Genomic DNA, 56,294 nt, shown 5'->3' on the forward strand with positions numbered 1-56,294 from the left:
TCTTATTTTCGGATAGCGATGCTTTGCCCCCCCGCTCCCGCTATCCAAACCAACAAAGGGCCCGGTCACCTATCCCCCCGTGTGTGACCGGGCCCCAATTTTCTCCAGCATAGATAATGGGTTGAAATGGCTGCTCTGTGTCATGAGCGGAACCGATCCAACCTCTGTGCATTTGTTCACCGAGCTTCCCGGATCGGGAGGCCTCAGTTCTTTCGAAAGAGGGTTGCCATGTTGAAGCGCACTATCGTCCTCGCCTTCGCCGGTCTGTCGCTGTTCTCTGTGACCGCCTGCAACACCGTCGAAGGCGCCGGCAAGGACGTCTCGTCCGCCGGTCGCGCGGTTTCGGACGCCGCCAACGACGTCAAGTAACGCATTCGGCCGAAAGGTCGGGAAGGAGAGCCCGGGACGGTCAGGCCGTCTCGGGCTCTTTCTGTTTGGCGCGGCTGCGCTCGGTAAGCCAGATGCCAACCAGACCGAGTTCGTAAAGAAAGACCAGCGGGATCGCGAGCAGCAGCTGCGATCCGACATCGGGCGGGGTAAGAACCGCAGCGACGGCAAAGGCGCCGACGATCGCGTAACGCCGTGCGCCGACCAGCTGCTTGCGGGTCACGACGCCGGCCCGCTCCAGCAGCATGATCAGCACCGGCAGCAGGAAGGATATCCCGAAGCCGAAGAGGAACTGCATCACGAAGGAAAGGTAATTTCCGACGCCGGGCAGCGCTTCCTGCTGGACGCCGCCGAGATTGCCCTGAAAGCCGAGCAGGAAGTGCAAGGCGACCGGGATCGCAACATAATAGGCAAGCGCGGCACCGGTGGTGAACAGCACGGGGGTCGCGAAGATGAAGGGCAGCAGCGCCCGCTTCTCGTTGCGATAGAGGCCCGGCGCCACGAACTGCCAGACCTGGTTCGCGATGATGGGAAAGGCGAGCATCATCGCCGCGAAGAAGGCGACCTTGATCTCGACGAAGAAGGCCTCGAAAATCTGCGTGTAGATCAGCTTGCTCTGGTTGGCGCGCAGCAACGGCTGGACCAGGAAGGCGAAGATCGGCCGCGCGAAATAGAGGCATATGCCGAAGCATATGCCCAGCGCCGCCAGCGACATCAGCAGCCGCCGTCGCAGTTCGAGCAGATGATCGAGAAGCGGCGCGCGGGTTTCGTCCAGATCGGTCATGTCTGCGGGTGCGGCTTCTGATTCGGAGTGTCGGTGGCGGAGACGGCCTCCGGAGCCGGATCGGTCATGGCAACTTCGGTCGGGGGCTGGACCGCGGTTTCGGCGGGAACGGGCTGCGCGCCGATCGCGATCATGTCGCTATGCGGATCCGCCTCGGCGGCGGGCTGGGGCGGGTGCTCGCGCATGATGCGCGCATTTTCGGCCGCCCACTTCTTCTCCATTTCCTCCAGTTCGGACTGGCGGATCATCTCGTCGATGCCCGAGCGGAAATGGCGCGCGACACCGCGCGCACGGGCTATCCACTGACCGACGACGCGCATGGCCTTGGGCAGGTCCTTGGGACCTATGACCACCAGGGCGACGACGGCAACGAGAAGAAGTTCAGTAGGGGCGATGTCCAGCATGGTGCGCGACCGTAAGGAATCGGGTCGCGATCAGTTCTTGGGCCTGTCGTCCTGCATCGGCTGCAGTCGCTGCTCGGCGCTGGGCTCCAGCGGCGGCTGCTGCTGCAGGCGGGGGGCGGGCTGGTGCGGCGCTGCAGACGTCGTCTCGTCCTCTTCCGACATGCCCTTCTTGAAGCTCTTGATGCCCTTGGCGACGTCACCCATCATATCGGAGAAGCGCCCCTTGCCGAACAGCAGAAGCACAACAATACCGACGACGAGCCAATGCCAAATGCCGAAACCGCCCATGGAAAATCTCCTAGAATAGCCTCCATTTAAGCCCTGCCCCTGCCAATCGCAATGGCGCAGGCTGCGTATTGGCGTGGCGGGCGGGCCGGCGGAGGAGCTTCCCTTGGTACAGATATGCGACAGGGCGGTGACAGCGGCCCCGCTGCTGACCGCTAGTCGGCGTCGCCGCCGTCGGGATCGTCCGGCCCGCCGGTCTCCATCTGCAGCTGTTCGAAGGCCAGATCGACCGGATCGAGCAGGCCGGCGGCCTTGAGATCGGCGATACCGGGCAGGTCGCGACGGCTCTGCAGGCCGAAATGGGTGAGGAAGGCGGGGGTCGTGGCGTAGAGCAGCGGCCGACCCGGCGTCTCGCGCCGACCCGCCGGGCGGATCCAGCCTGCCTCGAGCAGGACGTCGATCGTGCCCTTCGATATCTGGACGCCGCGTATCGCCTCGATCTCCGCCCGGCTGACCGGCTCATGATAGGCGATGATCGCCAGCGTCTCGATGCCCGCACGGCTCAGCTTGCGCGGTTCCTCGCGGGTCCGGCGCAGGATATGGGCGAGGCCGGCCGCCGTCTGGAAATGCCAGCGCCCGCCGCGTTCGACCAATTCGATGCCGCGTCCGGCGTAGAGGCGCGCAAGGCGGGGGAGGGCATCGCCAAGCTGTTCGGCGCCGATCACCGCCATCAGCTCAGCCGGCGTCATCGGAGCTTCGGCGGCGAAAAGAGCCGCTTCGAGGGCGCGCAGCAGATCGTCGGGTTCCTCGATCACTATGCGCTCCGTACGAGCAGCGGGGCGAAAGGCTCTTCCTGCGCCAGCGACAAGCGCCCCTGCTTGGCCAGTTCGAGCGCGGCCAGGAAGCTCGAGGCGAGCGCCGAACGGCGATAATCCCCTTGCGCCTCGACGGGGATGAAAGCCTCAAGACTGGTCCAGTCGATCAGCGCGCCGATCATCCGCGATACCCGCTCGATCGCCTGTTCGAGCGTCATCACCGGTCGGCGCTGGACGATATGGATCGGCGGTTCGGCGCGCGCGCGGACGGCGCCATAGGCCGAGATGAGGTCGTAGAGGCTGGCGTCCCAGGCGGCCTTGCGGACGACTTTCAGCCCTTCGGGCGCCCCACGGCCGAACACGTCCCGGCCCAGCCGGTCGCGCGCCATCAGCCGGGCGCCGGCCTCGCGCATCGCCTGGAGGCGCTGAAGCCGCAATTGCAATCGCAGCGCCAGTTCTTCCGGGCTCGGTTCGACCTCGGGGTCCTTGGGCAGCAGCAGGCAGGATTTGAGGTAAGCGAGCCAGGCGGCCATGACCAGATAGTCGGCCGCGATCTCCAGCTTCAGCGCCTTCGCATTCTCGATGAAGGACAGATATTGCTCGGTCAGTGCCAGGATCGAGATTTTCGCGAGATCGACCTTCTGCGCGCGGGCGAGGCTGAGCAACAGGTCGAGCGGTCCTTCCCATCCGTCGAGGTCGAGCGTGAGCACCTCATCGGGACGTCCGTCCGCCAGCGGCAGGTCCAGAGTGTCGTCGTCTTCCCCCATGGCGGGGAGTTAATCAGGATTCGCCCGCCAAGGAAACAGCGGAACCTGGCCGACTGGCGGGATCAGGCCGGCAAGACCGCCATCAGCGCATCGCGCTTGGCGATCAGCTGCGCGACGTCATCCGCGCCGGTGTGGCCTTCGATCGTCGCCATGGCCCGGGCAAGTCGGCTTTGCGCCGGAGCCTCGATCGGGCCGACCGCTTTGGCGATCGCCTCCATCTCCGCCATGTCGCCCGAACAGTGCAGCGCGATATCGCAGCCTGCGGCCAGCACTGAAGCGGCGCGGCTGCCGAAATCTCCGGTCAGCGCGTGCATGCCCAGATCGTCGGACATCAGCAGGCCGTCGAAGCCGATGCGGCCGCGAATGATCTCGGCGATGATGGTGGGCGACAGGCTGGCGCAATGCTCGCTATCCCAGGCCGGGTAGACGACATGGGCGGTCATCGCCATCGGCGCGTCGGCAAGCTTGATGAAGGGGGCCAGATCGGTCTCCAGCGCATCGGCATCGGCATCGACGACAGGCAGTTCGATATGGCTGTCGGCCATCGCCCGGCCATGGCCGGGAACATGCTTGACCACGCCGACCGCACCGCCTGCGCGCAGGCCCTCGATCACCGCGCGGCCCATCGCTGCCACGCGAAGCGGCTCGGCGCCCAGCGCACGGTCGCCGATGATGTCGTGCGCGCCCGGCTGGCGGACGTCGAGCAGCGGCAGGCAGTCGATATTGATCCCGACCTGACGCAGCATCGCCGCAATAGCCTGGGCATTATGGCGCGCTGCTTCGATCGCCGTCATCGGCGCGATGTCATAGAGCCGGTCGAACAGCTCGGCTTTCGGGAAAGCCGGCCAATGCGGTGGCTGCATCCGCGCGACCCGGCCACCCTCCTGGTCGATCAGGATCGGCAGATCGTCGCGGCCTGACAGGGTGCGCAACGAATCCGTCAGCGCGCGGAGCTGCTCCGGATCCTCGACATTGCGTTTGAACAGGATGAAGCCGGCCGGGTCGAGCTCGCGGAAGAAGCCGCGCTCGGCATCGCTGAGCGTGGTGCCGGCCAGGCCGAGAAACAGGGGCGTCATCGCCATGGTCAGTCCATTCGTCGAAAGGTCGCGCGGCGGAACGCGACGGCGTCCCGCCGATGCGCGCCGTCATCCAATGATCGAGCAGCTCTCGCCGGCCACCTTGAGGCGCTTGCAGATGTCCGCTCCGTTGCCGCCTGTCGCCCGCAGGCGATAGAGGGTCTTGTCGCCCGACTGCACCGGGACCACCGACTGGGTAAGCCCGGACAGGAAGGAGAAGCGACCCGACAGCGTCTTCCACGCGGCATTGGCCTTGGCCTGGCTGGAGAAGGCGCCCAGCTGCACGGTGGAGCCATTGGCCGGTTCGGACGGCGCGGGTGTCGTTACCGGGGCGGGCTTGGGCTTGGCTGCGGGCTTGGCCGCCTGCTTCACGACCGTCTCGTCCACGCTCGCCGCCGCACGCGGGGCAGGGGGCGCGGGCTTCGGCGTCGGTGCCACGGCTTTCTGGACCGGGGCGGGTGCGGGGGCCGCCATGGTCGGGGCAGGCGGCGCAGGCTGCGGCCGATCGACGTTGACCGGGGTCTCGGCGGCGCCGCTGATGTCGATCACGCTCTCGACTTCATTGCCCTTGCTGGCGCTGTAGACGATCTCGTCCCCATCCTCGGGCGCGCTCTCATTGCCCGGGCGCTCTTTATAATAGCTGTCGGGCGCCTGGATCAGCGAACCGTCGCCCGCCGTCGACGCGTCGCGCTGGCGCAGCCAGAAGAAGCCGCCGACGACCAGACCAGCGACGGCCAGCGCCGCGACCAGCCAGATGATCAGCTTCGGGGTGGTGAGACCCGTCGGCTCGTCATATTCCTCTTCGACCGGTTCGAGCCACGGCAGGCGGTCCTCGTCCTGAGGACCGAGCCTGTCGCGCGAATAATCCGCCATCTACTGCATCTCCTCGGCGGCCGAGACGCCCATGACGGCGAGGCCGTTGCGGATAATCTGCCCGATCGCATCGCTCAGCGCCAGCCGGGCGCGGGTGATTTCGGGCCTGTCGGTGAGCAGGAAGCGACGGGCCGGGTCGTCATTGCCCCGGTTCCACAGCGCATGGAACATCGCCGCCAGATCATAGAGGTAGAAGGCGATGCGGTGCGGCTCGTGCGCCTGCGCCGCGCTCTCGACGATCCGGGGGAATTGCGCCGCGAGCTTGACCAGCGCGAGTTCCTCCGCGTCGAGCAGGTCGAGATCGGCTGCCGGCGTCAGGTCGATCCCCGCCTCGGCCGCGCGCCGGTGGAGCGAGCGCCCGCGGGCATGGGCATATTGGACGTAGAAGACGGGATTGTCCTTCGACGCCTCGACCACCTTGGCGAAGTCGAAATCCATCTGGGCGTCGGCCTTGCGGGTGAGCATGGTGAAGCGCACCACGTCCTTACCCACTTCGCGGACCACGTCGGCCAGCGTGACGAAGCTGCCCGACCGCTTCGACATCTTCACCGGCTCGCCGCCGCGCAGCAGCCGGACCATCTGGACCAGCTTGACGTCGAACGCGGTCTTCCCGCCCGTCAGGGCCTGAACCGCCGCCTTGATCCGCTTGACCGTGCCGGCATGGTCGGCGCCCCAGATGTCGATCAGGATGTCGGCGTCGTCCGCTTTCTGCGCGTGATAAGCGAGGTCGGTGCCGAAATAGGTCAGGCCGCCATCGGACTTGCGCACCGGCCGGTCGCTGTCGTCGCCGAAGGCGGTCGCCTTGAACAGCGTCATCTCGGTCGGTTCCCAATCGTCGGGAAGCTCGCCCTTGGGCGGTTCGAGCGTGCCTTCATAGACAAGTCCCTCGGCACGCAGCCGATCGAGCGCCGCGTCGACCTTGCCGGCCTTCTGCACGGCGGCTTCGGACGCGAACACATCATGCTTGATACCGAGCAGGGCGAGGTCGTCGCGGATCATGTCCATCATCGCCGCGACCGTCTTCTCGCGGAACAGGTCGAGCCACTCGCTCTCGGGCTGGCCGACATAGCGGTCGCCGAACTCGGCGGCGAGCGCCTGACCGATCGGGATAAGGTAGTCGCCCGGATAGAAGCCCTCGGGAATGTCGATGCTCTCGCCCAGCGCCTCGCGATAGCGCAGATGCGCCGAGCGGGCGAGCGTCTGCACCTGGGCGCCCGCGTCGTTGACATAATATTCGCGGACGACGTCGTGCCCTGCGAATTCCAGCAGCGCGGCGAGCGCGTCGCCGACCACCGCGCCCCGGCAATGCCCCATGTGCATCGGACCGGTCGGGTTGGCCGAGACATATTCGACGTTTACGCGCTTGCCCTTGCCGAGCGTCGAGCGCCCATAGTCCGCACCCAGCGCGAGGATGTCGGCGAGTTCCTGCCGGAGCCGGGCATCGGTCAGGCGGACATTGATGAAGCCGGGTCCGGCCACTTCGGCGCTGGCGATCTCGGGGAGTGCCGCAAGGCGTGGGACGATCAGTTCGGCCAGGGCGCGTGGATTCTTGCCGGCGGGCTTGGCCAGCACCATCGCCGCGTTGGTCGCGAGGTCGCCATGGCTGGCGTCGCGCGGCGGCTCGACCGTGACATTCCGTCGATCGAGGCCGGCCGGCAGGTCGCCGGACGCCTGGAGGTCGTCGAGAATGGCGCCGATCCGGTCGGCAAAGCTGGCGTAGAGCGTGGTCAATTTCAATTCCGCTGGCGATAAGGTGGAGCGTCGCCTTAGCGGATCGTCGCCCAAAGGTCAGTCCTTAGTTTTCTTGCCTCCCTCGGCGAGGCTGTAGGTGGGGATTGTCGGGGCTAGCGGATCGAAACGCACCCACAGGGCAAGGACCAGCGCGACGCCCAGCAGCAGGCCGGCACCTATCCGGGACGTTCGGGCGGGCGACAGCATCAGCAGAAACGGCAGCGCGGCGAACAGCGGGGCGACCAGTACGACGGAAAGCTCTGCGCCGATGCCGAGAAACAGGAAATGCGCCTGTGCCAGCAGATGCCCGATCGCGATCGCCGCGCAAAGGGCCATCGCCGGAAGCGCGGCCCGCTCTCCCAGCCATGCCCGTGCTGCCAAAGCGACCGCGGCGAGGAGCAGCGGCCAATGGAGCAGGGGCGCGGCGGTCGGCAGCGTGGCCTGCACGAGGATGCCCGCCAGCATCAGGAGAAGGATCGCGCCTTCGGTGCGTGCGGTTCGATCAGCGGGCAGGAACCAGGCCGACGCCATCGCCAGCAGCGCGACCGGGACGATGGCGATCGGCCCGCCTGTCAGTAGCCCGACCCACATAAGGATCATGGCCGGCGCGAGGGCGACAGTGTGTGGATCGGTCCGGCGGATCGTCGGCAGCAGGCAGAGCAGTGCGGCCAGAGCTGCGGCCGCCATCGCTTCGAGCCGGGGCAGGGCTGCGAGGCGGTCGTAATAATTGGCACCGCCGCTGCCGGAGAGCGCGTTGAACGCGAGCAGCAGCAGTGCGGCATGGAGGAGGATGGCGAGCGTGATCAGCGCGCCGCACGTGACCTGGGCCCGCTCCGGCTTCTCGCGCCACAGGGCAAAGCCGATCAGCAGCGCCGAGCCGAGCAGGATCAGCCAGCCCCCGGCTGCCGGATAGACGATCGTCGCGCGGCCCATCAGGTCGGAGAAGCTCGCATCGTCGGTCCGGGCTGGAAGATCGCGAGCGTAGAGCAGCGCCGACGAGAGCGCCAAGGCCTGTCCTCCCATGTCCTGCAGCGAGGCGGGGTCGACCACCTCAGGGATGGCGGACGGCGAGTGATAGGCCGCACCCCGATCGAGAACAGCGAGGTTGTACCCCGGAATGCCCCGGCGCTTGGCCACCGTATAGTCGGTGTAATTGGGCATGTTGTTGTACACGAGCACCGACAGCGAATTGGTCGCCGGGCGGTGCACATGCTCGGCATAGAGGCGCATCATCGCGCCATTGCCGGGGCCGGTCTCGAACATGTTGGCGCGGCCACCGGCGCCGCGCGCCTCCATGTTGATGATGGCGCCGATACGCCGGGCAAGAGGGTGGCGGGCGAAGAAATATTCGGCGCCATCGAGCCCCAGTTCCTCGCCATCGGTGAACAGCAGCACCAGGTCGCGCTCGGGCGGGCCGCGTTCGCCTATGGCGCGCGCGACTTCGAGCGCCGCAGCCACCCCCATCGCGTCGTCGGCCGCGCCGGGCGAGCCCCAGACGCTGTCGTGATGCGCCATCAGCAGCAGCGGCGGCAGGCTGCGGTCGCGTCCCGGAAAGACACCGATCAGGTTGCGCGCGATCACGCCCCGCTCGGCGCGACCACTCCATTTGCCGAGACGGCGGAGTGAGGCCGCCCCCAGCGGCATCTCCTGGACTTCGACGGCGGCGCCGATGGTGTGCATCCGCAGCAGCAGATAGGCCGAGACCCGCTGGTTTTCTGCCGATCCAGTCGGATGCGGCACCCGGCCGATCGCCGAAACGTCGCGCATCGCCCGCGCGGCGGAAAAGGCGGTCGCCGGTGCGTTCACGTCCCGCGCTGCCGGCGGCAGGACCGCCAGCACTGCCCAGAGCAGGGCGCCTGCAAGAGCGATAAGCAGCGCGATCGTCCGTGCCATCAGAAGCCTTCCAGCGAGACCGGCCCGACATGCTCGGCATAGCGGGTGAGCGCATAGCGATCGGTCATGCCGGCGATGAAGTCGCCGATATGGCGCGTCCGGGCCGGTTCGGCTTCGGGCAGGGAGGCGCGCCAATTGTCGGGAAGCAGCGCCGGATCGCGGCGATAGGCATCGGCCAATCCCGAAACGACCATCGCCATGCGCTCGGCGATCTCCAGCTGTTGCGGGTGGTGGTAGAGGTTGGCGTACATGAAGCGCGTAAGCGCTTTCTCCCGTGCAGCCATCTCGTCCGAGAAACCGATCAGCGCTCGCCCGGCCGCACGAACATCCTCGACCGAGCGGGGGGCGGCCTCGTCCAGTCGACGCCGGCTTTCGGCCAGCAGGTCATTGACCATGCAGCCGATCTGTTCGCGCACCAGTTCGCCGAGCAGGCGCCCCTCGGGTACGTCGGGATAACGCTGGCGGACGCGATCCCAGTTGCTCCGGACCAGCGGGTCTTCGAGAACCTGATCGAGCGTCAGCAGGCCTGCGCGGACGCCGTCGTCGATGTCGTGATTGTCATAAGCGATGTCGTCCGCGAGTGCGGCGACTTGCGCCTCCGGCCCGGCCCAGCTGTCGAGATCGAGCGGCCATTGATCGTCGACCTCGGCCATCGCCCAGGTCCGATGGCGCACCGGGCCATTATGCTTGGCCAGCCCTTCGAGCGTTTCCCAACTCAAATTCAGGCCCTCGTGCGACGGATAGGGCGAGTCGAGCCGGGTGAAAATGCGCAGGGTGTGGGCATTATGATCGAACCCGCCGACATCGGCCATCGCGGCCTTCAGCGCATCTTCTCCGGCATGGCCGAAGGGCGGGTGGCCGATATCATGGCCGAGGCACAGCGCCTCGGTCAGGTCTTCGTTGAGGCCCAGCGCGCGGGCGATGGTCCGCCCGATCTGCGCGACCTCCAGGCTGTGGGTCAGGCGGACGCGAAAATGGTCGCCATCGGGAGCGACGAAGACCTGCGTCTTGTGACGCAGCCGTCGAAAGCTGATCGAGTGGATGATCCGGTCGCGGTCGCGCTGAAAGGGGTCGCGCGGCCCGCGCGTCTCTCCGTCGCCATGGCTGTGAAAACGGCCCCGGCTGCGGCTCGGGTCGGAGGCATAAGGCGCAAGATCAGGCATCGTCGCCCTGATGGCGGAGCGGATCGGACAAGTCGACTCCCGACTGCGCGTCGGAAGCGGTACTCAGCGCACGCTGTCGCCGGGCGTCACGGTCTCGGCGGATTGCGGACGGCTGGAAAGATCGGCGTTCATCAGCATGATCGGCAGCAGGCCGCGCCAGCCCTCGCCTTCGATCTCCATCTCGGGATAGAGCCGCTCGGCAGCCGCGGCCTGCGGCTGCGCCGTCGGGTCGACGGATGTCGTCACCGCCAGGGCAGGGGCGGCGGCGAGCAGCAGGGGCAACAGGACGATAGAACGCAGCATGACGACTCCGATGATGGAGTCGCTAATGCGGCCTTGCCGTTACCCTTTTATGACAGGACCGTTGCACGGCCGTCGGGATGGATCAGTTGATCCGCTCGACCTTCTGCCCGGCAGAGGTCGTCACGGGGAAGCAGCTCAATCCCCCGGTCCGCGCCTCGTTCACATAATCCTGGGCGGCGCCCTTGCTGGCGAACGGACCGATCAGCAGCCGGTTGGTCGCCTTGTAGGGCGTGGTCCAGGGCGAACGGCCCGACAGTAGCCTGGCATGCGCTTTCTTCTGCTTGTCCCATTCCTTGTCGAGGTCGGGCTTGTAGGCGCCGCTGGCGATCTGCACCCAATAGCGTTCAGGATTGGACTTCTTCGCCTTGGCTTCCTCGCGGGCCTTGGCCTTCTTCTCGGCCTCCGCCTTTTCTGCGGCGGCCCGCTTCTGGGCGGCGCGGCGATCCTGCGCCAGACTGCGCTGATCGGCGACCTTCTGTTCGGCCTCTTCGACTGCAGACAGACCCACAGCAGGCTCAGGCGCGGTGGCCGTCGTGGCGGCGGCGCTACGCTGGCTGCTATCGCTGCGGTTGACCAGTCGGCCGCTGCGATCGAACTGCGGGCGCTGCGCGGGGGTGGCGCTGGCGCTCGAAGACGGGGCGGGCGCCGGGGCAGCTACTTCCTTGGAGGACGGCGCGGGCCGCGCCTCGGCAAGCTGCATCGGCACCTTGTCTTCGGGGAAATGGCCGAAATGCACGGCGGCGGCCTTCTCGGCCGGCTTGAGCGATGCGAGGCGTGCCAGGAAGGGCTTGAGCGCATCGGCCTGAAAGCGCGGCAGAACCGCGTTGGCCGCCGCCTCCGCGCCGATCGTATCGCCCGTCATCGCCAGCACGAAGGCCCGCGCGCGCCAGGCGGCGATGTCCTTCTTGCGCAGAAGCGGATCGAGGATGGTCAGCGCATTGGCCTTGTCGCCACTCATCGCCATCGACAGCGCGAGTCGCCGGATTGCCTCGGGGTCCTGCTTGGTCCGCATGACCAGCGCATAATCGGCCTGTGCCTTGCGGTTGTCGCCGCGCAGATCATAAGCAAGGCCGCGGTCGAGTGCGACGTCGACCGCTGGAATGCCCAGATCGACCGCGCTGTCGAACAGGCGGAGCGCCGCGCGCGGCTGTTCCTTCTGGATAAGGGCCGAACCGAGGCCCGCCTTGACCCGACCATCGCGCGGGGAGATTTTCTCGGCCCGGACGAAGAAGTTGATTGCCGCATCGGCGTCGCCGACGGCGAGGGCGGCGGTGCCCGCGCCGGTCAGCGCTTCCAAGTCGCCCGGATCGCGCGCCAGAACGCGCAGGTAGCGGGCCAGCGCCTCGGCGGGGTCGCCCCGGGCCATCGCATCGCGCGCGCTGGCGACGGGATCGGTAACGACGGTCTCCTCGGACATATCGTCGAGCGACTGCGCCCAAAGCGGCACGGCGGCGCCCACGGCCACCAGCAGCGACCAGCCCCCCAAGAGATGATATATCTTCTTCATGATGCCGCCATGCTTAACCATAGCAATGCGGCGGACCGCAAGACGATTCCAGCCATTGTCGCCGGACCGGGCGGTGTTCGCGGCGGTCGGCCGCGAACACCCGTCCGATCAGCCGCTTACTGGTTGCTCTGACGGTTCAGGAAGCGCGGGACGGCGCCATTGCCCGGTTCTTCCGTATCGACCTGCGCCTTGGCCGCGCCGCGTGCGATGTTGGACATGCGCTCGAACAGCGTTGCGCCCGTCGAAGAGGGACGGCGGGCGGGCTCGGGTTCGGCGGCCCAGCGGTTTCCGGCTTCTTCCTCGCTCGCTTCCGGCGCCGGGGCGGGAACGGATGCTTCGGGCTGAAGTAGCAGTTCGTCATTGAACAGGCTCGTCAGTTCGAGCGTCTCGGCCGGACCTTCGGGAGCCTCGAGAACGAGCTTTTCTTCTGCGGGAGCAGCCGCCGTGCTGTGCGGTGCAGCCTCGGCTTGCGGGGCCGGCGTCGCGGCTGCAGTCGGTTCGGGCGCTACCGCGACAGGCGCGGCGGCCTGCGGCACGACGACCGACTTTTCTTCGCGCGCCGGGGTGCGCGGCGGGAAGCTGAAGCTCTTCGACGGCTCGGGCATCGTCGCGGCGTCGACCTCGATGCCGGTCGCGACGACCGACACGCGGATGCGGCCTTCCAGTTCGTTGTTGAAGGCCGAACCCCAGATGATGTTCGCGTCCTGGTCGACCAGCTGGCGGATGTGGTTGGCGGCCTCGTCGACTTCGAGCAGGCGCATGTCGTCGCCGCCGGTGATCGACACGATGACGCCCTTGGCACCGTTCAGGCTGACGCCGTCGAGCAGCGGGTTGGCGATCGCCTTTTCGGCGGCCTCGATCGCGCGATTGTCGCCGGTCGCTTCGCCGGTGCCCATCATCGCCTTGCCCATCTCGCTCATCACCGAGCGGACATCGGCGAAGTCGAGGTTGATGAGGCCGGGCATGACCATCAGATCGGTGATGCCACGCACGCCCTGCTGGAGGACCTGATCGGCCATCTGGAACGCTTCCTTGAAGGTCGTGTTCGGATTGGCGATCAGGAAGAGGTTCTGGTTCGGGATCACGATCAGCGTGTCGACGTGCTTCTGCAGTTCCTCGATGCCGGCCTCGGCCGAGCGCATGCGACGATTGCCTTCGAAGCTGAACGGCTTGGTGACGACGCCGACGGTCAGGATGCCGCGGTCGCGCGCTGCCTTGGCGATCACGGGTGCCGCGCCGGTCCCGGTGCCACCGCCCATGCCGGCGGCGATGAAGCACATGTGCGAGCCTTCGAGGGCCTTTTCGACCTGATCGAGCGTCTCTTCGGCGGCGGCCCGTCCGATTTCGGGACGGCTTCCGGCGCCGAGGCCCTGCGTGATCTTCAGGCCGAGCTGGATGCGACGCTCGGCCGGGGAGGCGTTGAGCGCCTGCGCGTCGGTGTTGGTGACGATGAAGTCGACGCCCTGGACGTCGGCCTGGATCATGTTCGCGACCGCGTTCCCGCCCGCGCCGCCGACCCCGATAACGCTGATGCGGGGTTTCAGCTCGTCGACCTGCGGACGCATGAACTCGATCGTCATAGATAATCTCCCTTGCGGCCCTGCCCGCCGAAGCACCGGATGGGCCGAATCTTGCCAGACGCGATTCGCCGAATCACGCGAAAAGTTGTCCTATCCACATTTTTCGGGGTTAACCGAGCTGTGGTGGCGGTACTCCGTCTCAATAGCCGCTCTTGATCGCTGCCATCAGCTTGCCGACGAGTCCCATCGGCTGCGGCCGGTGGACCGTCTGTTCGGCCACGAAGGGACGAAGTTCGGCCGGATTGTCGGCGGCGACCTGGGCGAGACCGACCAGCGTGGCGAAGGCCGGCCCGCTATGCGCGTCGGGCAGGCCCGAAAGAGTGCGGGGACGACCAATCCGGACACTGCGGCCCAATACGCCCTGGGCATAGTCGGCGATACCGCGAAGTTCCGCGCCTCCGCCGGTCAGGACGACCTGCCGGCCGACCGGGCCGACATAGCCGAGGTCCGACAGTGCCTTGGCGACCGCGTCCATCCAGTGGTCGAGGCGCAGGCGGATCACCTGGATCAATTGCGCCCGACTGATGCGCGGTGGGTCGATGCCGTCGGCGGCTTCCTCGGGCGAACCGATTTCGAGCATTTCATGGTTGTCGCGCGGGCTGTTCTGCGCCGAACCATGGACGCATTTCAGCCGTTCGGCCTGCGCGCGGCGGATGTTGAAGGCCGAGGCGATGTCGTCGGTGATGTCGGCGCAGCCCATCGGCAGCGAGGTCAGGCCCACCAGCAGCCCGCCCGCGAACAGCGACACGTTGGTGACCCCCGCACCCATCTCGACGAGCGCGATGCCCATCTCGCGGTCTTCGTTGGACAGGCAGGATGCACCGGTCGCGATCGGCGAGGCGACGATCGACTTGACGCCCAGATGCGCCGAGCGGACGCACAGAGCGAGATTGCGGACGGGCGAGGGCTCGGCTGCGATGACGTGGATCTCCACCCCCAGCTTGTCGGCGTGAAGACCGAGCGGGTTCTTGACGCCGTTCAGGCCGTCGAGCGTGTAGAGCGTCGGTTGCGCGTGGAGGACCATGCGGCCCTGCGGGTTGAGCGACTGCCGGCCCTGGCGGAGCAGTTCGTCGATGTCCGGCTGCTCGATCTGGACGCCGCCGAGGTCCACCTCGACCTGCGCCACGTCGCTGACGAGACCGCCGGCCGAAAAGCTGACCCAGACATGGTCGATATTGGTGCGGGCGATCGTCTCGGCCTGCTCGACCGCCTCGCGGATCGCGGACTCGGTCGCTTCCATGTCGGCGATATAGCCGCGGCGCACGCCCCGGCTTTCGCGCTGGCCGCTGCCCAGCACCTCGAGCTCGCCGGCCTCGTTGGGTCGCGCGATCAGGGCAGAGACCTTCGACGAACCGATATCGATCGCCGTGATCAGACCGTCATTGCGCGGCTGCGCCATCGCTGCTCCCTTTCCCCAAATTGCCATTGCCAGCCCTCATGTCGTCGACTTCGGGCTGAGCTGTGCCGCCGGCGGCTCGATGCGGCTGCCGGGCTCGCGCGATACGCGCGCGACCATCCGCGATGGATCACGCATGTCGATCGAAACGAGGCCCTTGCCGAGAAGGCCGGCGCGGCGGTCTTCCTGTGCAAAGAAGACCAGCGCCTTGGCCGCCTCCGCATCGCCTTCGGGCAGCAGCAGCTTTTCGCCCGACTGAAAGATGATGTCCCAGCGCCGGTCGCCCTGCCAGCTCGCCGCCGTGACCAGCGGCCTGAGCGACGGGGCATTCGCCATCAGCGCCGCGAGCGCGCTGGCACGGCGGTTTGCGCCGGGCCCGACGACGACAGGCAGATCGGGCATGGCGCGGTCGTCGACCGGGCCGATCACGACCCCGTCCTTGTCGATCAGTGCCAGCCGGTGCTGATATTGCCAGATCGCGGTCGGCACGCGCTCGACGATGTCGACGACCAGCGTGTCGGGCAGGCGCCGCGATACCCGAGCGTCCGAAATCCAGCCGAGCTTCATCAGTTCGGCGCGCGTGCCGTCCAGATCGACCAGAGGCATGGGTCGTGCCTGTTGCCGCATGGCGATGTCGTAGACGACGGCGCTGTCGACCTGACGGCGATTCAATATCTCGACATTGCGGACTTTGAAGCCCGCGCTGCCGATGCCGTCGGCGATCATCAGGCCGATCATCTGCGGCAGGCCCATGGCGATCAGGCCGGCTATAACCCCGCCGGTGACGGCGATGCCGAGCGTCCAGTTCCCGGTCTTGCGGAGCGCGTCGCGCGAGATCGGCAGCTGATCGACGGCCTTGTCGAGGGTCGAGGCGCTGCGGCGCGTGGGCGCGCGACGGGCCGGCGCGCTGGCGCGCGGTCGGCGGTCGGCGGAACGCGCGCGCGCGGCCTTCATCCCTGCTGTCCTTCCTTTGCCTTCTTGTCTGCCAGCGCCTCGTCGACGATCGCCTGGACAAGATCGGCATAGGTCATGCCCGTCTGCTTCGCCTGTTCGGGGACGAGGCTGAGCGGGGTCATGCCCGGCTGGGTGTTGACCTCAAGCAGATAGAGGCCCTCGATGCCCTGTTCGTCATCCCAGCGGAAGTCGGAGCGTGACGTACCCCGGCATCCCAGCACGCGGTGCGCGTCGAGCGCCATGCGCATGGCTTCGTCGGCGATGTCCTGCGGGATGTTCGCCGGACAGACATGCGTCGTCAGGCCGTCGGTATATTTGGCCTCATAGTCATAGAAGCCGCTGGTCGGGACCAGCTCGGTGACGCACAGCGCGCGATCGCCGAGCACCGCCACGGTCAATTCGCGCCCCCGGATGAAGGGCTCGGCGAGCAATGTCTTGAAGGTCTGCCAGGGGCCATGGGCATCACGATGAATCGGCGACCCGTGATTGTCACGATCTTTTATGATCGCGACGCCGACCGACGATCCCTCGTTGACGGGCTTGAGCACATAGGGGCGGGGCAGGGGATCTCCCTCGTGCAGGCTCGCGCTCTCGACGATCCGGCCCTCGGGCATGCGGATGCCGGCGGGGACCAGCTGCTGCTTGGTCAGTTCCTTGTCGATCGCGATCACCGAGGTGGTGAGGCCGGAATGGGTATAGGTCAGCCCCATCAGGTCCATCATGCCCTGTATCGTGCCGTCCTCGCCTGGCGTGCCATGCAGCGCATTGAAGACCACGTCGGGCTTAGCCGCCGCCAGCCGCGCGGCGACATCGCGGTCCATGTCGATCCGCGTCACCTTGTGCCCGAGGCTTTCAAGCGCATCGGCGACGCCATTGCCCGAGGTCAGCGACACCTCGCGCTCGGCCGACCAGCCGCCCATCAGCACGGCGATGTGGAGAGGCGCATGCGTCACAGCCCGTTCCTTCCCATGCTGGGAAGGGTTCCGCCGCTGGCGCGGCGCCCCTCCACCAGCCTGCGGCTGGTCCCCCTCCCCGTGCCGGGGAGGAACATGTTGGCCGATCCGCTGCCGGTGGGCGGCACAATGAGGGGAGAGTCACATGTCATACAGTTCCTCCCCGGAACGGGGAGGGGGACCGCGCGCATCGTGGTGGAGGGGAAGGCGGTGCGGGCGAGAAGGGTTCCGCCGCTGGCGCGGCGCCCCTCCACCAGCCTGCGGCTGGTCCCCCTCCCCGTGCCGGGGAGGATCTTGCGGTGGGCCATCACTGAGCCACCCCCACGCGCTGGATTTCCCATTCCAGGGTCACGCCCGTCTTCGCCTTCACCTTGGTCCTTACCTCTTCGCCCAGCGCCTCGATGTCAGCCGAGCTGGCCTCGCCGAGGTTGAGCAGGAAATTGCAATGCTTCTCGCTGACCTGCGCGTCGCCACGCCGCAGGCCGCGGCAGCCGGCTTCGTCGATCAGCTGCCAGGCCTTGTGTCCGGCCGGATTCTTGAAGGTCGAGCCGCCGGTGCGGCTGCGCAGCGGCTGGCTGGCTTCGCGCTCGGCGGCGATGCGGTCCATTTCGGCCTGGATCGCCGCCGGTTCGCCGGGCTGGCCGCGAAAGGTGGCGCCGACGACGATGGCACCGTCGGGCAGTTCGCTGTGGCGATAGGTGTAGCCGAGATCGGCCAGACCCAGGGTGCGCCGCTCGCCCGAGCGCAGGACGATGTCGGCCTCGACCAGCACGTCCTTGACCTCGCGGCCATAGGCGCCGCCGTTCATGCGGACGAAGCCGCCCACCGTGCCGGGGATCGACCGCAGGAACTCGATGCCGGCGATACCCGCGTCGCGCGCTGCCGAAGAGACGAGGATACCGCTCGCCCCACCGCCGCAGCGGAGCGTCTCGCTATCGAGGCGCTCGACCTTCGCGAAGGGCTTGCCCAGGCGGACGACCACACCGGGAACGCCGCCGTCGCGGACGATCATGTTGGATCCGAGACCGAGGCCCATCACCGGCACCGCCGGATCGAGCGCGCCCAAAAACATGGCGAGATCGTCGACATCGGCCGGCTCGAACAGCCATTCGGCCGCACCGCCGCTCTTGAACCAGAGGAGCGGCGCCAGCGGCGCGCCGGCCGTCAGCCTGCCGCGCACCGGCGGCAGGGACGAGGACGCAGCGCTGGCTACCGCTCCATCGGTCACGTCTTGTCCACGCCCCACATCGCCATCCAGCGTTCCCACGCCTGGACCTGCATGTCGGCCAAATCCTTGGCCGCCTTGGCTGCGTTGTCGAAATGCTCGCCGCTGCCCATCGCCTTGAACGCCGCGTCGACGGCGGTCTTCTGCATGTGCAGCGCCTGGTCCTGGATCATTTTCCACGGCCCGAAGAAATCGGTCATGCTGCCTTCTCCCTGGCAATCGCCTCCGAAAGCCCCGCCGCCCATTTCGTGATATCACCTGCGCCCAGGCAGATCACCATGTCGTCCGCTCCGATCGTCGCAGCCAGCACCTTGGCCAGCGCCTCCGGACCCGCCACCGTCTGCGCCGAGCGGTGCCCGCGCTGCTTCAGCCCGGATACCAGTGCATCGGCGTCGACGCCCTCGATCGGGGCCTCGCCCGCCGCATAGACCGGCGCCACATAGACGGTGTCGGCATCGTTGAACGCGGTCTGGAACTCGACCATCAGGTCACGCAGACGGGTGAAGCGGTGCGGCTGGACGACCGCGATCACGCGCGACCGCGCGCCCTCGCGTGCGGCGGCGAGCACCGCGCGGATCTCGACCGGGTGGTGGCCATAATCGTCGATGATCGTCGCAACGCCATCGCCGACCGGCACCTCGCCGACCTTGGTGAAGCGCCGCTTGACCCCGCCGAACTTGGCGAAGCCGTTGGCGATGACATCGTCGGGGATGTTCATTTCCAGCGCGACGCCGATTGCCGCCAGCGCGTTCTGGACATTGTGCCGGCCGGGCATCGGCAGGGTGACGCCCTCGATCCGCCGCGTGTCGCCGTCGCGGTTGCGGATCACGACGTCGAAGCGGTTGCCGCCGGGGATCGGCGTGACATTGTCGCCGCGCACGTCGGCCTGTGCCGAGAAGCCATAGGTCACGACCTTGCGGTCGCGGACGCGCGGGATGATCGCCTGGACCTCGGGATGGTCGATGCACAGCAGCGCGGCGCCGTAGAAGGGGACATTTTCGACGAACTCGACGAAGCAGTCCTTCACCTTGTCGAACGACCCATAATGGTCGAGATGCTCGGGATCGATGTTGGTCACCACCGCGATGGTGCCGTCGAGCCGCAGGAAACTACCGTCGCTCTCGTCGGCTTCGACGACCATCCAGTCGGATGCGCCCAGGCGCGCGTTGGAGCCATAGCTGTTGATGATGCCGCCGTTGATGACGGTCGGGTCGACCCCGCCGGCGTCGAGCAGGGCCGCGACCATCGAGGTGGTGGTCGTCTTGCCATGGGTGCCGGCGATCGCGACGGTCGACTTCAGCCGCATCAGTTCGGCGAGCATCTCGGCGCGACGGACGACGGGGATGCGCTTTTCCAGCGCCAGCTCCACCTCCGGATTGCCGCGCTTGATCGCGGTCGAGGTCACGACCACGGCGGCGTTGCCGAGATTCTCGGCCTTGTGACCGATCATCACCGCGATGCCGCGCTTGCGCAGCCCCTCGACGACGTAGCTTTCGGAGACGTCCGAACCCTGCACCTTATAGCCGAGATTGTGCATCACCTCGGCGATACCGGACATGCCGATGCCGCCGATGCCGATGAAATGGATGGTGCCGATGTCGGTTGCGACACCCTTCATGCAAATGCGCCTTTCAACGGACGGAGTTCCAGTTTTTCCACGGGGATGGGATCGACGATCGGCTCGGGTCCGATCCGTTCGACGAGGTCGGCCAGATCTTCGGCCGCGTTCGGACGGCCCACACCGTGCGCGCGACGCGCGGCGTTGATCAGGGCCTGCGGATCGAGGGCAAGCTTCTGCATCTGCTTCGCCAGTTCCTGCGGCGTGAAGTTCGCCTGCCGGATCGCGCGGGCGCCGCCGACCTGCGCCAGTTCGCGCGCATTGGCGGTCTGGTGGTCGTCGGCTGCCGAGGGCAGCGGGATCAGGATGGCGGGCCGACCGGCGACACTGATGTCGGCGATGGTCGACGCGCCCGCGCGGGCGATGACGAGATGCGCCCAGCCGAGCCGCTCCGGCAGATCGGTGAAATAGGTGGCAAGATCGGCCGGGATGCCTAGCACCTTATATTTGCTGCGGACCGACTCGATGTCCTCGGGACGGCATTGCTGGGTGACCTGCAGGCGACGACGGAATCCCTGCGGTAGCAGCGCGAGCCCGTCGGGTACGACGTCCGACAGGATCGATGCGCCCTGGCTGCCGCCGGTCACGAGCAGCCGGAAGATGCTGTCGGGCCCCAGTTCGGGAAAGGGCTGTTCGCGGATTTCGCGCACGCTGTCGCGCACCGGATTACCGACGAGAACGGTCTTCCCGTCATAACGCGGCTTCAGCCGCTCGACGTCGGGATAGGCGGTGGCGATCGCATCGACCTTCCCCGCGACGAAGCGGTTGACCCGGCCGAGCACGGCATTCTGTTCGTGGATCACCGTCGGGATCCGCCGCTTGAAGGCGGCGCGCAGCGCGGGCAGCGCCGGATAGCCGCCGAAGCCGATCACCGCCGAAGGCGCGAAGGTCTCGTAGAGCTGTCCTGCCATCGCGGTGCCGGCGCGGATGTCGCGCACGGCCTTGATCATGGCGCGCAGTCCGCCGCCCAGCCGGCCGGCCGGGATGACATGCGTCTGGACGCCGTCGAACAGCCCCGGAATGCGCGCGCCGCGCTCGTCGGTGACGAGGGCGACGCGATGGCCGCGGCGCATCAGTTCCGCCGCCAGCGCATGCGCCGGCACCATATGGCCGCCGGTGCCGCCGGCCGCGAGGACGAAGTGGCGCGTGACCCTCATCGACCGCTCCACCGCACCGTGTAGGTGGCTTCCTTGAGGTGCGGATTTTCGCGCGTGAAAGCGAGGAGCAGACCGAAGCCGATCGACAGTGCGATCATCGACGAGCCGCCATAGCTGATGAAGGGGAGCGTCATGCCCTTGGACGGCGCGAGGCCGACATTGACCAGCATGTTGATCAGCGCCTGGAAACCGAATTGTGCGACGAGGCCCGCCGAGGCGAGCAGGAGGAAGTCGTCTTCCTCGCGCATCAGGCGCAGGCAGACGCGCGCCACGATCGCGAAATAGAGGCAGGCGATGGCGATGCAGGCGATCAGCCCGAACTCCTCGCCGATGACCGAGAAGATATAGTCGGTGTGCGGTTCGGGCAGGGTGAATTTTTGCGTGCCGGCGCCGGGGCCCGTGCCGAGCAGCCCGCCATTGGTCAGCGTCGCGTGGGCGCGGTCGACCTGATAGGTGTCGCCCTGCTTGAACAGGAATTTGTTGATGCGCTCGGTCGCGACCGAATAGAAGAAATAGGCGGTGACGACCGCGCCCATGCCGGCGCCGATCAACGACCCGATCAGTCGGATCGAGGCGCCGCCGACGATCAGCAGCACCATCCACACCGCACCGAAGATCACCGTCTGGCCGAAGTCGGGCTGCTTCATCAGCAGCACGGCGATCAGCCCCATGGGGATGACGGAGATCAGCGCGAAGGGCAGTTCGGGGTTGCGCGCGCGCAGTGACAGCAGCCAGGCCATGCCGACCGCGAACATCGGCTTGAGGAATTCGGACGGCTGGAACTTGGCCGGGCCGATCGCGATCCAGCGCGTTGCGCCATTCGCGCTGCTGCCGATCACCGGGACCAGCGCCAGGCACAGCAGAAAGAACAGGCCGAGGATCAGCGCCATGCGCCGGGCTGCCTTCTGGGGCAGGGCGGAGACGACGAGCATCACTGGGACCGCCATCATCGTCCAGGCCAGCTGCATCCAGAAATAATAGCGAGAGGCGACGGTGACGCCGTTGCCCGAATAGCGGACCCCTGCGGCGGGCGATGCGGCCGCGACCGCGATCAGCCCGACGCCGATCAGGATCGTGACGAGCAGCAGCAGGACGCGGTCGATTTCCCAGAACCAGCGCGCGACGGGCGTGCGCTTGCCCCGGCCGAAACGCGATCGGCGAATGGGAAGCGGCGCAGGGGCAGCGGAGGAGTCGAAGGACACTGCGACGTTCATAGCGAAAGCCCCTCCACCGCGCGACGGAAAGCATCCCCGCGCGCCTCATAATCGCTGAACTGATCGAACGAGGCGCAGGCCGGCGACAGCATCACCACCTCGCCTGGAACAGCTGCCGCTGCGGCATCCGCGACGGCGCGCTCCAGCGTCCCGCTTTCGGTCACGGGCTTGCCGGCCTCGCGCAGGATACGGGCGAACATCGGGCCGGCCTGACCGATCGTGTAGGCGGCCACGACATGGTCGAAATAGGGGGCGCAGTCGTCTAGGTCGTCGGTCTTGGGGAGGCCGCCGAGGATCCAGTGGATCTTCGGATAGGCGCCGAGCGCGGGTGCGGTGGCGGTCGCGTTGGTCGCTTTGCTGTCGTTGACGAACAGCACGCCCTTCTTCTCGGCCACGCGCTGCATGCGGTGGGGCAGGCCGGGATAGGTGGCGAGGCCGCTCGCGATCACCTCTTCGTCGATCCCGAGCGCCCGGCAGGCGGCGATGGCGATGACGGCGTTCTGCGCGTTATGCGGTCCCTGCAGCGCAGGCCAGTCCTGCTGGCCGCTCACGTCGGTCGAGCGGACCGCGACGACACCCGGCCGGCGCGACGCGATGGCCGTGCTGGGCGCATCCTCGACCGCGATGATCGCCGTGCCCTCGGACGACTGCATCGCGAACAGCCGTTCCTTGGAGGCCGCATAGCCGTCGAAACCGTCATAGCGGTCGAGATGGTCGGGGGTGATGTTGGTCAGGACCGCGACGTCGCAGTCGAGGCTCTGGGTGATGTCGATCTGGTAGCTCGACAGTTCGAGCACATAGACGCCACCCGCCGGAAGCTGATCGCGCCCCAGGATCGGCAAACCGATATTGCCGCCCATCAGCGTCGGCACGCCCGCCGTCTCGACGATATGCTTGATCAACGCCGTGGTGGTCGACTTGCCGTTGGTGCCGGTGATGCCGACGACCTTGTGGGGCGGCAGCGAGTGGCGGGCCTGGGCGAACAGTTCGATGTCGCTGATCACGGGCACCCCGAACCGCGCGGCATGGCCCGCGACCGGATGTTTATTGAGCGGGACGCCCGGAGATACGACGACACCCGCATAGCCGGTCAGGTCGATGTCGACCGGGTCGGCGAACGTCACCTCACCCGTCACTTTAGCCCTAGCTTCGTCCTTGCCGTCCCATGCGGTGACCCGCGCACCCGAGGCGAGCAGCGCCTCGACAGTGGCGAGGCCCGACCGGGCGAGGCCCAGCACCGCATAGCGTTTTCCGGCGAAGGCGGGGCTCGTGATCACCGCAGCTTCAGCGTCGCGAGGCCGGCGAGGGCGAGGATGAAGGAGATGATCCAGAAGCGGATCACCACCGTCGGTTCGCTCCAGCCGAGCTGTTCGAAATGATGGTGGATCGGCGCCATCCGGAAGATCCGGCGGCCGGTGCGCTTGTAGAAGAAGACCTGCAGCACGACCGACACGGTTTCCATGACGAACAGGCCGCCGACGATCGCCAGCACGATCTCATGATGGGTCACGACCGAGATCACGCCCAGCGCGCCGCCGAGGGCCAGGCTGCCGGTATCGCCCATGAAGACGGCGGCCGGAGGCGCGTTGAACCAGAGGAAGGCGAGCCCGCCGCCGATGATCGCCGCAGTCAAGATCGTCAGGTCGCCCGCGCCGAGGACGTGCGGAATGCCCAGATAATGGGCGAACTTCGCATTGCCGACGAGATAGGCGATCACGAAGAACGCCAGGCTGGCGATCACCACCGGCATGATCGCCAGCCCGTCGAGCCCGTCGGTCAGGTTCACCGCATTGCCGAACGAGACGATCACGAAGGCGGCGAACAGGATGTATAAGGGACCGAGGTCGATCACCGGGCCGTTGTAGAAGGGCACGTACAGCTCGGTGCCGTTGCCCGACACGATCAGCCAGCTGGCGAGGCCGGCGATGACGAACTCGGCGAGCAGGCGGGTCTTGCCCGAAATGCCGGCGGTGCTGCGCTTCTTGACCTTGTCATAATCGTCCATGAACCCGATCAGGCCGAAGCCCAGGGTCACGCCGATGCAGGCCCAGACATAGCGGTTGTTCAGGTCCATCCACAGCAGCAGCGACAAGGTGACCGCGATCAGGATCATCAGCCCGCCCATGGTGGGCGTACCGACCTTGGCGAGATGCGTCTGGGGGCCATCGGCGCGGATCGGCTGGCCCTTGCCCTGGCGGACACGCAGCCACCCGATGAAGCGCGGGCCGATGATCAGGCCGATGAACAGCGCGGTCAGCGCGGCCGCCCCCGCCCGGAAGGTGATGTACCGGATGAGGTTCAGGACGCCCGGAAACCCGAGATGTTCGGCAATCAGGTAGAGCATGTCGTCCTTTCGCCGGCCAACGCTCCCGAGCGCAGATGCTCGACGAGGCGCGAGAGGCCGATCGCGTTCGATCCCTTGATCAATATGGCGTCGCCCGGCGCAAGCTTGCTCCCGATCGAATCGAGTGCTGCGCGGGCGTCGGGCACATGCGCGAAATCGATGCGCCCCTCAAGGGCGTTTGCGAGCGCCGTCATCTCCTGTCCGACGAGCAGCGCGAAGCCCACGCCGGCGGCCTGTAGCGGCTCTGCCAGCGCGGCATGATAATCGGGCGATCCGGCCCCCAGTTCACGCATGTCGCCCAGCACGACCACCCGACGCTCGGCCGCCTGCTGGCCGAGCATGCCGATGGTCGCGGCCATCGAACCGGGATTGGCGTTGTAGCTCTCGTCGATCACCAGCGCGGTGCCCTCGCCGATCGCGACGGTGCTGCGCTGGCCGCGTCCGGGTAGCCCCTCCATATCGGCAAAGGCGAGCCCCGCCGCAGCCAGATCACCGCCCACCGCCCAGACGGCGGCCATCACCGCCATCGCATTGGACACCCAATGCGCGCCGGGCGGGGCGATGGTGAAGGTCAGTTCGGCGTCCGGCAGGATCAGTGAGACGAGCGTGCCGCTATCCAGCGTGACCACGTCCTGCACGCGGATATCGGCTTCACGGCTGTGGCCGAAGGTCAGGATGCGGCCGGCATGGGCCTCTGCTGCAGCACGCAGCCGGTCGCGGTGCGGGCTGTCATGGGGCAGGATGGCGGTGCCGCCCGGTTCGAGCCCCTGAAATATCTCGCCCTTGGCGTCGGCAATGTCCGCTTCGCTGGCGAAGAAGGCGCTGTGCGCGGGCGCGATGGCGGTGACGATCGCGACATGCGGCCTGACCAGACGGGTGAGATGGGCCAGTTCGCCGGCATGGTTCATGCCCATCTCGAACACACCGATGGCAGTCTCGGCGGGCATGCGCGCGAGGCTCAGCGGCACGCCGGTGTGGTTGTTGTAGCTCTTGACCGAACGATGGACGCGGCCACGCAAGGCACGATCCAGGCAGGCGAACAGCGCCTCCTTGGTGCCGGTCTTGCCCACCGAACCCGTGACGCCGATGACCTTGCCCGTCATGCGCGCCCGCGATGCGCTGCCCAGCGCTTCGAGCGCCGCCATCGTATCGGCCACGCGGACATGCGGGCCGGCACAGGCATCGGACACGATCGCGCCTGCCGCACCGGCGGCGAAGGCTTTGTCGAGAAAGGCGTGGCCGTCGGTCGTTTCGCCCCTCATGGCGATGAAGAGGTCGCCCGGGCCGATCTCCCGCGAGTCGAAGGCGACGCCGGACGCGTGGAAATCGCCATGCACCTCGCCATCGACCGCAGCGGCGATGTCGAAGGCCGTCCAGAGCGGAGCGGAAGACGCACTCATCAGGCCGCACACTCCCGCGCGACGCTGACGTCGTCGAAGGGCAGTACGCGGTCGCCGACGATCTGGCCCTGCTCATGCCCCTTGCCCGCGATCAGGACGATGTCGCCGGCCGCGGTGCGGGCAATGGCTTCGGCAATGGCTTCGCGCCGTCCGCCGATCTCGATCGCGCCGGGCGCGCCCGCCATGACGTCGCGGCGAATGGCAGCCGGGTCCTCGGAACGGGGGTTGTCGTCGGTGACGATGGCGAGATCGGAAAGCCGTGCGGCTATCTCGCCCATCAGCGGGCGCTTGCCGGTGTCGCGGTCGCCGCCGGCGCCGAAGACGGTGATCAGGCGGCCCGCCGTGTGCGGACGCAATGCGGCGATGGCCGCCTCCAGGCCGTCGGGCGTATGAGCATAGTCGACATAGATCGGGGCACCGCTCTTCGACAGCGCCGCCCGTTCGAGGCGACCGCGGACGGGAGCAACGCGCTGCAGATCGCTCAGCGTCCGGTCTATGTCACCCCCCGTGGCGATCACCAGTCCGGTGGCGACGAGCGCGTTGGCCGCCTGATAGGCGCCGATCAATGGCAGCTTCACGTCGCGGGTCTTGCCGTCGATCTCGAGCTTCAGAGTCTGGCCGAGCGCGGTCGGCGTCCGGTCGAGCAGCCGGATCGTCTCGCCACTGCTGCCCACCGTTATTGCGCGGACGCCACGCGCCTTCACGGCGTCGATCACGCCGCCCGAATAGGCGTCGTCGGCCCAGATCACCGCTGCGCCGTCCGTATCGACGACCTCGTCGAACAGACGAAGCTTCGCCGCGAAATAGGCTTCCATCGTCCCATGATAATCGAGATGGTCGCGGCTCAGATTGGTGAAGGCGACCGCGCGGACCGGCAGCCCCTCGGTGCGATATTGCGACAGGCCGTGGCTCGACGCTTCGAACGCCGCATGGGTCACGCCTTCCTTGCGAAGGCCGGCCATGTTCGAAAGGAAAGTGACGATATCGGGGGTGGTAAGCCCGGTCGACACCTGATCGTCGGCGGTGGTGACGCCGAGGGTGCCGATCGATGCCGCGTGAAATCCCGCCATCCGCCACAGCTGTCGGGTGAGTTCGACGGTCGATGTCTTGCCGTTCGTGCCCGTCACCGCGACCGTCGTGTCGGGGAAGGGCGCGAAGAAGCGGGCCGCCAGCCGGGCGAACAGCCGCCGGGGCTCTTCGTCGACGATATGCGTGGCGCCCTCGACCGTGACGCCCGGCGCGGAGACGATCGCGACCGCGCCGGCCTCCACCGCCTGCGCGATATAATCCTCGCCATTGAATCGGCTTCCGCGAAAGGCGCCGAACACGGTGCCGGGCGCCACCTTGCGATGATCGATCGCGAAGCCGGTGATGCGCTCGTCGCTCGCGGCGCCGGGGATCAGGTCAGTCAATCGCATGGACGCCCGCATCCTCCTTCTCGGGTTTGTAGACGAACGGCATCAGGTCGGAGACGTCGATGTCCTTGCTCGGGTCGGGAATCACGCCGAGCAGCGGACCGATCCGCGCGATCACGTTCTTGACTGCGGGAAGAGCGGTCCAGGCGGCTGTGCGGAAGCCATAGGTCTCGGGAATGCCCTGCGGCTCGTCCATCGTGACGATCACGACGTAACGCGGCGCGTCCATCGGGAAGGCCGTGGCAAAGGTCGTGACCAGACTGTTGTGGATATAGCGACCATTGAGGTTCTTCTCGGCAGTGCCGGTCTTGCCGCCGACGCGCAGGCCGGGGATATCGGCGCCGCGCCCGGTGCCTTCCTTGACGACGAGGCGCATCAGCTGGCGCACCCGCCGGCTGGTCTCCTCGGAGATCACGCGCTCGCCCTTCGGAGCCTGGCCGGGCGCCAGCTTGAGCAAGGTCGCGGGGCGCATGATGCCGCCGTTGACCATCGCCGCATAGGCATTGGCGAGATGCAGCTGGCTGACGGCGATGCCATGGCCATAGGCGACCGTCATGACGGTCGTCCGCGCCCAGTAGCCGGGCCAGAGCGGCTTGCCGCGCGCGCCGAGTTCGAGGTCGGCGGCGCGGTCGAAGCCGAGCTTGCGGAAGAAGGCCTGGGTGCGCTCGGGCCCCAATTCCTCGGCAATGCGGGCGGTACCGATGTTCGACGAATGGATCAGAATGTCGGGCACCGACATCCAGCGCTTCTGCGGATGGTCGTCGCGGATCGTGAAGCCGCCGACCTTCAGAGGGGCGGTCGCGTCATAGCGGTGGCCGAAATCGGTGATGACCCCATTTTCGATGGCGTTGGCCATCGTCAGCACCTTGAAGGTTGAGCCGAGTTCATAGACCGAGCTGATCGCACGATTATAGCGGGCGTCGGGCCGCAGCGGATCGGTGCCGACGGGGATGAGACCGGGGGCGTTCGGATTGAACACCGGCAGCGAGGCCATGGCGATCACTTCGCCGGTGTGGACGTCGAGGACGATGCCTGCGCCACCGACCGCGAAATGCTTTTCGGCCTGCTTGCGGATGGCGCTTTCCAGCGCCGCCTGGACGCGGCTGTCGATCGACAGTTCGACCGGCTGGTTGTTCGCGCCGGCACTGGTCAGCCGCTTGTCGAGATAGGCCTCCATGCCGCTGACGGGCACACCGCCGATATCCATATAGCCGATCACCTGCGCGGCCATCGTGCCCTGCGGATAGAAGCGCTTCGGCTCGGGTACTTCCTCGATGCCGGGCTCACCCAGCAGGCGCACCGCGCGGATCATCGCGGGGGTGGCGCCGCGCTCCAGATAGACGAATTTGCGGCGCCCGCTGAGGATGCGAAGATAATAGTCGGCGGTGCGGCTGGGAAAGAGGCGTGCCAGCTCGGTCGCGAGATGGGCCTTGTCGCCGATCACCAGCGGCGGACGGATGGCCAGGCTGATCCCGCGGATCGTCGAGGCCAGTACCTTGCCGTTGCGATCGACGATCTCGCCACGCCGTCCGCTGGTCGCTGCGACTGCCGAACGGTCCGGCCCGTCGAATATGGCGAGATACAGCAGGCGAAGTGCGATGACGCCGATCAGCAGGCCGAACAGCATCATCAGCACCATCAGGCGCTCGTGGGCGGTCTGGACCGTCTGGCCGGTCTTGACGAGGGCGCGGTCGCGCGGCGGGTTTAGCCCGACCGCAGGGGCGTTCATTGCTTGCCTTTGCGGCTGCGCGCGGACCGGTCGTCGCTCAGCCCTTCGAGGAAGTCGTCCCCGAGGCTGGCCGGCTTGCTGATCTTGCGTAGCGCAACCTCATGCACCGGCGACGGCGCTTGGTCGGCGAGCGCTGGAGCCTTGGCCTGAACATAGTTGGCCGTTCGCAGGCGCGGCTGTTCGACCGCCGGAGCCGGAGCGGGAGCGGGAGCGGGTGCCGTCTGCGACGGCGCAGTGGCACCGCCGGCATCCTCTATCTTGTCGAAGCTGACCTTGCTGACCGCGCCACGGCTGGCGACGATCTGCGGATCGAGTTGGAGCGCCGGCTGGCCCTGCGGCTGGGTCATTGCTACGAGTCGTACCGAGGTGGTTGCGAACTGCTCGGGGCCCGGCGCCTGTAGACCATAGACGTTCTGGTTCCACTGCTCGATCTGAGCGAGGCCGCCGCGCGTATCGATCTGCGTGCGCAGTTCGCGGATATCCTGCTGCGTCATGGCGATCTTGCGCTCGACGCTTGCAAGCTCCGCGCGCTTTGCGGCGACGGTCTGCGAGATCATGTAGAAGGTCAGGGCGGCAGCACAAATGCCTCCGGTCCAGACCACCTCCTTGAAGCGGGTCGTGATCATCCCTGACGTCCTTCTTTGTTTACGCTGAGACCCCATGGCGAGGCCTCGGTCCGGTGCGCGACGCGAAGCGTGGCCGACCGGGACCGGGGGTTTCGGGCAATCTCCGCATCGCCCGCACGGACGGGTTTGGCGACGGCCTCGAAGCTTGGACGCGGCCCCCCGGCGCGCGCATCTGGAAGGTGACGGGATCCGGCGGGATTGCCCCCGCTGCGCTCGCGCAGGAAGCGCTTGACGATCCGGTCCTCGATCGAATGAAAGGAAACGACGGCAAGCCGGCCGCCCGGCTTGAGCACGCGCTCGGCCGCAGCAAGCCCCTGCTCGAGTTCTTCGAGTTCGGCGTTCAGGTGGATGCGGATAGCCTGGAAGGTCCGGGTCGCCGGATCCTTCTTCTCATGCGGACGGTGGCCCAGCGCGCGGCGCACGACGTCCGCCAATTCGCCGGTCCGCGTCAACGGACGTGCCTGGACGATCGCTCGCGCGACCCGACGCGAACGGGGTTCGTCGCCCAGTTCGAAGAGGACGTCGGCGATCTCGGCTTCGTCGGCGGTGTTGACGAAGTCGGCGGCGCTCATGCCGTCCTGCTCCATCCGCATGTCGAGCGGGCCATCCGACTGAAAGGAAAAGCCGCGTTCGGCGCGATCGAGCTGCATCGAGGACACGCCGATGTCGAGCGTCACCCCGTCGACCTGGCCCACGCCGCGCTCGGCCAGTGCCTCGGCCATGCGCGAGAAGCGCTCGGGAACGAGCGTCAGCCGGCCATCGGCCTCATCGACGAGCGGCTGGCCTTCGGCGATCGCATCGGGATCGCGGTCGAACGCATAGACCTGCGCGCCTTTGGCCAGGATCGCACGCGTATAGCCGCCGGCGCCGAAGGTGCCGTCGACATGAATCTCGTCCGACTGCGGGGTGAGGCCAGCAATGACCTCGTCCAGAAGGACAGGGATATGAGGAGCGGCGGCGGTCATGCGCGCTCCTTCCGCTTGGCGAAGAGCTCTTCCATCTCCTCGATGACTTCCTCCGACTCGCCGCCGGGCGTGGCGCGCAGGACGTCGGGGCTCCAGATGCGGAAGCGCCGGCCGCGACCGACGAAGAAGGCGTCGCCGGTGATGCTTGCCTTGGTGCGCAGCCGTTCGGGCAGGATCATCCGGCCGGCCGCGTCGAAATTGACGTCCTTCATCAGCGGGAAGGCCTCGGCCTCGAGCCGGTCGAGAATGTCGCCCATCAATTCGCCGGTCTGTTCGGACAGGCGCGCGGCATGCGCGGTCATCTGCTCCTCGGTCTCGGCGATCTGCAGGCCGTCGCTGACCTCGATGCAGGGAAGGGTGGGATGGCGCGTCATGCGCAAAGTCTTTTCGAGGCCCGAGGCGACCTTGCCCGATCCGCAACGGATTTCGATGGTCTGACGAAAGGCAGCCGGGAGCGAAACGCGCCCTTTCAGGTCCACGCCGTTCATATGAACGTCATTGAAGACCGCACCACCCGCCGCCACCGAACAAACCCCGTTTTCTGAGGGGAGAACCGCTGCGCCATGCCGCCCAGAGGGCCGCGGGAGGCGTCGATGCGTAGGGCGATACTCCCCACCCCATTGCACCATTGGGATGTACTTGGATCACTCTGGTTTGACAAAGGGTTTTTATACCATTTTGTGGTTCCACATGGTTCGAGCTGTGGATTGTGGGGGATGGTCTGCCGCCGTCTAACGGGTGAAAAATGCGCAAAGCGCCGAAATCCGCGGGGAATGCCCCGGGATGAGCCTGTGGATAAGTTTAGGGAAAAGCCATGTACCGCCCCGGTAACGATCCGGAACGGGCTGTGATGTCCGGTCGGTCGGCGTGCCGCCGTCCGCTACGCGGTCAGGGTCGGGCGGGTTGCGGTTGAGTCGCCTGGGACTCGCCGCTGGTGCCGCCGGGGGCCACGCCGAGTTCGGCCAGGGGATCGCCCGAGGGGGCGCTGCTATTGGCGGCAGAGGCGAGATTGGCTTCCTCGCTCCTGTCCCTGGACCGGAAGCCGACGATCGCAGCAGCGAAGAGGACGATGAGGAACACCACGGCGAGGCCGGTGATGCCGATCCGCACGCGATGCATCAGACGTTATTCCCCATGGCTCTTTTTTCGGTCAGCCCGGCGTGCAGGTCAATCGGCAATATAAGGGGGCCCGCCACGCCCGCGACACCACGCCCGCCCGACGTTGTTGATGTCGCGCCTCAGCGGCGGAGCAGGTCGGGAACGGGCAGTCCCTTGGACTCGAGCCAGGTCGGATTGAACAGCGAGGAAAGGTAGCGCATGCCCGGATCGCACAGGATCGTGACGATACGTTTGCCGGGCCCCAATTCACGCGCGAGTGCCATCGCGCCCGCCACATTGATGCCGGACGAAAGCCCCACGCACAGCCCCTCATTCTCCAGCAGTGCGAACGCCTGTTCGAGACCCTGTTCGTCGGAGATGCGGAACTGCGTGTCGATCGGTGCGCCGTCGAGATTGGCGGTGATGCGGCTCTGGCCGATGCCCTCCGCGACGCTCGACCCTTCAGCCTTCAATTCGCCATGCGCGAAATAATTATACAGCGCGGCGCCATGCGGGTCGGTCAGGCCGATCACGATATCCTCGTTGAACGACTTCAGGCCAAGGCCGACGCCCGCCAGCGTTCCGCCGGTACCAACGGCGCAGGTGAAACCGTCGATTCGTCCCTCGGTCTGCGCCCAGATTTCCGGTGCGGTGGTGCGGATATGGGCGAGGCGGTTGGCGGTGTTGTCGAACTGGTTGGCCCACAGCGCGCCCGGTGTCTCCTCGGCGATCCGGCGCGAAGTGTGCACATAATGGGCGGGGTTGGAGTAAGCTGTCGGTGCGACCAGCACCAGCTCCGCGCCCAGCGCACGCAGGGTCTGCTGCTTCTCCTGGCTCTGGGTGTCGGTCATCACGATGATTGTGCGGTAGCCGCGCGCATTGCCGACCAGAGCGAGGCCGATGCCGGTATTGCCGGCGGTGCCCTCGACGATCACCCCGCCCGGCGCGATCAGGCCACGCTCCTCTGCATCGGTTATGATAGCGAGGGCGGCGCGGTCCTTGACCGACCCGCCCGGATTCATGAACTCGCATTTGGCGAGGATGTCGCAGCCGGTCGCCTCGCTCGGGCCTTTGAGGCGGACGAGCGGCGTGTTGCCGATCAGCGAGATGGCGTCGGGGGCAATGGTCTGGCGTAGCATGCCGCCTGCCTAGCCGAGTGCGCAGCCCATTGCCAACATAGCTTGTGTTGCGGTCCCCCCATGCCCAGCTTCAGGCCATGACGCGCAAGGCCAGCTTCCCGCCCGTGGTCCGGGCCGACACGAAACTGCTTCTTCTCGGCAGCCTGCCCGGCGAGGCGTCGCTGCGGGCGGACCGCTATTATGCCCATCCCCAGAACCAGTTCTGGAAACTGGCGGGCGCCGTAGCGGGCATCGCCGATCTGCACGAGCGTCCCTATGAAGACCGGCTCTTATCGCTGCTCGACGCCGGTATCGGGCTATGGGACGTGGTCGCGGATGCGCTGCGCTGCGGAAGCCTCGATGCTGCAATACGGGATCATCGAGCGAACGATCTTGTTGCGTTGATCGGAACACTCCCGCAGCTGCGTGGGGTCGGTTTCAACGGCGGCACTGCCGCGCGCATCGGTCGAAATTTGCTGGCGGGAATCTCGGAAATCCGGCTTTTCGACCTGCCCTCCAGCAGTCCGGCCTATACGCTGGCACTGGCGACGAAGACCGAGCGCTGGATGGCGATGCACGCCTGCCTGCAGCAATGATGTCGTGAGAGGCCCGCAAAAGATAAAAAATGTCTGTTCACTCACCCTTCATGCAATCGCTCTACTTGACGCACCGCACACAAGACCCGCAAGAGATAGAGCGCTATGCAAATCCATTCCCGCCTCATCACCGCCGCCGTCCTCGGAACGGCGCTTATGCTGACCGCTTGCGGAAAGCCCGAAACCATCACCGCAGGGGAGGCCGACCCCGATGCGAACGCGCTCAACGCTGCTGCCCCGGTCGAACTGCCGCCGATGGTCACCCACAGCCGCACCTATCGCTGTGCCGACGGCGCGCTCGTCTACGTCGACTTCCTCAGCAACAACAGTGCGACGCTCAAGAAGGACAAGGCGGAAGCCGGTACCCAGCTGAAGGCCGAAGCGGCCGGCAAGCCCTACACGGCCGAAGGATATTCGGTCAGCGGCGACGGCCCGCAGGTCGAGATCGCCATGCCGGGCAAGGCTGCGCAGAGCTGCAAGGCCTGATTTTCAGCCAGACGAAGATTGGAGCCGGCGGACGATGTTCGCCGGCTTATTTCATGCCCGGTCTTCCGGTAGAGCGGGTGACTGACACACATCGATCCAAATCGCACGGGTGAGCGCGGCGAGCCGTTCGGGTGTCAACTTGACCGATGCGGTCCGTGATCCGGCAGCCGGATAGACGATGGCGAAGTCGCGCAGCGACATATCGCAATAGACCGGCAGCGGCGTGGCGAGCCCGAACGGGCACACGCCGCCCACGGGATGGCCGGTCAGCGCCTCGACCTCGTCAGCCTCCAGCATGCGTGGGCGGCCGCCCAGGGCATCCTTCGTCTTGCGATTGTCGAGCCGTGCGTCGCCGCGCGCGACGACGAGCAGCCGGCGATCCCCCACGCGGACCGACAGGGTCTTGGCGATCTGACCCGGCAATACGCCAAGCGTCTCGGCCGCCTCGGCGACCGTCGCCGTGCTTCGGCCCTGATCGATGATCTCCAGATCGGGCGCGTGACCGGCGAGAAAGGCACGGACGGAGTCGAGGCTCATCGTGCTCAATCCCTGCGCACGATCAGACCGAACGGCTGATCGCCATGGCCGGTGCCATCGAAGTTTAGCTGGGCGACGGAGAAGCCGCGCGACAGCAGGGTGACGGCCAGGCGTTCGACCTCCTTGCGCGGCACCGCCCCGGCATTCGTGGCCGGGGTGCCCGCCAGGCGCAGCATATGGATTGCCACCCCGCGTGGGCGAAGTACCGACATCATCTCCAGAAGCGCTGTCGCGCTGCTCCCCTGCGCGTAGCTTTCATTGGCGACGTCCAGGGTGAGCATGAAATCGAAACCGCGTTGGTCGGGCGCTTCGTCGGCGAGCGACAGCAGAAAGGCTGGGGAGTCGGGGGTGCCGTCCAGATGCCGGCACGGCAAAGCATCATGCGGCGTCTCCGCGCCTTCCATGGCGACTGGGGTGTCTGCCAGCAGCACATTGCATCCGGCTTCGGCAAAGATCGGCGCGAGGGCTCGGTATTCGTCACCGCGGCACAGTCCGCGGGCACCGGATACCAGCATGCCGTAGCTCTTCAGCGCCTGCGCCGCGAAGGCCAGGCGCCAGCGGGTTTCGGGCGTAGCGATACTTTTGCCGAGAAGGCCGCTCCATAGCGCGAAGTCGCTCTCTTCGAGCTGCGATGGGGTCATGGCCTGCGACACGGGATGAGCGAAGGATGGAGGTTCCGAGGCGATAAGCCGGCTCGGAGTGTCCATCTGTGCGCCGCCATATTTGCTGGGCAGCAGCGGGCGCTGGATGCTGGCCGGATCGAGCGTCTCTAGTTGCTCCGCCTCGATCTCCAGCCCTTCGGCCCGTGCGTCGGTGCCCTGCGGGCAATAGCCATAGGCGGCATAGGTCGCGCCGGCGACGCACATGAAGCTTATCGTCAATCCACGGGCAGCCGCCGCAGTGTCGCTCAGGTCAAGCCGAGCCGAGGTGACGAAGATGGCGTCGCGGCCGCTTTCCGGAATGAAGGCGTTGATGTCGACGCGCAACTCGCCGAAGCTTGCGCGAAGGCCCCTCAAGCGGATCCGGAAAACCACCCGGCCGGGCTGGAATTCCATATAGGGTGTATGAAACGCATATCGGCTGTCGCGGCTGCGGTCCGCGCCGCCCAGTGGTGTGATGGCGCTGCTCTGGCCGACAAGAAAGCCGAAGGGATCAAGGGCGCGGACCTGCTCCTGGATTTCCAATGTCATGCGCATGCCCTCGAACGGATTGAAGCGGAAAAGGTCGTTGGAGTCATTCGTCACCCGGCCTCTTGAGGCCTGCCTTGGCCCAAGGCTGCCCGATCCAGCGGCGATATATGTCATGCGTGAGCCACAGCAATGGGACGCGCCGTTCGGCTATCCCCGGCAGGCTCCAGGGGTCGAGGCCGGTGAAGGGAAGAAAGGGATTGCGGCGGCTATAGGCGAAAATTTCGATGCGCGTGCTCGGCCGGCCGCTGGCGGCGCGGGCATGGAAGCCGAAGGTGTCGGCGATCACCAGCGTGTTGGCCGGGACGGCGAAGGCCATCGGCTGGGGAAGGCCGAGTCCAGCCAATTCGCTGCGTTCGATGCGAAAGGAGCCCCGCGCGGACAGGAAGTCCCCGCTGTCGCGCACCTCCAGGCTGCGCCGCCTTTCCCAGGCAAGGCGTTCCGGCGTCACGCGATGCGAGCCCGGAACATAGGTCAACGGGCCATCCTCGGGAAGGACGTCGTGCAGGAACAGCCACGCCTTCATCGATGGATGAAAGGTATCGGCGTGGAGGCTGGTCTGAGGATCGGACGGCGCCGCATGGCGGTGGCTGAGAATGCTCTGGACATAGAGCAGCGGCTCAATGTCGAAGCTGGAGATGTAGCGCGAGAGGCCACGCCAGCGCCGGTCGTCGCGGAACGCCGCCAGTGCCGGAACGGCGCCGACGGCCGCTGGATCGATCGCGTAGCGGCGGGTGATCGTGTCCCCCTGGACCATCTCGCGCGCAGGGCCCCGCCAGCCCTGCACGCCTCGCTGTAGCGCCGCGAAGACGTCTGCAGGGAGAAAGTCCGGAATGCGTACAAAGCCGTCGCGCTCGAAGGCCAGGCGATCTTCCGCGCCGATCAGCCCACTCAACCGTTCGCGCCGCCGAGCCGCCATGGCGTTGGCCCGTTCTACCCGCCAGACGTGAAGGCCGCGGTCGTTGAGGCGCTGCGATCCGATCAGCGGGTTGTCGAGAAAGGAGCGCGCGCCGGTCAGTATCTGTGCGGCCCACAAGGGCGCCAGCAAGGGACGGAGGAAGGAAACGGCCATTGGCGCGTCTTAGGCGATTCCGCGCGATTTGAGGATGGCTTCGATCGGCGCGACATCGGTCGGGTTGTTGAGTTCGATCGCGTCCCAGGCGATCGGCTCGAACGGCACCACGCCCACCGGCACGCCGCCCGCCAGAAAGCGCAACTGCTCCAGACCCTCCAGCTCTTCGAGCTGGCTTACACCCAGGGCCATGTAGCGCCGCAGGGCCTCCGGCCGATAGGCATAGACGCCGAGATGCAGATGGACCGGTGGAAACTCGGCTTCGGCGGCGGCGGGGGGAAGGTGGGGGATCACCCGTTTCGAGAAATACAGCGCCCGCCGGTCCGCGCCGAACACGACCGTAGTGCCGCCGACACGCCCCTGGGCCTGGTCTGCTACCAGATGCGTATAGGTGCTGCGTGCGCACCGCAGGGCTGGGGTGGTCATCGCGACCGCCGCGTCACCGCGCAGTGCCTCGACGAGGGCGGTCACCACATGGGCGGGGGTCAGCGGCGCGTCGCCCTGCAGATTGACGACGATCTCCGGAGTGGTCCCGAGACGATCGAGGGCGTCTGCGCACCGCTCGGTGCCGTTTGCGCATTGCTCGGAGGTCATGACGACCTGGCCACCGAAGCCGCGGACAGCGTCGGCGATCCGGTCGTCATCGGTCGCGACCCAGATCGCTTCGGCACCGACCACCGCACGCGCACATTCCCAGCTGCGCTGGATGAGCGGCTTTGCGATCCCCGTGGCACCGACGAGCGGTGCCAGTGGCTTGGCCGGATAGCGCGAGGAGCGGTAGCGCGCCGGGATGACGACCGCGACGTCCTTCATGCGGCGGCGGATTTTCAGCTCAGTCCGTAGCGGACGAAATCGTGGATGTGGACGATGCCGACCGGCCGCTGGGGCTGTTCGGAATCCATCACGAACACGGTGGTGATCTTGCAGTCGTTCATGATCATCAGCGCATCTTCGGCGAGCGTGTCGGGTGGCACCGTCTTGGGATTGGCGGTCATCACGTCTGCCGCGACGCCATCGCCCAGGTCGCCCAGATGGCGTCGAAGATCGCCGTCCGTGATCACGCCGACCAGCGCGCCGTTGCCGTCGAGCACCCCGGCAGCGCCGAAGCCCATCGAGGTCATCGTCATGATCACGTCGCGCATCGGCGTATTACGGGCGACGAGCGGCAGGCTGCTGCCGCTGTGCATCATCTCGCTGACCGCCATCAGACGCAGACCGATGGCCCCGCCGGGGTGGAGCGCCTTCAGGCTGTCGCGATCGGCGCCGCGCAGGTCGCTGAGCGCCATGGCGAGCGCGTCGCCGAGCGCGAGCATCACTGCCGTCGAACTCGTCGGTGCGATGTTGCTGGGGCAGGCTTCGCGGACCTGCGGCAGCAGAAGCTGGACGTCCGCCGCCTGCATGACGGGCGAATCGGCACGGGACGCCATGCCGATGATACGGATTCGCAGGCTGCGGCAATGCTGCATGACCGGGCTGAGTTCGGGCGTGGAACCTGAGTTCGACAGCACCAGAAGCGTGTCGCCCTGCTGCACCATGCCGAGATCGCCATGCGCGGCTTCGGCGGGATGCAGGAAGATGGCAGGCGAGCCTGTGGCGGCGAAGGTCGCCGCGATTTTCCGCGCAACATGGCCCGACTTGCCCATGCCGGTAACAACGATGCGACCGCGCGTTCCCAGCAAAAGCCGGACCGCCGCAGCGAAGCTGTCGTCGACCTTTTGCTCGAGTTGAATAAGCGCGTCGATTTCGGCGCGTATGACCCGGCGCCCATGTTCGACAATAGCTAAAGTGGCCGTATCGGCCTGGATGTCGTGTGTTATCACGCTCGTCTCCCTGGCCCCACCACGCGGTCGGAAAATATACAGGCTCGTTAATGTTGCAATAGGCTAAATGCCGCGATGCACCAAGAACGGGACGAGCCCCGGCTTCCGTGTGGACGGGTTCTGTTGTATTGACGGAGTGTTAGGTCGAAATCCTTGGTCGATCAGGATTTTTTTCTGACGATCATCCCGAACGACGTCGCCACCCAGCGCATGAGCTGAAGCTTGAGATGCTGATCATTGGCATAGGGAGGAAGGTCGATCACGCGATCAAGCTCACTGTCGCCGCTGTCGAAGGTGATGGGAAACACCTCATGTCCTGCTTCCAGCAGCCGCAGGGCGAGATCCTCGAAGTCGCGCCGACGGAAGATCACCGTGCCGCCCTTTTCGAGCGTGATGCTGTTCGAACTCAGATTCAGCTCGGTCGTATGGACGGCCAGCCCACCCGGCTTGAGGCATTTGAGCGAGTTTTCGAAGAAGGTCAGGCCGGCTTCGATCGAACCGAGATGTTCATAGGCGCATGACGACCAGGTGAAGTCGAAATCGACCAGATCGGCGGGGATCGCGTTCATGTCGACCGCGCGATAGCTCACCCGCTCGAAGAAGGCGGCTTCGTCACACAGCCTTGGATTATGGATCTGTCGCAGGTTGGCGCCCAGCTGGTCGGTGTCGCTCCATGCCCGCGCGCGATCGTCGTCTGCGGCCAGATCGGTAGCCACGACGCTGCATCCGGCGGCCGCGAAGATCGAAGACAGAGGCTCGATCCCAACGCCGAATCCCAGTCCCCTCGCTCCGGGACGCAGCGCGCCATAATGCTCGAGGGTCCGCAAGATGAAGACGAATTCCCACTGCTTGCGATGGCGAATGGGCACATCGTCCATCCGTTCGCACCAGCGACTGTAGGTCGGCTCGGCCATCTGGGCGGCCGTGCACATTTGCGAGATCGGCTCTTCGAGCGTGGCCCTGCGCTTCACGACGATCTTGCGCAATTCTCCCCGGCCGGGAGCGGACAGAAACGCCTTCCGAGCGGCTTCGAAGCGCTGGCGCAGCGCATCGGGACTGTCCCCGCCGGTCAAGCTTATCTCGACGCTTTCGGCGCGCGCGTCCGAGTCGTCCGACAGGGTTCCCAGCAGCGCGTAGCTGTGTCCCGGCGTGCCGAGCTTGGAAAATTCCAGCACACCGTCTGATGCCAGGATTTTCTCGACCGGGATCGATCGGGTCTTGGGTGGCAGCGACTCGTTGTTCTCGTCGAGCATGTTGATGCTGAGGATCAGCGATCCGCGCGTGCCAGTGAGGCCGACAAGGCGGATCGTGTAGGTCAGGCGTCCACCCGCCGAGGAGACATAATCGGTGTGGAACGCATAGCCGGGCACGACGCTCGGCTCGTCACCGCCTTCACCGGACAAGGCACTGATCTGCCCTGGCCAGAAGGCGAAAGGCTGCAATGCCATGGCAGGTTCTTCGCGGCGACTGCCGCTGCGTCGATCGCGCCACCACCGGACGGCTTTCGTCAGATAGATGCGGAGCTTCGACTTTTCCTGCGAGGAAGTGGCCTGAGCGGGAATGGGTGCGTTTATTGTCATGATATGAGCGGGGCTCTATGCCGATAGGAGGAGCGCTATTCAACCTGATAGATCAAGCGTCGCTCGCGTATCGGAACGTTTCGGGGGCGACGGGAAGGCACAACGCAGTTCTGAAGACTTGGTGCCTTCCATTGCCAATTTACCGGCCTCCGGCCATATCTGCCGACCTTCGGAGGCTGGATTTTGAACGATACGGACGAACAGCAGGGCGGTGATCGCGGATGGCGGCAGCGGATGAACACGCTGACGGCGCGTCGTGCCGAAGCGCCAAGGCCGCGCGTTCCTGCCGGGCAGAGGGTCTATGCGATCGGCGATGTGCATGGCCGGCTCGACCTGCTGCTGCCTTTGCTTGCCCATATTCGCGACGACAGCGCCGCGCGTGCCGATGCGGACAGCCATGTCGTCCTGCTCGGGGATCTGGTCGACCGGGGCCCCTATTCGGCGGAAACGGTCGAATATGCGATCAGCGGACTGCCCTCCTTCGCCACCTTTCATATCCTCATGGGCAATCATGAGGAGGCGATGCTGCGAGCGCTCGATCCGCTCGAGGACCGCGCGACCAATCTCTGGCTGAAGTTCGGCGGCTACGAGACGCTCGCCAGCTATGGCATGCCTGTCGCACAGCTGGGGGAGGAGCTGCCGCCGGCAGAGACGCTGCGGCACTATATCCCCGAGCGGCACCGGCAGTTTCTGGACAGCCTGCCCGACGCGATCCGGTTCGGCGACTATGTGCTCGTTCATGCCGGCATCCGGCCGGGCATCGCTCTGGAGGACCAGAATCCCTCCGACATGCGCTGGATTCGGCAGGAGTTCCTGGCGAGCAAGGGCGATCATGGTGCTTTCATCGTGCACGGCCATTCGATCTCGACCGACCCCGACCTGCAGCCCAATCGTATGGGAATCGACACCGGCGCCTATCGCAGCGGTATCCTGACCGCGCTGGGCCTCGAAGGGGATCGCCGCTGGCTGATCCAGGCCAGCGTCATCGACGGTGAAGTTCAAACGAAATTAAGCAGCTTCGGCTAAGCCCGACTCGGAATGGAGCCGGGCGCGCAACGCCTCGGCTTCCCGGTTCGAGGAGATGCGCCGCATGCGGCGGGTACGTGGCAGGTCGGTTATGGCGATCGAGACGAGGAACGAGGCCGAGCCCCGGCGCGGCCAGTTTCTCCATGGCCTGTTCCCGAGCGCCGACACACATGATCAGCAGTCGATCGCCAACCGGGTGCGGATGACGATCGACGCCCTGCCGGTGCTGCTGCTGGCCAATGTCGTCGTCGCGGCGGGTCTCGCGTTCGTACGGCGTCTGGATGCCGGCAGCGCGGCCTTCTGGGCGCTGATCCTCCCGCTGTTTTTCGTTCTTCCGGCCGGCGCTGTGCTGGCATTGTTCGGCCGGCGCAGGCGTGCCGGCTCGGGGCGGGCCGAACACGGTGCGATCGGATCTCCGACGCGGATGCACGGCTTCATCACGCTGCTGGGGCTGTTGCAGGGACTCGGCTGGTCGTTGTGGATGCTCGGCCTTCCGGGGGACGCCGCCAACCCGCATTGGCCGGTCGCGATCGTCGCGCATGGCGCGCTGCTGATTATCACCACGCTGATCTTCGCCCCCGTGCCGACGGCCGCGCTCGCGCTGTGGCTGACCCTGTCGATCGCCAGCGTCGGGTTGTTCGGGCAATTTGCGGTGCTGGCAATGCTGCTGCCCTTGCTGGCGGTCGCGACAGTCGCGCTGGGCGGTATCTCGCAGCGCAGCTACCTCGCCTCGCGCCGCTGGCTGGTCAACGCCGCCGCCGCTCTCAAGGCCTCGCTGCTGCTGAGCGAGTTCGAGGAAAGCGGTCGTGGCTGGTTCTGGGAAACCGACGAACGCGGCCTGATCAGCTATATTTCGCCGCAGATCGCGGTGGCGTTGGGCGTACCGGTCGAACAGTTGCTCGGCACCCCCATGACCGGCCTCGTCCTGCACGAGACTGGAGAATCGCGGGGCGGCACCGGCGACGGGGAGCGGACGCTGGGTTTCCATTTGTCGACGCGTCTGGCCTTTTCGGAGATCGCGGTCCGCGCGGCGAGTGGCCATGACGTGCGCTGGTGGTCGCTGTCGGGTCGGCCCGCCTTCGATGAATTCGGCACCTTTCTCGGCTTCCGGGGCAGCGGCACCGACCTGACCGAAATGCGCCGGTCGGAGGCCGAAGTGAAGCGGCTGGCCAGCTATGATTCGCTCACCGGGCTGCCCAACCGCATCCTGATGCGGCGAACGCTGGACGAATCGATGCGCGACATTGCCGGGCGGCCGAAGCGCGCGGCGCTGTTCATGCTCGATCTCGACCGGTTCAAGATGGTCAACGACACGCTCGGCCACCCGGTCGGCGACGGGTTGCTGCGTCAGGTCGCCGAACGCCTCCAGCGGATCGTCCATAATGATGGCCAGGTCGGGCGCCTCGGCGGCGACGAGTTCAATGTCGTTCTGCCGGGCATCGTCGACAAGAACCGGCTGGCCACGCTGGCCTCGGCGATCATCCAGGAAGTGTCGAAGCCCTATCTGATCGAAGGCTCGCACGTCACCATCGGCGCCTCGGTCGGGATCGCGATCGCGCCCGAGGACGGCGCCACCGCCGACGCGCTGGTGCGCAATGCCGATCTGGCGCTCTATGCGGCCAAGGCCGACGGCAAGGGCGTGCACCGCTTCTACGAGCCGGAAATGCATGCGAGCGCCAAGGACCGGCGCCTGCTGGAAATGGACCTGCGCAAGGTCATGAACGACAGCGGGCTCCACCTCGTCTATCAGCCCGTCGTCAACGCCGACAGTGAGGCGATCGTCTGTTTCGAGGCGCTGGTTCGCTGGAACCATCCGACGCGCGGCCCCATCTCCCCCGCCGAGTTCATTCCCGTTGCCGAGGAGATCGGTCTGATTCCGCAGATCGGCGAGTGGGTGTTGCGCACCGCGTGCATGGAAGCCGCCAACTGGCCCGATTCGGTCCGGATCGCGGTCAATATCTCGCCGATCCAGTTCGCCAACCCGTCGCTGCCGGGCATCGTGATGTCGGCGCTGGCGGCATCGCAGCTGCCGCCGCACCGGCTCGAACTGGAGATCACCGAGGGCGTCTTCCTCAACGACGATGCCGCGACCGACGCGATGTTCGCCCGGCTGAAGGCGATCGGGGTCCGTTTCGCACTGGACGACTTCGGTACGGGCTATTCGTCGCTCGGCTATCTGAAGAAGGCGCCGTTCAACAAGATCAAGATCGACCAGAGCTTCGTGCGCGGCGCGGCGGTGCCCGGTAATCGCAACGCGGCGATCATCCGCGCGATCGTCGCGCTGGCGGAAAGTCTGGAGATGGAGACCACCGCCGAGGGCGCCGAGACTCCGGACGAGCTTGCGTTGATCCGTTCGCTCGGCTGCAGCCATATCCAGGGCTATATCTTCGGCAAGCCGATGCTGTCGGACGAGGCGAGGGCGCGCGTTGCGGGATCGATCAAGCTGGCGATGCCGGGATTGCTGGTGACGCGCGATCCCCGTGTCGCCGTGCTGCGATCGGCCACCATCCACGGGGCGTTCGGGCCGGCGCAGGGGCGGGTCCGCAACCTGTCGCGCTCGGGCGCGATGATCGAGAGCGCCACGGCCTTCCGGCCGGGGGATAGGGTCGACCTGGATTTCGGCGAGGGCCGGCGCGTTTCCGCTGTCGTCCGCTGGTCGGACGAGGAGCGCTTCGGGGTGGCATTCGACGAACCGATCGAGATCGAGCAATTCAATGCCCAGCGGCAGTTGCGCGTCACCGGTTGACCGGTCTCGATTTATCTCTTGCTATTGATAGGCGTTCGCAATAATAGAGTGGCACGCCGCTGGTTATGCCCTTGGTCGGCGGCGCACATGCCCCGAACACTCCCTCCTCGGGACATGCGAATGGGCGGGGTCCGCCTCTCCTGACCCCGCCCATTCTCCCTTTTCTCACAATGATGTGGATCCCCCGGTCGCCGGCCATCGGGGGCCGGGCTCAGTGCATGAGGCCGGGGAAGAATCCTTCATGCGCCGCGCGCAGATCGGACAAAGTGATCCCGACGAGCGTGTCGCCGCCAGTCACCCCGATCCGGCGCGCACTCACACCGGCGGTCAGGGCTGCGGCGAGCAACGCGTCCGAATTGGCGGTGGTCACGACATAGCGCGCCTGATCCTCGCCGAAGGCGCGGACATGATCGAGTTCGTCGAGCTTCGCGCCGACATTGCCGGCCAGAGCCATCTCGGCGATCGCCACCAGCAGGCCGCCGTCCGACAGATCGTGCACGGCGCTCACCTTGCCGTCCGAGATCAGGTCGCGGACGAAATCGCCATTGCGCTTCTCGAGTTCGAGATCGACCGGCGGGGGCGGGCCTTCTTCACGCCCGGCAACGTAGCGCAGCCACAACGACTGGCCGAGATGGCTGCCATCTTCGCCGATCAGAACGATATGCTCGCCTTCGCCCTTGAAGGCGATCGTCGCCATCGTGTCGATGTCTGCGAGCAGACCGATGCCGCCGATCGCGGGAGTCGGCAGGATAGCGCTCCCGCTGCCGTCCTCGTTCTTCGTCTCGTTGTAGAGGCTGACATTGCCCGACACGATCGGGAAGTCGAGCGCGCTGCAGGCCTTGGCCATGCCCTCGATCGCGCCGACGAACTGACCCATGATTTCGGGCCGCTGCGGGTTGCCGAAGTTCATGCAGTCGGTCGTCGCGAGCGGCTTGGCGCCGACCGCGGTGATGTTGCGCCAGCATTCGGCAATCGCCTGGGCGCCGCCCTGGACCGGGTCGGCGAAGACGTAGCGGGGGGTGCAGTCGGTGCTGATCGCGATGCCCTTGCGCGTGCCATGGACGCGGACGACGGCGGCGTCGCCGCCGGGGCGTTGGATGGTGTCTGCGCCCACCATGTGGTCATATTGCTCCCAGATCCAGCGCCGGCTGGCGAGATCGGGGGACGCCATCAGCGTCAGCAGATTTTCGGGCACGCTTCCCTTGGCCGCGACGGGACCGAGCGGCGCGCGGGCCGGGGTGGGGACCCAGGGCCGATCATAGAGCGGGGCCTCATCGGCGAGCGGGCCGAGCGGAATTTCGCAGACGATCTCGCCGTCGAAGCGCAGTACCATGCGGCCGGTCTCGGTCACGCGCCCGATGACGGCGAAATCGAGTTCCCATTTGCGGAAGATCGCCTCGGCCTCGGCTTCGCGGCCGGGCTTGAGCACCATCAGCATGCGTTCCTGCGACTCGGACAGCATCATCTCATAGGGCGTCATGCCGGTTTCGCGGCAGGGCACGGCATTCATGTCGAGTTCGATGCCGACGCCGCCCTTCGACGCCATCTCGACCGACGACGAAGTCAGCCCGGCCGCACCCATATCCTGGATCGCGACGATGACGTCCGTTGCCATGAGTTCGAGGCAGGCCTCGATCAGCAGCTTTTCGGTGAACGGATCGCCGACCTGCACGGTCGGGCGCTTCTCCTCCGAATCCTCGGAGAAGTCGGCCGAAGCCATGGTCGCGCCATGGATGCCGTCGCGGCCCGTCTTCGAGCCTACATAGACGATCGGATTGCCGACGCCCGAGGCGGCCGAATAGAAGATTTTGTCGGTATCGGCGACGCCGACGGTCATCGCGTTGACAAGAATGTTCCCGTCATAGGCAGGGTGGAAATTGACCTCGCCACCGACGGTCGGCACGCCCACGCAATTGCCATAGCCGCCGATCCCGTGGACCACGCCCGAGATCAGGTGGCGCATCTTGGGATGATCGGGCCGACCGAAGCGCAGCGCGTTCATGTTGGCGACCGGCCGCGCGCCCATGGTGAACACGTCGCGCAGGATGCCGCCAACCCCGGTCGCTGCGCCCTGATAGGGTTCGATATAGCTCGGGTGGTTGTGGCTCTCCATCTTGAAGATGGCGGCCTGGCCATCGCCGATGTCGACCACGCCGGCATTCTCGCCGGGGCCGCAGATCACTTGCGGGCCGGTCGTCGGCAGCTTCTTCAGATGGATGCGGCTCGACTTGTAGCTGCAATGCTCGGACCACATCACCGAGAAGATGCCGAGCTCGGTCAGGTTCGGCTCCCGACCCATCGCATGCAGGATGCGCTCATATTCTTCGGGGGACAGGCCGTGCTCGGCGACGATGGCGGGCGTGATCTCGGTCATGCGCCGCCGATAGCGTTTGAATCGGCCTGCGCCTAGACCCGTCGACAGCGTCGAGGAACGATCCTCGTCGACGTCGTGGAATAAATGGTGGACGGAAGACGTAAGCCCGCCATGACCCCTTGGACCGCCACCGAGATCGAACAGAGCCTGCCCCGGTTGCGCAGCTATGCCCGGGCGCTGACCCGCGATCCGGTTAGCGCCGACGATCTGGTGCAGGAAGCCTTGCTGCGCGCCTATGAACGCGCCGCCACCTTCCGGCCTGGAAACTCGCTGCGCTCCTGGCTGCTCTCCATCGTCCACAATCTATTCGTCGACCAGAAGCGGCGCGAGGCGAGCGAGTTGCGCCGCAATGCCCGCGTCGCCGCGCTCGACCCCGGCATCGTCGTGCAGGGGGGCCAGGAGCATGTGGTGTGGCTCGCGGAGGTGGCGGCGCGATTCGATGCGCTGCCCGACGAACAGCGCGCCGTGGCCAGCCTGATCATCGTCCAGGGCGTCAGCTATCAGGAAGCCGCGGAAACGCTCAACGTGCCCGTAGGCACGGTCATGTCGCGACTCCACCGCGCGCGCGCCGCGCTGCGGGAGCCGCATCACGCCGGCAATGCCCGGCTGCACATCGTAGGAGGCAGGGATGCAGGAGCCTGAACCCGTTACCGACGACGAGATCGAGGCCTATCAGGATGGCGAACTCGATCTCGACCGGCGCTTGGCCGTCGAGGCTCATCTGGCGCGCAATGCCGAGGCTGCCAGGCGTTTCTTCGAGGACCTCAGGCTGCGCTCGTCGCTGCGTCTGATCGCATTGCAGGTCGAGGACGCGCCGCCTGCCATGCGCCGCACGGCGGCAATGCTCGCCGACCGGCTCAATGAGCGGCCAGTGCGGGGCTTCCGCCAATGGTTCGGGCCGCGCGGTCTGTCGGGTCTCGCCGTAGCCGCCGCGTTCGTCGCGGTCGTTTTCCTCCCGGCCCGTGACGTCGTCGCCAGCCCGCCCGACTATGTCGGCGATGCCGTCGAGGCCTATCGCACCGCGCTGCTTCGCGGGCGCATGGTTTCGCAGATCGAAGCGCCCAACATCGACGTCGCGGAAATCCGTCGGAGCACCAACATCTCGGTGCCCCGTCTCCCGGCCAAATGGGTCGTCACCGACGCGCAGATTTTTCCGACGAAGGAGGGGCCGGCGCTGCAGATCATGGTCAGGACCCCGAGCGAAGGCACGCTCTCGATCTTCGCCGTGCGTACGCCCAGCGATGCGCCGGCTGAGCCGGAGGCGGTGCGTCACGAGGGCGCCTCGGTCGCCTATTGGCGCGAGGGCGACATGTCTTACGCGGTCACCGGGGGCGAGGCTCCGGAAACGCTCGACACGATCGCCGAGGATCTCGCGGTCGAGAACCAGACCGAAGCCTGATCCTCGGAGCGAGCCGACCATGAAGATCCTTCCCGGCGAGTTTGCGCCGTGGTTCCAGGCGCCTGTGCCCGGCGGAATCAAGGAATTCCAGTTCTCGTCGCTCGGCGGGATGCATGTGCTGTTGCTGTTCGTGAAGAGCGCGGACTCGCCGCTGGCGCGACAGGCCCTCGCCGATCTCCACGCGCGCCGCGCAATGCTCGACGACCGCCGGCTGTGCTTTTTCGGGATCACCCGCGATCCGACCGATGTCGAAGCGGGCAGGGCCGCGATCAGCCTGCCGGGGATACGCTGGTTCACCGATTTCGACGGGTCGATCGCGCAACGCTTCGGCGCGATCGACGCGATCGACGAGGCTCGCCCGATATGGATGGCGATGGACCCGTTGATGCGGATCATGGGTCGTTCGGACGTTGCCAATGGCGGCGCGCTTCTCGATCGGATGACGGAGGTGGTGGGCCGGCCGCGCGTCGAGATTCCCGCGCCCGTGCTGATCCTGCCTGACGTTTTCGACCGGGCTTTCTGCCGTCGTCTGATCGATGCCTATGACCAGTCGGGCGGCGAGCCATCCGGCTTCATGCGCACCGTCGAGGGCAAGACAGTCGGCGTATTCGACGAGAAGATCAAACGCAGGCGCGATCATCATGTCGAGGACCCGGCCCTGCGCGAGCAGATACAACTGCGCCTGACCCGCTTCCTGATTCCGATGGTGAAGCGTGCGCTGCAGTTCGAGGTGACCCGCGTCGAGCGCTATATGGTCGCTTGCTATGACGGGGAGTCGGCGGGCTTCTTCCGCGCCCATCGCGACAATACGACGGCAGGCACGGCGCATCGCCGGTTCGCCTGCACGATCAACCTCAACACGGAAGACTATGAAGGCGGCAATCTGCTCTTTCCGGAGTTCGGGACGCGGTCCTATCGGGCGCCGACCGGTGCGGCGTTGGTCTTTTCCTGCTCGCTGCTGCACGAGGCACAGCCCGTCACAAAAGGCCGGCGCTATGCCTTCCTGCCCTTCTTCTATGATGAGGCGGCCGCGCGTGAGCGTGAAGCCATGGCACGTTCGGGGCAGGTGGCAAGCGATCTCGCCAAATATCGCGTGCGGCAGTCGGGGCAGGGACGGAACTGAGCCGCCCCTACATGGTCATTCTGGGCACTGCGCTCCGGAGTCTGCCCAGGCCGTGAACAGCGCGCCGAACTTGGCCTGCGTGCCGGGCGCCGGCGTCCGCTTGCCACCGGGGTTCCAGCCCCAGCCGACCAGTTCGTCCTCGGCCATATGGTGGACGAGCTGCGCCATGTCCTTGCCGCCGTTGCGTGCCGGCTCCTTGTCGGCGGCGATGCCCGCGCCGGCGACGGCGAGGGCAAGCAGCGCCGACAGGCCGGCTACCCGCATGATCACGCTCGCACCATCGGTAGCCGCGCTGGACGCTTGTGGCCAAGGGCAGCCATGGCGTTGGCGACGGCGGGGGCGAGCGGCGGGACGCCCGGCTCGCCGATGCCGGTCGGGGCTTCGCTCGACGGAACGATAGCGACCTCGATCTCGGGCATCTCGTTGATCCTCAGCGAACGATAGTCGTTGAAGTTGGACACGGTCGGGCGACCCGCTTCGAGCGGCACTTCGGCATAGAGGGCATGGCCCAGCGCGAAGCCGATCCCGCCTTCCAGCTGTGCGCGGATGATGTCGGGATTGACCGCGACGCCGCAGTCGACCGCGGCCCACACCTTGTGGACCCTGGGCTCGCCATTGTCGCCCATCGAAACTTCGGCGATCTGTGCGACATAGCTGTTGAAGCTCTCCACGACAGCGACACCTCGCGCTCGGCCGTTGCCGACCTTGGGACCCTTCCAGCCGGCAAGCTCGGCTACCGCCTTCAACGCGCCTGCGGCCCTTGGGTTGCCCGACATCATCGCGAGCCGGCCCGCGACCGGATCCTGGCCGGCGGCCGCGAGCAGCTGGTCCATGAAGCACTCCACCGCATAGGCGGTGTGCGTGTGCCCGACCGAACGCCACCAGAGCGTGCTGACCGGCGACTTCGCGACATGCACATCGCAGCGGAAATCGGCGATGTCGTAGAGCAGCTTGCTCGATCCCTCGCTCATGATCGCATCGACGCCGTTGCGGACGGCGAAGGCCTCGAAGGAGGAGCCGATCATGAAGGACTGACCCATCATCGTGTTCGACCAGGCAGTGATCTTGCCGTCCTTCACCGCCCCCTTCAGGCGATGGACGAACAGCGGACGGTAATAACCGCCGTGAATGTCGTCCTCGCGCGTCCAGACGAGCTTGACCGGCGTGCCCGCCGGCATCGCCTTGGCGACCTCGGCGAGTTCCGCCGCGAGATGGCCGTTGGGCGTCGCGCGGCGGCCAAAGCTGCCGCCGGCCAGAAGCGTCTCGATCTCGACCTTGTCCATCGATATGCCGAGCACCTGGGCGATGGCACCCTGATCGATCGTCTGGGCCTGCGAGCCGAAGCGCGCCTTGGCCGTCGTGCCGTCGAAGATCATGAAGCCGTCGAGCGGTTCCATCGGCGCATGGGCGAGATAGGGGAAGACATATTCCGCCTCGATCACCTCGCCGCCGGCCGCAAGCGCCTTGGCGGCGTCGCCCTTCTGGCCGTGCACCGTGCCGGGCTGGCGCGTCTGCCCGAGATAAGCGGCGATCATTTCCTCGCTGCCGCGCGTTTCCGCCTTGCTGTCGTCCCACTCGATTCGCAGCGCCTTGCGCCCCTTGATCGCAGGCCACATGCCCTTGGCGTAGACGGCGACGCCCGTGGAGATCTGCTTGACCGCGACCACGCCCTTTACCTTCATCGCATCCGACGCGTCGAAGCTGCGGACGGTGCCGCCGAAGCGCGGGCTGCGCGCGACGAGCACGGTCAGCATGCCCGGCGCGGTCATGTCGATCGTGAACTTGGCGCGGCCTGTTGACTTGTCGGCGCTGTCCACGCGAACGCCGGGCTTGTCCTTCCCGATCAACGTGTAGGCCGACGCATCCTTATAGGCGACCTGCTTGGGCATCGGCAGCCTGGAGGCCGCTTCGGCGAAGGTGCCGAAGCCGGCGGAGCGCTTGCTCTTGCCGTGGGAGATGACGCCTTTCGAGACGCTGATCTCCGATGCGGGCACCTTCCAGGCGGTGGCAGCGGCCTGGACGAGCATCGCGCGGGCCATCGCGCCCGCCTGACGCATCTGGTCGAAGCTGTTGGCGATCGCCGACGAACCACCCGTCAGCTGCGCGCCGAGCATGAGATTCGCATAGATCTTCGCATCGGCCGGCGCGCTCTGCACGCGGACCTTCGACCAGTCGGCGTCGAGTTCATCGGCCGCAATGGTGGCGAGGCCGGTATAGGGGCCCTGGCCGAATTCGATATGCTTCGACAGGATCGTGACCATGTCGTCGGCGCCGATGCGGATGAAGGCGTTGGGCGTGATGGGCGGCGGGCCCTTGGCGGCCTGTGCCTTGAGCCCCCCGACCGGCAGGCAGACGCCTACGACCAGCGCGCCGGCGGCCTTGAGAGCGTCGCGTCGCGACAGCGTCATATCCTGTGCGCCCATGTCAGGCCTCCGTGAGGGATTTGGCGGCCGCATGGATCGCGGCGCGGATACGGACATAGGTGGCGCAGCGGCAGAGATTGCCGTTCATCGCCAGGTCGATGTCCTCGTCGGTCGGCTGCGGCTTCTCGCGCAGCAGCGCGACCGCGCTCATCACCTGGCCCGACTGGCAATAGCCGCATTGGGGGACGTCATGTGCGACCCAGGCGGTCTGCACGGCTTTCGCTTCGGGACCTTCGACCGCTTCGATCGTCCGGATCTCGCCGCTGACGCCCGAGATCGGCATCGAGCAGGACCGGATCGGCTGACCATCCATATGGACCGTGCAGGCGCCGCACATCGCCACGCCGCAGCCGAATTTCGTGCCGGTCAGCCCCAGATCGTCGCGCAGAACCCAAAGCAGCGGGGTATCGTCGTCCACGTCGACGCTACGGCTTTCGCCGTTGACGGTAATGCTGAAGCTCATCGGAGGCACCCTCTGTTCGGCGCATGGCGCGCGCTCGATCATGGATGATACGTACCGTTCGGTTTCTGTAAACCCGGAAATGCGACCACATGGATGGAACCGGCATCCGCTGCTATCGTCTATGGTCGATGGTCGACTGGATCGAAGCCTCCCCTCGCGGCATTTATGTGCGGCCTGCCGACGCCTGGATCGATCCGTCCGTGCCGGTCGATCGTGCCCTCATCACCCATGGCCATGCCGATCATGCGCGCGGCGGGCACCGCGCGGCCTGGGCTACGCCCGAGACGCTGGCGATCATGCGGCTGCGCTATGGCGCCGTTGACGGCAAGCCCGTCGCCTATGGCGAGTCGGTGCGCGTGGGTGGGGTGGAGGCCAGTTTCGTTCCCGCAGGCCATGTGCTGGGCTCCGCGCAGATAGTGCTCGAACATGCAGGCGAACGTGTCGTCGTGACGGGCGACTATAAGCGCCGAGGCGATCCCACCTGCGCGCCTTTTCAGCCGGTGCCCTGCGATATCCTCATAACCGAGGCGACCTTCGGCCTGCCCGTCTTCCGCCACCCGCCGATCGGGCAGGAGATGGACCGGCTGCTGACGGCGCTCCACGCCGCACCCGATCGCTGCGTCGTCGTCGGCGCCTATGCGCTGGGCAAGGCGCAGCGCGTGATCGCGGAACTGCGGGGCCATGGTCATGGCGAGCCGATCTTCATCCATGGTGCACTGGAGAAGATGTGCGATCTCTATCGCGACTTCGGGGTCGATCTCGGCCCGCTGGTGCCCGCCACCGCCGCCAACAAGGATGCGATGCGCGGCAGCATCGTGCTGTGCCCGCCTTCGGCGCTCAACGACCGCTGGTCGCGCCGCCTGCCCGATCCGATCACCGCGATGGCCTCGGGCTGGATGCGCGTGCGTCAGCGGGCGCGGCAGAAGAATGTCGAACTGCCGCTGGTCATTTCCGACCATGCCGACTGGGACGAACTGACCGACACTGTCCGCGAAGTCGCGCCGCGCGAATTGTGGGTGACGCACGGGCGCGAGGAAGCGCTCGTCCACTGGTGTGCGCTCAACCAGATTCGTGCCCGGGCACTCGCGCTCGTCGGTTATGAAGACGAGGACGAGGGCTGATGCGCGCCTTCTCCCAGCTGCTCGACGGCCTCGTCTATACCCGTTCGCGCAACGCCAAGCTGGCGCTGATCGCCGACTATATGCGTAGCGCACCGGACCCCGATCGCGGCTGGGCGCTGGCGGCGCTGACCGGCGACCTCAGCCTGCCGGCGGTCAAGGCCTCGGCGATCCAGGCGATCGTCGACGAGCGCGTCGACCCCACCCTGTTCCGCATGAGCCGCGACTATGTCGGCGATCTGGCCGAGACCGTCGCGCTGCTGTGGCCGAAGCGGCTCGACCAGCCGGCGGAGATCGATGACGGGTCGCTGACGTTGGGCGCGGTTGTCGACCGCCTGATGAGGCTCGGCCGGACGGAGGCTCCGGCGGCACTGGGCGAGATGCTCGATCATCTCGACTCGCCGGGGCGTTTTGCGCTGCTCAAGCTGGCGACGGGCGGCCTGCGCGTCGGCATCTCCTCGCGCCTTGCCAAGACCGGCTTCGCCCAGGCCTTCGACCTCGACGTCGATGCGGTCGAGGAGGTGTGGCATGCGCTGAAACCGCCTTATGCCGAACTCTTCGCCTGGGGGCAGGGCGGGCAGCGCCCCGATCCGCGTGGTACGCCCTTCTTCCGGCCGTTCATGCTCGCCCATCCGCTGGAGGACGGGGTCGTCGACCTCGCGGATTATGCCGCCGAGTGGAAATGGGACGGCATCCGCGTCCAGATCGTGGGTACGGGCAAGGCGGTGCGGCTCTACAGCCGGGCCGGGGACGACATCACCGCGACCTTTCCAGACGTCGCAGCCGCCGCTGCCGGGCTGGACGGGGTTCTCGATGGCGAGATGCTTGTGCGCGGCGAGGCGCAGGGGCGCGAGGAACATGGCGGTTCGGCCGCCTCCTTCAACGCGCTGCAGCAGCGGCTCGGCCGCAAGACCGTGTCCGCGCGCATGCTCGGCGACTACCCCGCCTTCGTCCGCCTCTACGATCTGCTGATCGCCGGTGAAGAGGATCTGCGCGAATTGCCCTGGAGCGAACGCCGTACGCGGCTGGAGACCTTTGCCAGCCGGCTCGATCCCGACCGCTTCGACGTGTCGACCGTGATCGCGGCGCGCGATTTCGACGAGCTCGCCGAAACCCGCGCGGGTGCCCGCGACGCGGCGATCGAGGGCGTGATGCTCAAGCGCCGCGACAGCCCCTATGTAGCGGGTCGCCGCACCGGCCTCTGGTATAAGTGGAAGCGCGATCCGCTGACGATCGACTGCGTGATGATGTACGCGCAGCGCGGCCACGGGAAGCGATCGAGCTTCTATTCCGACTATACTTTCGGCTGCTGGTCGGGCGATCCCGCACAGGGGGGCGAGCTTCTGCCGGTCGCCAAGGCCTATTCGGGCTTCACCGACGAGGAGCTGAAATGGCTCGACAGCTTCGTCCGCAACAACACGCTCAACCGCTTCGGCCCCGTGCGCGAGGTGGAGAAGACGCTGGTGGTCGAACTTGCCTTCGACAGCGTGCATGAAAGCCGCCGGCACAAGTCGGGCGTCGCGATGCGCTTCCCCCGCATCGTGCGCATCCGCCGCGACAAGCCGGCGGCGGAGGCCGACAGCATCGACAGCCTCCGCAAGCTGATCGCCTGACCCGACTTAGCCGGTCGTCTCGGCCGACAGCGGGGTGGGGGCGGCGTCGACCGGCTGGAGCCGGCGGGGGTCGGTCTCAGCGTGGACCGGATAGTCGGTATAGCCCTCTGCCCCTTGCGTATAATAGGTCGAGATATCGGGGCGGGTGATGTCGAGGCCGTGCCGATAGCGCTCGGCAAGATCCGGGTTGGAGATATAGGCCTGGCCGAAGCCGATCATGTCGGCCGCACCGCTCGCGATCGTCGCGGCGGCGGTCTGGCGGGTGAAGCCCGCGACGAACATGGCCGGCCCGTCGAACAGCGGGCGCAGCGTGCCATAGACGTCCCACTCCATCCCGTAATTGCCGATCTGGAGATAGGCGATGCCGCGCTTCGACAATTCGCGCACGACATATGTGTAGGTGGCGACGGGGTCGTCGTCGAACACGTCGTGGAAGGTCCAGCCGGGGCCGATCTTGACCGCGACGAAGCCTGGATCGGTCGCCGCGATCATCGCGTCGACGCAGGCGAGCAGGAAGGCCGCGCGCCTCTCGACGCTGCCGCCCCACTCGTCGGTGCGGACATTGGCGTTGGTCGACAGGAACTGCATCGGCAGATAGCCCGAGGCGGCGTGGACCTCGACCCCGTCGAAGCCCGCCTGGCGGGCGAGGGCGGCGCAGCGCGCATATTCGTCGATCACGCCCAGCACTTCGGCGTGGGTCATCGCGCGCGGCTGGGGATAGGGGCGCTTCGGACGCGGGCAGTTGACCGTATAGTGCCGCGCCTTGGGATCGGGCTGCACCGCCGACGGCGCGATCGGCTGTTCGCCGTCGAGCATCAGCGGGTCCGAAAGGCGGCCGACGTGCATGATCTGCCCGAAGATCGCCCCCCCGGCAGCGTGGACGGCGTCGGTCACGCGCTTCCAGCCGGCGACATGGCGGTCGCTGTGGAGGCCCGGCGAGAAGAGATAGCCGCAGCCCATCGGCCCCGGATAGATGCCTTCGCTGACGATCAGCCCGGCCGAGGCGCGCTGGCCGTAATGGTCGACGTTCAGGTCGGTCGGCGTGCCGTCGAGCAGCGAGCGCTGCCGTGTCATCGGCGCCATCGCCATGCGGTTGGCGATCGTCACATTGCCGACGCGCAGCGGCGTGAACAGGGCATCCACGGAGTCAGTGCTCATTGCTTTGGTCCTTCATGAGGTGGGCGTCAGACGCCTTGCATGCCGATATCGGGTCGCGCTCGCGCGCCGAGGGCCGCAGCCTTCTCGAACAGGCTGCGGTCGCCCTGCTCCCAGGTGATGTTGAGCCGGCACGCCGCGATCTTCCAGCCGGAGGGCGTGCGGACGAAGCGCTCGGTGTAATAGCCGCCCATCATCTGCGCCTCGTCGCCCAGCTGATGCCGCGCGGTCATATTCGTCACGGCTTCAGCCTCGTCGCCCATGAACCTGACCAACTGGCCGCTGAACACATGCTGGGTGGCGTCGAACGGGGCGAGGGTGGCCTTGACCATCTCGACCCAGCGATCGGCCGCGATCGTCTCGCGGATGCCGGCCCAGTCGAAGAAGTCGAACGCGACCTCGTCGGTGAAGATCATGCGGTAGAGCGGCCAATCGCGGCCGTCGACGGCAAAGGCATAGCATTGCTTCACATCGTGGATCGCGGCCCGGTCGAGCAGGTCCTGAAGCCCGGACGGGGGAGGTGGCAGATCCATGGCGCTCTCCGTTGCGGCGGATCTCGGCCCGCGTCGGACGGCAGAGGGCCGGATGTGCGCCACTTTCACAAGCTGCGCAAAAGCCTAGCTGCGAGGTAGCCCGCCGTTGATAGTCTCACCATTTGACCGGTCGGGCGAAGATCGGCGGAGAGAGAGGAATGCCGATGTCGGTTGCCGCACCCGGCCTGGAGGAAGTCGCTGCGCGCCTCGCGATCACCGATGTCCTGCACCGCTATTGCCGCGCCATGGACCGGATGGACCGCGAACTGGCACTGTCCTGCTGGCATCCCGGTGGCACCGACGAACATGCGCCGCTGTTCGTG

54 protein-coding genes (1 of these 54 cut by a window edge) are annotated in these 56,294 nt (G+C 66.7%); 11 read left to right on the forward strand and 43 right to left on the reverse strand.

The window, feature by feature from the left end; genetic code table 11:
• Positions 1 to 228: 228 nt before the first annotated feature.
• Positions 229 to 369: an entericidin A/B family lipoprotein gene (locus ACNI3R_RS14255; protein WP_296619947.1), complete on the forward strand. Its 141-nt coding sequence runs from the start codon at positions 229 to 231 to the stop codon at positions 367 to 369.
• 40 nt (positions 370 to 409) lie between these two features.
• Here ACNI3R_RS14255 and tatC read toward each other — a convergent pair whose 3' ends face one another.
• The 31 genes from tatC to ACNI3R_RS14410 form a co-directional block, all read right to left on the reverse strand.
• Entirely contained in the window at positions 410 to 1,171 is a 762-nt protein-coding gene (gene tatC / locus ACNI3R_RS14260) for a twin-arginine translocase subunit TatC (RefSeq protein ID WP_426184445.1), read from the reverse strand.
• Positions 1,168 to 1,575 carry a Sec-independent protein translocase protein TatB gene (gene tatB / locus ACNI3R_RS14265; protein WP_426184447.1) on the reverse strand — a complete coding sequence of 136 codons (408 nt, stop codon included), beginning with the start codon at positions 1,573 to 1,575 and terminating at the stop codon, positions 1,168 to 1,170. The genes tatC and tatB overlap by 4 nt, the downstream gene beginning before the upstream one ends.
• Before the next feature lie 30 nt (positions 1,576 to 1,605).
• Entirely contained in the window at positions 1,606 to 1,863 is a 258-nt protein-coding gene (locus ACNI3R_RS14270; protein ID WP_426184449.1) for a twin-arginine translocase TatA/TatE family subunit, read from the reverse strand.
• A gap of 152 nt (positions 1,864 to 2,015) precedes the next feature.
• Positions 2,016 to 2,615 (reverse strand): SMC-Scp complex subunit ScpB, encoded by a 600-nt coding sequence (gene scpB, locus ACNI3R_RS14275; RefSeq protein ID WP_426184451.1) that lies wholly within the window; start codon positions 2,613 to 2,615, stop codon positions 2,016 to 2,018.
• Positions 2,615 to 3,382 carry a segregation and condensation protein A gene (locus tag ACNI3R_RS14280; protein ID WP_426184453.1) on the reverse strand — a complete coding sequence of 256 codons (768 nt, stop codon included), beginning with the start codon at positions 3,380 to 3,382 and terminating at the stop codon, positions 2,615 to 2,617. Before ACNI3R_RS14280 ends, scpB begins: the two co-directional genes overlap by 1 nt.
• A 62-nt stretch (positions 3,383 to 3,444) precedes the next feature.
• Positions 3,445 to 4,458, reverse strand: coding sequence for a beta-N-acetylhexosaminidase (gene nagZ, locus ACNI3R_RS14285; RefSeq protein WP_426184699.1), 1,014 nt, complete (start codon positions 4,456 to 4,458; stop codon positions 3,445 to 3,447).
• A gap of 69 nt (positions 4,459 to 4,527) precedes the next feature.
• Positions 4,528 to 5,331: an SPOR domain-containing protein gene (locus ACNI3R_RS14290; RefSeq protein WP_426184455.1), complete on the reverse strand. Its 804-nt coding sequence runs from the start codon at positions 5,329 to 5,331 to the stop codon at positions 4,528 to 4,530.
• Complete coding sequence (gene argS, locus ACNI3R_RS14295; RefSeq protein WP_426184457.1) at positions 5,332 to 7,062, reverse strand: arginine--tRNA ligase; 1,731 nt, start codon at positions 7,060 to 7,062, stop codon at positions 5,332 to 5,334.
• A 57-nt stretch (positions 7,063 to 7,119) separates the two neighbouring features.
• On the reverse strand, positions 7,120 to 8,955 hold the full coding sequence (locus tag ACNI3R_RS14300; RefSeq protein ID WP_426184459.1) for a M20/M25/M40 family metallo-hydrolase: 1,836 nt from the start codon (positions 8,953 to 8,955) through the stop codon (positions 7,120 to 7,122).
• Complete coding sequence (locus tag ACNI3R_RS14305) at positions 8,955 to 10,118, reverse strand: deoxyguanosinetriphosphate triphosphohydrolase (protein WP_426184461.1); 1,164 nt, start codon at positions 10,116 to 10,118, stop codon at positions 8,955 to 8,957. The genes ACNI3R_RS14300 and ACNI3R_RS14305 overlap by 1 nt, the downstream gene beginning before the upstream one ends.
• 63 nt (positions 10,119 to 10,181) lie before the next feature.
• Positions 10,182 to 10,421, reverse strand: coding sequence for a hypothetical protein (locus ACNI3R_RS14310; protein ID WP_426184463.1), 240 nt, complete (start codon positions 10,419 to 10,421; stop codon positions 10,182 to 10,184).
• An 82-nt stretch (positions 10,422 to 10,503) separates the two neighbouring features.
• Positions 10,504 to 11,928 (reverse strand): SPOR domain-containing protein, encoded by a 1,425-nt coding sequence (locus ACNI3R_RS14315; protein ID WP_426184465.1) that lies wholly within the window; start codon positions 11,926 to 11,928, stop codon positions 10,504 to 10,506.
• 116 nt (positions 11,929 to 12,044) lie between these two features.
• Positions 12,045 to 13,508: a cell division protein FtsZ gene (gene ftsZ / locus ACNI3R_RS14320; RefSeq protein WP_426184467.1), complete on the reverse strand. Its 1,464-nt coding sequence runs from the start codon at positions 13,506 to 13,508 to the stop codon at positions 12,045 to 12,047.
• A gap of 139 nt (positions 13,509 to 13,647) precedes the next feature.
• Positions 13,648 to 14,907 (reverse strand): cell division protein FtsA, encoded by a 1,260-nt coding sequence (gene ftsA, locus ACNI3R_RS14325; protein WP_426184469.1) that lies wholly within the window; start codon positions 14,905 to 14,907, stop codon positions 13,648 to 13,650.
• Positions 14,908 to 14,943: 36 nt separating this feature from the next.
• The gene (locus ACNI3R_RS14330; protein ID WP_426184471.1) at positions 14,944 to 15,858 is read right to left on the reverse strand and encodes a cell division protein FtsQ/DivIB; all 915 of its coding nucleotides are present in this window, start codon (positions 15,856 to 15,858) and stop codon (positions 14,944 to 14,946) included.
• Positions 15,855 to 16,811, reverse strand: coding sequence for a D-alanine--D-alanine ligase (locus tag ACNI3R_RS14335; RefSeq protein ID WP_426184473.1), 957 nt, complete (start codon positions 16,809 to 16,811; stop codon positions 15,855 to 15,857). Before ACNI3R_RS14335 ends, ACNI3R_RS14330 begins: the two co-directional genes overlap by 4 nt.
• 307 nt (positions 16,812 to 17,118) lie before the next feature.
• Positions 17,119 to 18,039 (reverse strand): UDP-N-acetylmuramate dehydrogenase, encoded by a 921-nt coding sequence (gene murB, locus ACNI3R_RS14340; RefSeq protein WP_426184475.1) that lies wholly within the window; start codon positions 18,037 to 18,039, stop codon positions 17,119 to 17,121.
• Complete coding sequence (locus ACNI3R_RS14345; RefSeq protein WP_426184477.1) at positions 18,036 to 18,236, reverse strand: hypothetical protein; 201 nt, start codon at positions 18,234 to 18,236, stop codon at positions 18,036 to 18,038. The genes murB and ACNI3R_RS14345 overlap by 4 nt, the downstream gene beginning before the upstream one ends.
• Positions 18,233 to 19,654, reverse strand: a complete 1,422-nt coding sequence (murC, locus tag ACNI3R_RS14350) for a UDP-N-acetylmuramate--L-alanine ligase (protein ID WP_426184479.1) — start codon at positions 19,652 to 19,654, stop codon at positions 18,233 to 18,235. Before murC ends, ACNI3R_RS14345 begins: the two co-directional genes overlap by 4 nt.
• Complete coding sequence (gene murG, locus ACNI3R_RS14355) at positions 19,651 to 20,811, reverse strand: undecaprenyldiphospho-muramoylpentapeptide beta-N-acetylglucosaminyltransferase (RefSeq protein ID WP_426184481.1); 1,161 nt, start codon at positions 20,809 to 20,811, stop codon at positions 19,651 to 19,653. Before murG ends, murC begins: the two co-directional genes overlap by 4 nt.
• Positions 20,808 to 22,025 carry an FtsW/RodA/SpoVE family cell cycle protein gene (locus ACNI3R_RS14360; RefSeq protein WP_426184483.1) on the reverse strand — a complete coding sequence of 406 codons (1,218 nt, stop codon included), beginning with the start codon at positions 22,023 to 22,025 and terminating at the stop codon, positions 20,808 to 20,810. Before ACNI3R_RS14360 ends, murG begins: the two co-directional genes overlap by 4 nt.
• Positions 22,022 to 23,302: a UDP-N-acetylmuramoyl-L-alanine--D-glutamate ligase gene (murD, locus tag ACNI3R_RS14365; RefSeq protein WP_426184485.1), complete on the reverse strand. Its 1,281-nt coding sequence runs from the start codon at positions 23,300 to 23,302 to the stop codon at positions 22,022 to 22,024. The genes ACNI3R_RS14360 and murD overlap by 4 nt, the downstream gene beginning before the upstream one ends.
• On the reverse strand, positions 23,299 to 24,369 hold the full coding sequence (mraY, locus tag ACNI3R_RS14370; protein ID WP_426184487.1) for a phospho-N-acetylmuramoyl-pentapeptide-transferase: 1,071 nt from the start codon (positions 24,367 to 24,369) through the stop codon (positions 23,299 to 23,301). The genes murD and mraY overlap by 4 nt, the downstream gene beginning before the upstream one ends.
• Entirely contained in the window at positions 24,357 to 25,769 is a 1,413-nt protein-coding gene (locus tag ACNI3R_RS14375; RefSeq protein WP_426184489.1) for a UDP-N-acetylmuramoyl-tripeptide--D-alanyl-D-alanine ligase, read from the reverse strand. The genes mraY and ACNI3R_RS14375 overlap by 13 nt, the downstream gene beginning before the upstream one ends.
• Complete coding sequence (locus ACNI3R_RS14380) at positions 25,769 to 27,187, reverse strand: UDP-N-acetylmuramoyl-L-alanyl-D-glutamate--2,6-diaminopimelate ligase (protein ID WP_426184491.1); 1,419 nt, start codon at positions 27,185 to 27,187, stop codon at positions 25,769 to 25,771. The genes ACNI3R_RS14375 and ACNI3R_RS14380 overlap by 1 nt, the downstream gene beginning before the upstream one ends.
• Positions 27,174 to 28,913 (reverse strand): peptidoglycan D,D-transpeptidase FtsI family protein, encoded by a 1,740-nt coding sequence (locus ACNI3R_RS14385; protein WP_426184493.1) that lies wholly within the window; start codon positions 28,911 to 28,913, stop codon positions 27,174 to 27,176. Before ACNI3R_RS14385 ends, ACNI3R_RS14380 begins: the two co-directional genes overlap by 14 nt.
• Positions 28,910 to 29,539, reverse strand: coding sequence for a hypothetical protein (locus ACNI3R_RS14390; protein WP_426184495.1), 630 nt, complete (start codon positions 29,537 to 29,539; stop codon positions 28,910 to 28,912). The genes ACNI3R_RS14385 and ACNI3R_RS14390 overlap by 4 nt, the downstream gene beginning before the upstream one ends.
• Entirely contained in the window at positions 29,536 to 30,504 is a 969-nt protein-coding gene (gene rsmH / locus ACNI3R_RS14395) for a 16S rRNA (cytosine(1402)-N(4))-methyltransferase RsmH (RefSeq protein WP_426184497.1), read from the reverse strand. Before rsmH ends, ACNI3R_RS14390 begins: the two co-directional genes overlap by 4 nt.
• Entirely contained in the window at positions 30,501 to 30,992 is a 492-nt protein-coding gene (locus ACNI3R_RS14400) for a division/cell wall cluster transcriptional repressor MraZ (RefSeq protein WP_426184499.1), read from the reverse strand. The genes rsmH and ACNI3R_RS14400 overlap by 4 nt, the downstream gene beginning before the upstream one ends.
• 400 nt (positions 30,993 to 31,392) lie before the next feature.
• A complete protein-coding gene (locus ACNI3R_RS14405; RefSeq protein WP_426184501.1) occupies positions 31,393 to 31,623 on the reverse strand; it encodes a hypothetical protein in 231 nt (76 codons plus the stop codon).
• 119 nt (positions 31,624 to 31,742) lie between these two features.
• Positions 31,743 to 32,741, reverse strand: coding sequence for a cysteine synthase A (locus tag ACNI3R_RS14410; protein WP_426184503.1), 999 nt, complete (start codon positions 32,739 to 32,741; stop codon positions 31,743 to 31,745).
• Positions 32,742 to 32,818: 77 nt separating this feature from the next.
• Between ACNI3R_RS14410 and ACNI3R_RS14415 the strand changes: the two genes are divergently transcribed.
• Positions 32,819 to 33,316 (forward strand): DNA-deoxyinosine glycosylase, encoded by a 498-nt coding sequence (locus ACNI3R_RS14415; protein ID WP_426184505.1) that lies wholly within the window; start codon positions 32,819 to 32,821, stop codon positions 33,314 to 33,316.
• A gap of 105 nt (positions 33,317 to 33,421) precedes the next feature.
• On the forward strand, positions 33,422 to 33,802 hold the full coding sequence (locus ACNI3R_RS14420) for a hypothetical protein (RefSeq protein WP_426184507.1): 381 nt from the start codon (positions 33,422 to 33,424) through the stop codon (positions 33,800 to 33,802).
• A gap of 51 nt (positions 33,803 to 33,853) precedes the next feature.
• Here ACNI3R_RS14420 and ACNI3R_RS14425 read toward each other — a convergent pair whose 3' ends face one another.
• The 6 genes from ACNI3R_RS14425 to ACNI3R_RS14450 all read right to left on the reverse strand — a co-directional run bounded on the left by ACNI3R_RS14425 (position 33,854) and on the right by ACNI3R_RS14450 (position 39,866).
• Entirely contained in the window at positions 33,854 to 34,339 is a 486-nt protein-coding gene (locus ACNI3R_RS14425; RefSeq protein ID WP_426184509.1) for a YbaK/EbsC family protein, read from the reverse strand.
• Positions 34,340 to 34,344: 5 nt separating this feature from the next.
• Positions 34,345 to 35,583, reverse strand: coding sequence for a hypothetical protein (locus ACNI3R_RS14430; protein ID WP_426184511.1), 1,239 nt, complete (start codon positions 35,581 to 35,583; stop codon positions 34,345 to 34,347).
• Complete coding sequence (locus ACNI3R_RS14435; protein WP_426184513.1) at positions 35,573 to 36,598, reverse strand: phytanoyl-CoA dioxygenase family protein; 1,026 nt, start codon at positions 36,596 to 36,598, stop codon at positions 35,573 to 35,575. Before ACNI3R_RS14435 ends, ACNI3R_RS14430 begins: the two co-directional genes overlap by 11 nt.
• Positions 36,599 to 36,607: 9 nt before the next feature.
• Positions 36,608 to 37,411: a 3-deoxy-manno-octulosonate cytidylyltransferase family protein gene (locus ACNI3R_RS14440; protein ID WP_426184515.1), complete on the reverse strand. Its 804-nt coding sequence runs from the start codon at positions 37,409 to 37,411 to the stop codon at positions 36,608 to 36,610.
• A gap of 14 nt (positions 37,412 to 37,425) precedes the next feature.
• Complete coding sequence (locus tag ACNI3R_RS14445) at positions 37,426 to 38,418, reverse strand: KpsF/GutQ family sugar-phosphate isomerase (protein WP_426184517.1); 993 nt, start codon at positions 38,416 to 38,418, stop codon at positions 37,426 to 37,428.
• A gap of 161 nt (positions 38,419 to 38,579) precedes the next feature.
• On the reverse strand, positions 38,580 to 39,866 hold the full coding sequence (locus ACNI3R_RS14450; protein ID WP_426184519.1) for an SAM-dependent methyltransferase: 1,287 nt from the start codon (positions 39,864 to 39,866) through the stop codon (positions 38,580 to 38,582).
• A 315-nt stretch (positions 39,867 to 40,181) separates the two neighbouring features.
• Between ACNI3R_RS14450 and ACNI3R_RS14455 the strand changes: the two genes are divergently transcribed.
• Entirely contained in the window at positions 40,182 to 41,024 is an 843-nt protein-coding gene (locus tag ACNI3R_RS14455; protein ID WP_426184521.1) for a metallophosphoesterase, read from the forward strand.
• Positions 41,025 to 41,088: 64 nt separating this feature from the next.
• Positions 41,089 to 43,770, forward strand: a complete 2,682-nt coding sequence (locus tag ACNI3R_RS14460) for an EAL domain-containing protein (RefSeq protein ID WP_426184523.1) — start codon at positions 41,089 to 41,091, stop codon at positions 43,768 to 43,770.
• Between the two features lie 211 nt (positions 43,771 to 43,981).
• On the opposite strand, the gene purL is transcribed toward ACNI3R_RS14460, so the two are convergent.
• The gene (gene purL, locus ACNI3R_RS14465) at positions 43,982 to 46,144 is read right to left on the reverse strand and encodes a phosphoribosylformylglycinamidine synthase subunit PurL (RefSeq protein ID WP_426184525.1); all 2,163 of its coding nucleotides are present in this window, start codon (positions 46,142 to 46,144) and stop codon (positions 43,982 to 43,984) included.
• 111 nt (positions 46,145 to 46,255) lie between these two features.
• On the opposite strand from purL, the gene ACNI3R_RS14470 reads away from it, so the two are divergent.
• Genes ACNI3R_RS14470 through ACNI3R_RS14480 form a run of 3 tightly spaced genes read left to right on the forward strand, consistent with a single transcriptional unit; the run spans position 46,256 to position 48,666 of the window.
• Positions 46,256 to 46,786 (forward strand): sigma-70 family RNA polymerase sigma factor, encoded by a 531-nt coding sequence (locus ACNI3R_RS14470; protein ID WP_426184527.1) that lies wholly within the window; start codon positions 46,256 to 46,258, stop codon positions 46,784 to 46,786.
• Positions 46,773 to 47,543 (forward strand): anti-sigma factor family protein, encoded by a 771-nt coding sequence (locus ACNI3R_RS14475; RefSeq protein WP_426184529.1) that lies wholly within the window; start codon positions 46,773 to 46,775, stop codon positions 47,541 to 47,543. The genes ACNI3R_RS14470 and ACNI3R_RS14475 overlap by 14 nt, the downstream gene beginning before the upstream one ends.
• Before the next feature lie 19 nt (positions 47,544 to 47,562).
• Positions 47,563 to 48,666 carry a 2OG-Fe(II) oxygenase gene (locus ACNI3R_RS14480; RefSeq protein WP_426184531.1) on the forward strand — a complete coding sequence of 368 codons (1,104 nt, stop codon included), beginning with the start codon at positions 47,563 to 47,565 and terminating at the stop codon, positions 48,664 to 48,666.
• Positions 48,667 to 48,681: 15 nt separating this feature from the next.
• On the opposite strand, the gene ACNI3R_RS14485 is transcribed toward ACNI3R_RS14480, so the two are convergent.
• Genes ACNI3R_RS14485 through ACNI3R_RS14495 form a run of 3 tightly spaced genes read right to left on the reverse strand, consistent with a single transcriptional unit; the run spans position 48,682 to position 51,552 of the window.
• Complete coding sequence (locus tag ACNI3R_RS14485) at positions 48,682 to 48,930, reverse strand: hypothetical protein (RefSeq protein ID WP_426184533.1); 249 nt, start codon at positions 48,928 to 48,930, stop codon at positions 48,682 to 48,684.
• Positions 48,931 to 48,932: 2 nt separating this feature from the next.
• Positions 48,933 to 51,089: a xanthine dehydrogenase family protein molybdopterin-binding subunit gene (locus tag ACNI3R_RS14490; RefSeq protein ID WP_426184535.1), complete on the reverse strand. Its 2,157-nt coding sequence runs from the start codon at positions 51,087 to 51,089 to the stop codon at positions 48,933 to 48,935.
• Between the two features lies 1 nt (position 51,090).
• Positions 51,091 to 51,552, reverse strand: a complete 462-nt coding sequence (locus ACNI3R_RS14495) for a (2Fe-2S)-binding protein (RefSeq protein ID WP_426184537.1) — start codon at positions 51,550 to 51,552, stop codon at positions 51,091 to 51,093.
• A gap of 128 nt (positions 51,553 to 51,680) precedes the next feature.
• Between ACNI3R_RS14495 and ACNI3R_RS14500 the strand changes: the two genes are divergently transcribed.
• A complete protein-coding gene (locus tag ACNI3R_RS14500; RefSeq protein ID WP_426184701.1) occupies positions 51,681 to 52,673 on the forward strand; it encodes a ligase-associated DNA damage response exonuclease in 993 nt (330 codons plus the stop codon).
• Positions 52,673 to 54,283, forward strand: coding sequence for a cisplatin damage response ATP-dependent DNA ligase (locus tag ACNI3R_RS14505; RefSeq protein ID WP_426184539.1), 1,611 nt, complete (start codon positions 52,673 to 52,675; stop codon positions 54,281 to 54,283). The genes ACNI3R_RS14500 and ACNI3R_RS14505 overlap by 1 nt, the downstream gene beginning before the upstream one ends.
• A gap of 6 nt (positions 54,284 to 54,289) precedes the next feature.
• On the opposite strand, the gene ACNI3R_RS14510 is transcribed toward ACNI3R_RS14505, so the two are convergent.
• Positions 54,290 to 55,441: an alkene reductase gene (locus ACNI3R_RS14510; RefSeq protein ID WP_426184541.1), complete on the reverse strand. Its 1,152-nt coding sequence runs from the start codon at positions 55,439 to 55,441 to the stop codon at positions 54,290 to 54,292.
• Between the two features lie 26 nt (positions 55,442 to 55,467).
• Positions 55,468 to 55,971 carry a nuclear transport factor 2 family protein gene (locus ACNI3R_RS14515; protein ID WP_426184543.1) on the reverse strand — a complete coding sequence of 168 codons (504 nt, stop codon included), beginning with the start codon at positions 55,969 to 55,971 and terminating at the stop codon, positions 55,468 to 55,470.
• A 164-nt stretch (positions 55,972 to 56,135) separates the two neighbouring features.
• Between ACNI3R_RS14515 and ACNI3R_RS14520 the strand changes: the two genes are divergently transcribed.
• Positions 56,136 to 56,294 carry the 5' end (the start) of a nuclear transport factor 2 family protein gene (locus ACNI3R_RS14520; RefSeq protein ID WP_426184545.1) on the forward strand. 402 nt of this gene lie beyond the right edge of the window, so only the first 159 of its 561 coding nucleotides appear in the window; it begins with the start codon at positions 56,136 to 56,138; the stop codon falls past the right edge of the window.

Origin of the sequence: Rhizorhabdus antheiae (assembly GCF_049889055.1) — a bacterium.
Taxonomy (GTDB): domain Bacteria; phylum Pseudomonadota; class Alphaproteobacteria; order Sphingomonadales; family Sphingomonadaceae; genus Rhizorhabdus.

Coding starts and splice junctions, on each gene's coding strand:
- ACNI3R_RS14255 (WP_296619947.1), top strand. CDS start 229: ATGTTGAAGCGCACTATCGTCCTCGCCTTCGCCGGTCTGTCGCTGTTC.
- tatC (WP_426184445.1), bottom strand. CDS start 1,171: ATGACCGATCTGGACGAAACCCGCGCGCCGCTTCTCGATCATCTGCTC.
- tatB (WP_426184447.1), bottom strand. CDS start 1,575: ATGCTGGACATCGCCCCTACTGAACTTCTTCTCGTTGCCGTCGTCGCC.
- ACNI3R_RS14270 (WP_426184449.1), bottom strand. CDS start 1,863: ATGGGCGGTTTCGGCATTTGGCATTGGCTCGTCGTCGGTATTGTTGTG.
- ACNI3R_RS14280 (WP_426184453.1), bottom strand. CDS start 3,382: ATGGGGGAAGACGACGACACTCTGGACCTGCCGCTGGCGGACGGACGT.
- nagZ (WP_426184699.1), bottom strand. CDS start 4,458: ATGACGCCCCTGTTTCTCGGCCTGGCCGGCACCACGCTCAGCGATGCC.
- ACNI3R_RS14290 (WP_426184455.1), bottom strand. CDS start 5,331: ATGGCGGATTATTCGCGCGACAGGCTCGGTCCTCAGGACGAGGACCGC.
- ACNI3R_RS14300 (WP_426184459.1), bottom strand. CDS start 8,955: ATGGCACGGACGATCGCGCTGCTTATCGCTCTTGCAGGCGCCCTGCTC.
- ACNI3R_RS14305 (WP_426184461.1), bottom strand. CDS start 10,118: ATGCCTGATCTTGCGCCTTATGCCTCCGACCCGAGCCGCAGCCGGGGC.
- ACNI3R_RS14310 (WP_426184463.1), bottom strand. CDS start 10,421: ATGCTGCGTTCTATCGTCCTGTTGCCCCTGCTGCTCGCCGCCGCCCCT.
- ACNI3R_RS14315 (WP_426184465.1), bottom strand. CDS start 11,928: ATGAAGAAGATATATCATCTCTTGGGGGGCTGGTCGCTGCTGGTGGCC.
- ftsZ (WP_426184467.1), bottom strand. CDS start 13,508: ATGACGATCGAGTTCATGCGTCCGCAGGTCGACGAGCTGAAACCCCGC.
- ftsA (WP_426184469.1), bottom strand. CDS start 14,907: ATGGCGCAGCCGCGCAATGACGGTCTGATCACGGCGATCGATATCGGT.
- ACNI3R_RS14330 (WP_426184471.1), bottom strand. CDS start 15,858: ATGAAGGCCGCGCGCGCGCGTTCCGCCGACCGCCGACCGCGCGCCAGC.
- ACNI3R_RS14345 (WP_426184477.1), bottom strand. CDS start 18,236: ATGACCGATTTCTTCGGGCCGTGGAAAATGATCCAGGACCAGGCGCTG.
- murC (WP_426184479.1), bottom strand. CDS start 19,654: ATGAAGGGTGTCGCAACCGACATCGGCACCATCCATTTCATCGGCATC.
- murG (WP_426184481.1), bottom strand. CDS start 20,811: ATGAGGGTCACGCGCCACTTCGTCCTCGCGGCCGGCGGCACCGGCGGC.
- ACNI3R_RS14360 (WP_426184483.1), bottom strand. CDS start 22,025: ATGAACGTCGCAGTGTCCTTCGACTCCTCCGCTGCCCCTGCGCCGCTT.
- mraY (WP_426184487.1), bottom strand. CDS start 24,369: ATGCTCTACCTGATTGCCGAACATCTCGGGTTTCCGGGCGTCCTGAAC.
- ACNI3R_RS14375 (WP_426184489.1), bottom strand. CDS start 25,769: ATGAGTGCGTCTTCCGCTCCGCTCTGGACGGCCTTCGACATCGCCGCT.
- ACNI3R_RS14380 (WP_426184491.1), bottom strand. CDS start 27,187: ATGCGATTGACTGACCTGATCCCCGGCGCCGCGAGCGACGAGCGCATC.
- ACNI3R_RS14385 (WP_426184493.1), bottom strand. CDS start 28,913: ATGAACGCCCCTGCGGTCGGGCTAAACCCGCCGCGCGACCGCGCCCTC.
- ACNI3R_RS14390 (WP_426184495.1), bottom strand. CDS start 29,539: ATGATCACGACCCGCTTCAAGGAGGTGGTCTGGACCGGAGGCATTTGT.
- rsmH (WP_426184497.1), bottom strand. CDS start 30,504: ATGACCGCCGCCGCTCCTCATATCCCTGTCCTTCTGGACGAGGTCATT.
- ACNI3R_RS14400 (WP_426184499.1), bottom strand. CDS start 30,992: ATGAACGGCGTGGACCTGAAAGGGCGCGTTTCGCTCCCGGCTGCCTTT.
- ACNI3R_RS14405 (WP_426184501.1), bottom strand. CDS start 31,623: ATGCATCGCGTGCGGATCGGCATCACCGGCCTCGCCGTGGTGTTCCTC.
- ACNI3R_RS14410 (WP_426184503.1), bottom strand. CDS start 32,741: ATGCTACGCCAGACCATTGCCCCCGACGCCATCTCGCTGATCGGCAAC.
- ACNI3R_RS14415 (WP_426184505.1), top strand. CDS start 32,819: ATGACGCGCAAGGCCAGCTTCCCGCCCGTGGTCCGGGCCGACACGAAA.
- ACNI3R_RS14420 (WP_426184507.1), top strand. CDS start 33,422: ATGCAAATCCATTCCCGCCTCATCACCGCCGCCGTCCTCGGAACGGCG.
- ACNI3R_RS14425 (WP_426184509.1), bottom strand. CDS start 34,339: ATGAGCCTCGACTCCGTCCGTGCCTTTCTCGCCGGTCACGCGCCCGAT.
- ACNI3R_RS14435 (WP_426184513.1), bottom strand. CDS start 36,598: ATGGCCGTTTCCTTCCTCCGTCCCTTGCTGGCGCCCTTGTGGGCCGCA.
- ACNI3R_RS14440 (WP_426184515.1), bottom strand. CDS start 37,411: ATGAAGGACGTCGCGGTCGTCATCCCGGCGCGCTACCGCTCCTCGCGC.
- ACNI3R_RS14450 (WP_426184519.1), bottom strand. CDS start 39,866: ATGGCATTGCAGCCTTTCGCCTTCTGGCCAGGGCAGATCAGTGCCTTG.
- ACNI3R_RS14460 (WP_426184523.1), top strand. CDS start 41,089: ATGCGGCGGGTACGTGGCAGGTCGGTTATGGCGATCGAGACGAGGAAC.
- purL (WP_426184525.1), bottom strand. CDS start 46,144: ATGACCGAGATCACGCCCGCCATCGTCGCCGAGCACGGCCTGTCCCCC.
- ACNI3R_RS14470 (WP_426184527.1), top strand. CDS start 46,256: ATGACCCCTTGGACCGCCACCGAGATCGAACAGAGCCTGCCCCGGTTG.
- ACNI3R_RS14475 (WP_426184529.1), top strand. CDS start 46,773: ATGCAGGAGCCTGAACCCGTTACCGACGACGAGATCGAGGCCTATCAG.
- ACNI3R_RS14480 (WP_426184531.1), top strand. CDS start 47,563: ATGAAGATCCTTCCCGGCGAGTTTGCGCCGTGGTTCCAGGCGCCTGTG.
- ACNI3R_RS14485 (WP_426184533.1), bottom strand. CDS start 48,930: ATGCGGGTAGCCGGCCTGTCGGCGCTGCTTGCCCTCGCCGTCGCCGGC.
- ACNI3R_RS14490 (WP_426184535.1), bottom strand. CDS start 51,089: ATGGGCGCACAGGATATGACGCTGTCGCGACGCGACGCTCTCAAGGCC.
- ACNI3R_RS14495 (WP_426184537.1), bottom strand. CDS start 51,552: ATGAGCTTCAGCATTACCGTCAACGGCGAAAGCCGTAGCGTCGACGTG.
- ACNI3R_RS14500 (WP_426184701.1), top strand. CDS start 51,681: ATGGTCGACTGGATCGAAGCCTCCCCTCGCGGCATTTATGTGCGGCCT.
- ACNI3R_RS14505 (WP_426184539.1), top strand. CDS start 52,673: ATGCGCGCCTTCTCCCAGCTGCTCGACGGCCTCGTCTATACCCGTTCG.
- ACNI3R_RS14510 (WP_426184541.1), bottom strand. CDS start 55,441: ATGAGCACTGACTCCGTGGATGCCCTGTTCACGCCGCTGCGCGTCGGC.
- ACNI3R_RS14515 (WP_426184543.1), bottom strand. CDS start 55,971: ATGGATCTGCCACCTCCCCCGTCCGGGCTTCAGGACCTGCTCGACCGG.